Raw genomic sequence first — 56,321 nt, 5'->3', positions numbered from 1 at the left:
TCGGTGGACGGCGGTTTCCGCCTGCACTCGCCGACCGTCGCCCCGCTGGCTCCGCTGAGCTGCGGTCCGGCCCACAGCCGCGCTTTCCACGCGGCCGCGCACGTGGTCGCCGATCCGCTCTCCGCCTCGGCCGACTCGGAGCCGGTGATCGACTGGGAGACCACGCTGGCCTTCCGGCACCGGCTGTGGGCGCAGGGCCTCGGGGTCGCCGAAGCCATGGACACGGCGCAGCGGGGGATGGGTCTGGACTGGCCGGGCGCGGCGGAGCTGATCCGCCGGTCGGCCGCCGAGGCCCGGTCGGTGGGCGGCCGGATCGTCTGCGGTGCGGGCACCGACCAGCTGGCCGCGGACACGGTGCACCCCCTGGCCGCCGTCACCGCGGCGTACGAGGAGCAGCTGGCGCATGTCGAGGCGTGCGGGGCGGGGGCCGTGCTGATGGCCTCGCGGGCCCTGGCCGCCGCGGCGCGCGGCCCCGAGGACTATCTGGAGGTGTACGGGGGGCTGTTGCGCCAGAGCGCGCGGCCGGTCGTCCTGCACTGGCTGGGGCCGATGTTCGACCCTGCGCTGGAGGGGTACTGGGGGCACGAGGACCTGGACGAGGCCACGGACGTCTTCCTGAAGATCGTTTCGGGGTTTCCGGAGAAGGTCGAGGGGATCAAGGTCTCGTTGCTCAACGCCGGGCGCGAGGTGGACATCCGGCGGCGGCTGCCGGCGGGGGTGCGCTGCTACACGGGCGACGACTACCACTATCCGGAGCTGATCGCCGGGGACGGGGAGCTGTCGAGCGACGCCCTGCTGGGGATCTTCGATCCGATCGCCCCGATCGCGGCCCGCGCGGCACTCTCCCTCGACCAGGGTGATCCGACGGGGTTCCGGGAGCTGCTGGATCCGACGGTGGCGCTGTCGCGGCACCTGTTCGCGCCGCCCACCCGCTACTACAAGACGGGGGTCGTCCTGCTGGCCTGGCTGGCGGGGTACCAGGAGCACTTCGCGATGGTGGGCGGCCTGCACTCGGCCCGCTCGCTCCCCCACCTGTCGAGCGCGTACGAGATGGCCGACGATCTGGGCCTGTTCCCTGATCCGGAGCTCGCGGAGGCCCGGATGCGGCAGCTGCTCTCGCTGTACGGGGTGGAGTCGTGAACCGGGCACCGGCGCCGGCCCGCTTCAGCCTGAACCAGGAGACGATCCGCCAGTGGTCGCTGCCCGAACTGGTCGCCGGGTGCACGGCGGCGGGGGTGGGCGCGGTCGGGCTGTGGCGGGATCCGGTGCGGCGGTTCGGGGTGCGGGAGACGGCGAAGCTGGTCGCCGGGGCGGGGCTGCGGGTCAGCTCGCTGTGCCGGGGCGGCTTCTTCACCGTCGCCGACCCGGCGGGTCGCGCCGCCGCCCTCGAGGACAACCGCCGGGCCGTGGAGGAGGCCGCCGGGCTGGGGGCCGATGTGCTGGTCCTGGTCTCGGGCGGACTGCCGGACGGCGACCGGGATCTGGCGGGCGCCCGGCGGCGGATCGCCGACATCCTGGGCGAGCTGGCCCCGTATGCCGCCGGGTTCGGGGTACGGCTGGGGATCGAGCCGCTGCATCCGATGTACGCGGCGGACCGGTGCGTGGTCTCCACGCTCGGCCAGGCCCTGGACATCGCCGAGCAGTTCCCCGCGGAGCGGGTGGGGGTGGTGGTCGATTCCTACCACCTGTGGTGGGACGAGCGGCTCCCCGCCGAAGTGCGGCGGGCCGGCGAGGGCGGGCGCATCATGTCCGTCCAGGTCGCCGACTGGGTGACCCCGCTCCCCGAGGGCGTACTGCTCGGCCGGGGGCAGCTGGGTGACGGCTCGATCGACCTTCGGGCCTTCCGGGAGCTGACCGACGCCGCCGGGTACCGGGGTCCGGTAGAGGTGGAGATCTTCAATCCGGGGCTCTGGGACCGGGACGGTGGGGAGGTGCTGGGGGAGGTGATCGAGCGCTACCGCGAGCACGTCGTGTGAGGCGCGGGGCGCGGTGAGGAGAGTGGCGGGGACAGGGGATCAGCGGGGGACCACGGGGACCGGAAGCGTTTCAGTCAAAGGAGACTGCGATGACAGAAGTGTGGAACCGTCGTGCCTTTCTCGCGGCAGTGGGGGGAGGCGTGGTGCTGCTCGGCACACCCGCTTACCCGGCGGTCGCGGGGACGGTGGCCTCAGTCCACGACGCCATGCGCACGGTGTGGCAGGGCCTGATCCTGGGTGCCCGGTTCTCCCCGGACGCGGAGCCGTTCCGAAGCCGGCTGGCGGCGCTGGGCGCACAGGCCGGCCAGTGGCGGTCCTCGATGGCCCCGGCCGCCGGTTCGCTCTGGCCCGACCAGGTCTTCACCACCGACCCCGAGTGGATGGCCCAGAGCTACTACCGGCTGCGGAGCATGGCGGAGGCGTATGTCCGGCCCGGGACCGGACTCACCGAGGACGCCGGTCTGCTGACGGCCCTGCTGACCGGGCTGGACCACATGCACGAGCAGGTCTACAACGCCTCCCAGGCGCGGTACGGAAACTGGTGGTGCTGGCAGATCGGCGCCCCCCAGGCGCTGCTCGACATCTGCGTCCTCCTGTACGGCCGGCTGCCGGCCGCCCGGATCGGCGCCTACTGCGCCGCCGTGGACCACTTCGTGCCGGATTCGGCCGTCGGCTCGTACACGGGGACCAGCACCGGGGCGAACCGGGTGGACCTGTGCCGGGTGCTCGCACTGCGCGGGGTCGTCGGCGGGGACGACGCGAAGATCGCCCTGGCCCGGGACGCGCTCTCGCCGGTCTTCCCGTACGTCACCACCGGCGACGGGCTCTACCGCGACGGTTCCTTCATCCAGCACTCCTACGTGGCGTACACCGGCTCGTACGGGTCGGTCATGCTCGGCGGACTGGGCATGCTGTTCGGGCTGTTGAAGGGAACGGCGTGGGAGGTCGTGGATCCCGGGGCGCGGACCGTCTTCGACGCGGTCGAGCACGCGTGGGCGCCGTTCCTGTTCAACGGGCTGGTCATGGACGCGGTGTCGGGGCGGGCACCCAGCCGGGGTGTCCAGGTGGCCGACCCGCTCCGGGTGCAGATGGACGACCACACCCGCGGGCACGCCATACTCGCCGCGATCCTGCTGCTCGGCGAGGGCGCCGGCAGTGCGGAGCGGGCCCGTTGGCGGGGGCTGGTCAAGGGCTGGGCGGCACGTGACTACTACAGCGCCCCGCTCGCGGACACCGCCCAGACGCTGTCCGCTCTGGCGCGGCTCGCCGAGGTGTCGGCGGACGCGTCGGTCACCGCCCTGGCCGAGCCGGTGGGACACCGGCTGTTCCCCTCCATGGACCGGGCCACGCACCGGCGGCCGGCCTGGGCGGCCTCGCTGTCGATGGCCTCGAAGCGGATCACCCACTACGAGACGGGCAACGGCGAGAACCTGCGCGGCTGGCACACCGGCAGCGGCATGCTCTCCTGGTGGGGCTCCACGTACGGAAACGGCCAGTATTCGGATGCCTTCTGGCCCACGGTGAATCCCTACCGGCTGCCGGGGACCACCGTCTCGCGCAAAACGCTGGCCGACGGCGCGGGCGGCGACTGGGGGGCATCGCGGCCGGACGTCACGTGGGTGGGCGGCACGACCGACGGGGAGTTCGCGTCGGTGGGCCAGCATCTGAAGGGCCTGGGGAGCACGCTCACGGCGCGCAAGTCCTGGTTCTTCCTCGCCGACACGGTCGTCTGCCTGGGCGCGGGCATCACCGCCACCGACGGCACGGCGGTCGACTCGGTCATCGACAACCGGAACCTGGGTGCGGCCGGCACCCACGCGCTGACCGTCGGCGGCACGGTCCAGCCGGCCACGCTGGGCTGGACCGGGTCCTTCACCGGGCCCGGCTGGGCGCACCTGGCGGGCTTCGGCGGGTATGTGATGTCGGGCTCGGGCACCTTCAGGGCGCTGCGGGAGGCCCGCACCGGCAAGTGGAGCGACATCAACCGGAGTGCTTCGGGCACGGCGCTGACCCGGCGCTATCTGACCCTCTGGTACGACCACGGCACGGATCCGGTCGGCGGCGGTTACGTCTACCAGATGATGCCGGGCGCGACGGCAGCCCAGACCTCGGCGCGAGCCGCCGCGACGGGATGGCTCACGGTGCTCTCCAACAGTGTCACCGCCCAGGGGGTGGCGGTCGGCTCGCTCGGCTTCACCGGGATCAACTTCTGGCAGGCGGCGACGGTCGGCGCGGTGCAGGCGAGCGCGCCGTGTTCGGTGACGGTGCGAGAGCGGGGCGACGGCACGGCGGTGGTGCGCGTCTCGGATCCGACGCGCACGCTGACGGCGCTGACCCTGGTGTGGAACCGGCCCGTCGCCCAAGTGCTCTCGCAGGCGGGCAGCGTGGTCTCGGCGGCCACGGGGACGCGGCTGCAGCTCGGCTTCGGCAGCCTCGCCGCGCTGGAGGGGGCCGGCCAGGAGGTGGTGGTGCGACTGGGGTGACGTCCGGCGGCGAACTCCGGCAGTGCTCCGGTGGCGCCCCCGAGGGTGATCCGGGGCCACCCCGCGGGGCGGGAAAAGCGATGGCCATGGTGTGACATAACGTGCCCTCCATGGATCAGGAGCACATAGCCGGGGACGGCGACGGCGCAGGCAGGCGGCGGTTCCTCGCGCTGGCGACGGGGGCGGCGGCCACCGCCGCCGGACTGGGGGCCGTGGCCGGCTGCGCGGGCAAGCCCGACGGTGCGGACGGGGCGGACGGGGCGGGGCCCGGCGAGAGCCCGAAGCCGTCCGGCTCGCCGGACAAGGACGGGCCGCACGGCTTCGACGTCAAGGCCGAGAACGCCCGGCCGGGGAACGCCGACTGGCAGGTCACCAAGGCCGGGCCCGCGCGGGCCATCGAGGGCTTCGCCGACAAGGTCAGCGTCCTGCCCGGCGAGTCCTTCGGCCTGTACGTCTCCACCACCGCGCCCCGGTTCACCGTCTCCGCCTACCGGATGGGCTGGTACGGCGGCGCCCGGGCCCGCCTGGTCTGGCGCTCCGAAGCCCTGCCCGGGGCACGGCAGCCCGACCACACGGTGGACTCCGCGACCCGGATGGTTCGCACCCGGTGGACCCGTAGCGCCACCGTCGAGACCAAGGACTGGCCCGAGGGCTGCTACCTGCTTCGGCTCGACGCACAGGGCGGCGAGGGCCAGCGGTTCGTGCCCGTCACCGTGCGGTCCGCGGCCACGGCGGGACGTACCGTCGTCGTCAACGCGGTGGCGACCTGGCAGGCGTACAACCGGTGGGGCGGCTACGGCAGCTACGACGGCCCCAGCGGCGGATACGCCACGCGCTCGCTCGCCGTCACCTTCGACCGCCCCTACGAGTACGACGACGGAGCGGGGCTGTTCCTCGTGTACGAGGCACCGCTGCTCGCGCTCGCCGAACGGCTCGGCATACCCCTGGCGTACACCACGACCACCGACGTGGCCCGCGAGAAGCGGCTGTTGGAGGGCGCATCGGCGGTGCTCTCGCTGGGGCACGACGAGTACTGGTCGCCCGAGCAGCGCGCGCACTTCACGGCCGCCCGGGACTCCGGCACCAACATCGCGATCCTCGGCGCGAACTGCTGCTACCGCCGGATCCGGCTGGAGGCCTCCGACCTGGGACCGGAGCGCACGGTGGTCTGCTACAAGTCCTCCTACGACCAGGACCCCGGTTTCAAACGCGGCCACCCCGCCACCGTCGACTTCCGTTCCCCGCCGGCCGCCGACCCGGAGAGCTCGCTGCTCGGCGTGATCTACGACGGCTACCCGGTGGACGCCCCGTACGTCGTGACCAACCCGGGCCACTGGCTCTTCGAGGGGACCGGCGCGAAGGCGGGTGACAGCTTCGCGCACCTGGTCGGCGTGGAGTACGACAAGGTCAACACCGGTTTCACGACCCCGCGCCCGATCGAGATCCTGGCCCACTCCCCCGTGGTGTGCGACGGCCGTCCCAGCCACCAGGACACGGCGTACTACACGGTTCCGAGCGGCGCCGCCGTCTTCGCGACGGGCACGATGCGCTGGGTGGAGGCCCTCGACGCGACGGGGGACGGCCGCAGTGGCGCCAACCACGGCCTGGACGCGCGCTCCGGCGCCCTGACGACGCGGGTGACGGAGAACCTGCTCCGCGCCTTCGCCGCCGGCCCGGCGGGACGGGCGCGTCCGGCGCAGGACAACGTGAAGGCGGTGTACGGGGGTTCGGGCTCGTGAGGCCCGCCGGTCCACCCGAATGCACTGGACTCCACCCGTAGGGGGTGTTTAGGATCATGTCGCGGCATCGCGTGTCGGTCACCGGCTGGGTGAGGCATGGAGGTGCCGAGACGTGCCTTTCGGAGGCATTCACTCATGGCGATCCAGCTCAACCACACGATCATCCACTCCCGTGACAACCGGGAGTCAGCCGAATTCCTGGCGTACTTCCTCGGCTTGGAGGTCGGAGCCCCGTGGGGCCCCTTCATCCCGATCGAGATCTCCAACGGCGTCACCCTGGACTTCGCGACCATTCCGGCCGAGTCCATCACCGCACAGCACTACGCGTTCCTCGTCTCCGAGGCCGAGTTCGACGAGGCCTTCGAGAAGATCAAGCGGGCGAAGATCACCTACTTCGCCGACCCCCACGGGCTGCGCCCCGGCGAGATCAACCACAACGACGGCGGCCGCGGCGTGTACTTCGCGGATCCCTCGGGGCACGGGATGGAACTGATCACCCGCCCGTACGGCGGCTTCAAGGAGTAGCACCGGCGCGAGCGGCCCGGGCGGCCGCCGGCAGCCTCGGGTGCCTCCGGGGTCGGCTCCGCCCCCGGCGCGCCCGTCGTCGGGGAAGGCGGCGCCCCGCGAGGTGAGCCTCGGCGGTCGCGCGAGTACGGGCCGCCCGGGCTACCGCGCGGAGCTCGGGCCATCGGGGTTGTGGGGTGTCGTCGGATCGTCCGGCGGCCTGGGCAGGAAGGTGAGGGGTTCCATGCCCTCCGTACGGGACCACGTCCGGTAGCGCGCCGCGGTCTCGACTCCGTGGAGGTACTCCTCCGGCTCCGCGGGGTCGAAGTCCTGGTACGCCACTCCGGCCACCTCCAGGATGTCCAGCAGGAGCCGGCCGCTCAGCTGGGCGTTGAGCTGCTCGGCGACGTCCTCGGCGCCCCACCGGATGATGGTCTCCGCGGCCCGGGCGACCCCCTCCGCCGTGGCCGTGGGGAGGGCCAGCGCGAGCGAGGCCCGTACGATCTCGACGGCGTCCTCGGAGCGCACGGCTCACCGCCTCCTTTCACAAACGAGGCAGAGGCCCGCGCGAGCGGTGAACCCGAGTGCCAGCTTGCCCGTGTTCTGTGCCTGTCGCAGGCACTCGTGACGGTCGAGATGAGCGTATTGCTGGGTCGACATCGTGTCCCTGACGAAGACCTCCCAGTGGTCCTGGGCCTTCACCCAGTCGTTGCGATGTGCCACCCGGACCCAGGTGTCGACGAAGTCCTGCCGCGCGTGGGTTCCGTGGAAGTACGCACCGAGGTCGTCGATGAGACCGGGAAGGCGCAACCGCTGACGCAGCGTCCGCCGCTGGAAGAGGGTGTTGGTGGAGATCGACTTCACGCGGCTGATGCGCTCGGCGATCACATGGCCGGCGAACCCACCGATGATGGCCGGGACCAGGAGCCAGCCGACCAGCGAGGCCAGCCACATGAGCACGTGCTCCGGGGCGAGGATCAGCGTGAACACCTGGTACACGCTGCTGGGGCTCTCCGCTCGCGCCGCGAAGACGTACAGCAGCACGAGGCAGACAGCCATGGGCAGCCCCCAGTCCACGATCCACTGGGTCACCCCCTTCAACGCCTTGCGCGAGCGCCAGACGCGCAGCCAGCGCCGCCGAAGGCGTCGGCGATCGGGCGGCAGGTCGAGATGACCTGGGACAGGGATGGGTCCGCCGAGCAATTGATCCCCCCGGATCTTCGTCGCATTCTCCGCGCGAGCGACTCGCCTCGATTACCGGGCAATTCTGCCGCAGACAAGACCAGCCGCACATGCCCTGGCGCCTGCTTCACTCACCCGGGACTCGACGGCCCTCCGTGACCTCGGGGACCCCGTGAACGCCTGTGGCCCGCCTCCGACGATGCGGTGAGGCCCACGTCCTCGTCGGCTGGGTAGACGGCCCCTGGACCCTCACCACCGCGCGGGGCTTTCGTGCGTCACAGGTCAGTCACAGGCCCCGCACACCACGCGCACAGCCGCCAGCATGGCCCGATGCACAGACACCGCGCCCTCACCCTGCTCGCCGCCGCCGGAATCCTCGCCCTCACCGCCTGCGAGGTCACCGAACCGCCCAGCCTTAGCCCGACGGCCACGCCGAGCACTCCCACGTCGGAGCCCGCGGCCCCGCCTGCGGTCCCGCCCGCACCGACCACGAAGGCCCCGGCCCCGGCGCCCGCCGCGGCCACGGCCGCTGTGCCCAACGCCATCGGTCATGTCCTCCAGACCGCCCAAGACAACGCCCAAGCCGCCGGGTTCTACTACCTCGGCTCCACCGACGCCCTCGGCCAGAGCCGCATGCAGGTCCTCGACCGGAACTGGACCGTCTGCTCCCAGACCCCGGCCGCCGGCACGCAGGCCAGCACGGACACCAAAATCGTGTTCAACACGGTGAAGCTCGGCGAGACCTGCCCCTGACCCAGCCTGGAGGTGACCGGGATGGCCACGCAGAAGCGGGGCATCCTCGCCGGCGCCCTCACCGACGACGCCCTCCGCCTTTGCTGGGCTGTCCGCCGGCGCCCTGCGCTACTCGAACATGCTCACCGGGCAGACGTCGTTGCCGCTGTCGCTGACCCTGTCCGGGCAACTCACCTCGATCATCAACACCGGGTGGGGCAGCCAGTGGTACGGCGGGCCTGACCCCCAGCAGCACAGTGCCCCCTCTCGCCTACGGGCGAGAGGGACGCTTTCGTGCGTCCAGGCTCAGTCCAGCGGGAGGGCCTGGTGTGCGGCGACGATCGCGTCGATGCGGTGTGCAAGGTCGACGTCGGCCCGGGTAAGGACGTACCCGGCGTCGTGCGTCGTGATCCGCGCGGTGAGGCTGTCGATACGGAGGTCGAGGTCCGCGTGATGCTGCACCCGACGGGAGCGGTCGGCGATGGTGACGATCGCGGCGACGGCCGCGTGGTGGCGGATCTCGTACGTCCGGGCGATCTCGTCGCCCTGCCGCTCCCAGCCGGGCAGGCTAGCCAGCGCGGCTGTGATCTCCTCGTCGGTCAGCGGCTTCGGAACTCCCACGACGTCATACCCCTCGGTGACGGGCGCCAGGATCTCGGCCAGGTCCCGGCCTACCGGGGCATCCTGCCACGGCCTCATGGCCCGCCCCAGGACGGCCAGCTCGCGGGCCATGCGCACAGATCGGGTCTCCACCGCGATCTCGGCGGCGACCCGGGCGATCTCCAGAGCCTGATCCGGTTCCCGGGCGCCGGCCGCCGCGGTGGCGTGTCGGGCGAGGTACACGCCCCGGTCCCGGCGGGCGGTGCCGGGTACTGCGTCGAGGACCTGCGACCACAGCGACGCGGCTTCCCGGCCGAGGCCGAGCCGGCCGTAGCACGTGGCTCGCTGCACCTCCAGGTAGCCCGGGGTGCGCCGGCATGCGTTGCCCCAGGGGAGGTCATCGTCAACCCGGTGCAGCAGCCCGCCCGCGGCATCGATGAGGTGGTCGACGGCGGTGCGGTCGCCGGTGAGGCTGGCGCCGTGGGCCTGCTGTTGCATGGCCATGACGCGAACCTTGGGGAAGAGCCGGTCGCCCTCGTCGAGTGCGGCTTGGCACAGGTCGATGACTCCGTACCCGTCGCCGAGGTCGGTGCGGACCTGCGCTTGGTTGACGAGGGAGTACCCGATCAGGTGGGGGTCGCGGGACCGTACCGCTATCTCCTGCGTCACCCCCCTCCAGAAGCTGGCGGCGGAGAGCCTGCTCCAGGCCGGAGTGCCGCTCATCAGCTGGGTCTCGGCCACCGCCGAGGAGGACCGGTCCATGCGCGCCGAGGGCGCCCTGATCGACTGGGCGTACCTCGACAAGAAGGGGCCGGAGGAAGCCAGCGATCACGCGGCTTGGGACCACGCGCGCGGTCTGGCCCGGGTGATCCTGACGCTTGTGCGTGTCGTCCGCACCCAGCAGTCGGCGAGCATCCTGTGAGCGACAGGGCGTCCGGTACTGCTCCACATGCGACCGGGCCATCCGGGGTGCGGCCGACGAGACCGTGCACCACGCCGCATCTGGGGTCCGGCCGAACAGCTACGTGCACCCTGCGGGAAGCCGCAGATGTCGGCCCATCACCGACCGCGACCCGCGGTGACCGGCCTCCCGGGTCAGGTCCTGTACGTCGTCATCGTGCTCGGCGTCCTCGCCGTCATCGTCATCGTCATCGTCATCGGCACCCACCAACCCCGCCCGGCCGCACCATCCCTGGCAGGACCAGCCGGGCGGGTCGCACCTCCCCAACGGTTTAGCGTGTACAGCGAGAGAACCCCCCGGCGTAACGCGCTGGGGGTCTCTGCTTGAGAGCCGGGTCTTCCCCACCTGAACTTCCAGATTCCGAGCGGCGTACATCTGGCGCATGGGGAGTAGCGCCGGCCCCACTCGTGGCTGCACTCCAACCCGATGATCTGCCAGTTGTGACCCCCCGAATGGGTGATGACAGAGGCCGCTTCGTGGGGCGTGTGGACCCTTAGTGGACTCGATCACGAGAAGACCCCCCGACCGATCACGGTCGAGGGGTCAAAAACAGGGTCTCACCTGCTATTTCACTCTGCAGGGGTGGCAGGAGTCGAACCTGCGACATCTGGTTTTGGAGACCAGCGCTCTGACCAGCTGAGCTACACCCCTTCGGTGAGACCAACCATGCCATGGCGCTCGCCGAAGATCCACTGAATTCGGTGGTCAACGGCGGGGAATTTCGTCGCCGGTTCGGGCGCCGCTGGACCGGAGCCAGTCGATGAGAGGGGCATCTTCGCTGGTCAGTGCGATATCGAGGGGGGTCAGGTCGCCGTAGCCGATCCAGTTGATGTCCGCGCCTTGAGACAACAAGTATTGGGCTGTGGACAGCCGGGCTCCGTGGCACGCGCCCCAGAAGGCGCTGGTGACCTCCTCGGGATCCGCCCCAGCGGCCACGAACTCCCGGACCGGGCCGAGCAGTCCGAGGGTGGCCGCGTCCCGCAGGGAGGGGCGCGCGCCGAGGTCGATGAGGCGGCGCGCCGTACGCCACTGGCCGAAGCCGGTCGCGTCGGCCAGCGGGCTGCCGCCGCCGAGCACCGCGCCCGGGGCCTCGATGTCGGCGCCCGCCTCGACGAGGGCGTCGAGCGCGGCGACGTCGTCGTTGCTCGCGGCCCAGTGCAGCGGGGTCTCCGGGTGCGAGCCGACGAACCGGGCCCCCGGGTCGGCCCCGGCGGCGGCGAGGGTACGGATCACCTCCGCCGTCCGCGGGTAGTGCCCGGGCCAGTCCACGGCGATGTGCAGCAGGTTCCGCTCGCCCGCCGCCTCGCCCCGCTGGACGATCCGGCCCCCGGCGAGCCCGGGGTGCGCGGCCAACAGCCGCCGGAGCCGGTCGAGGTCGCCGTCCCGGATCGCGGCCGTGACGGCGACGGCGAGCGGGTCCTGCGCGGTGAGGGAGAGCATGCCGCCAGGCTACGAGGACCGGCGCGGCGAGCGCGGGTGGCGGGACCGGGCGGCCCGGAGGATCGTGGGCTGCGTGAGCCGTGGAGCAGCGGGTTCCGCCCTGCCCCGCCCGGACGAACACCGCACGGGCGAGCCCCACTCGGACGAACACCGCCCGGGCGCACGCCGCGCACGCCGCGCACACCCCGCACGCCCCGCACGCCGCCGGGCCGCCCTCGCCGCGGCCCTGCTCCTGGGTCCGGCCCTCCTGGGCGCGGGCCCGGCCGCCCGTTCCGGAGAGACCATCTCCCTCACCGGCGACGCACCGGGCGAGCGGCTGGACGTGACCCTCACCCAGGTGGTCGACCCGGCGGCCCCCGCGCCCGACGACGCCGACCGGCTGGTCTCCGTACGATTCCGCCTGGAGAACACCGGGACCGCCGTGTACAAGGACTCCCCGGCGCCATCCGCGCATCTGCTGGACTCCCTGGGCCGCCGGTTCACCGGCCTCAACACGCCGACCGAGGCCGGCGCCGCCTTCCCCGAGACCGTCACGCTCAGCCCCGGCGGTACGGCGAGCGGCTCCGTCACCTTCCGGCTGCCGAAGGACGCGGGTCTCGCCGCGGTCCAGTTCGCCCTGAACGGCGGCCTCGCCGACGACGTCGGGCAGTGGAGCCTGTCCTGACCCCTCGCCGAGCGTCGGCGCCCGGCGGATCTCCCCCGCCCCCTTGACCCACTCTGGTCCAGACCAATAGTTTCCGCATGCACAGCGCACGCGCCCCGGCACCACTCACCGCATCCGCAAAGGAAGCCCATGCGCCGCAGCATGCTCGGCAGGCTGGCCGTCGCCGCCTGCTCCCTCTCCCTGCTGACCGCCTTCGCCCCCGCCCACGACGGCTCCGGCCACGGGGGCTCCGGGCACGACCGCTCGTACAAGAGGGTCGGCTACTTCACCCAATGGGGCGTCTACGGGCGGGACTTCCAGGTCCAGGACCTGGAGAAGAACGGCAGCGCGAGCAAGCTCACGCACATCAACTACGCCTTCGGCAACATCAGCGCGGACGGAAAGTGCTTCACCGGCAGCGTTCCCGGCGAGGCCGACGCCTGGGCCGACTACGTCCGCCCGCTGGACGCGGAGAACTCCGTGGACGGCGTCGCCGACGACCGGGAACAGCCGGTCGCCGGCAACTTCAACCAGCTGCGCGAGCTCAAGGCCATGCACCCAGGCCTCAAAGTCCTGCTCTCGCTGGGTGGTTGGAGCTGGTCCACGCACTTCTCGGACGCCGCGCTCACCCCGGCCTCCCGCAAGGCCCTCGTGGCCTCCTGCATCGACCTGTACATCAAGGGCAACCTTCCGCAGGACGGCACCCGAGGCGGCGCGGGCTCGGCCGCCGGCATCTTCGACGGCATCGACCTCGACTGGGAGTGGCCCGGCTCGGCCGGCGACTCCGACACCACCTACCGCCCCGAGGACAAGAAGAACTTCGCCGCGCTGGTGGGCGAGTTCCGCTCGCAGCTCGACGCCTACGCGCGAAGCCAGAAGCGGAAGGCGAAGTACGAGCTGACGGCCTTCGTCCCGACCGCCCCCGCCAAGATCGACGCGGGCTTCGACGTCCGACGGATCATGCGAGACCTCGACTTCGTGACCCTCCAGGGTTACGACTTCCACGTCTCCGGCGAGACGACCACCGCCCAGCAGTCCGCGCTGTACGCCCGTGACGACTTCAGCGTCGACGGCACGGTGGACGCGTGGAAGCGGCGCGGCGCACCCGCGGGCAAACTGGTGATGGGCATGCCCTTCTACGGGCAGGGCTGGACCGGCGTCAGCGGCGGCGGGGACGGCATGGGGCAGCCCGCGACGGGCCCGGCTCCGGCCACCTGGTCGGCCGGGTACGAGGACTACAAGGCACTCAAGAAGCTTGCTGACTCGGGTGGTTACAAGGTGTTCCGGGACCGGCGCGCCGGCAGTGCCTGGCTGTTCGACGGCACCACCCTGTGGACGTACGACGACCCGCAGGTGCTGCGCGCCAAGACCCGGTACATCCGCGAAGAGGGCCTCGGCGGCGCGATGTTCTGGTCCCTGGACGCGGACACCGCCGACGGTGAGCTGATGACAGCGGTCGACCAGGGCCTGCGCGGCCACTGACCGGCCGCTGACCCGGCTGCTGACAGCCACCCCGAACAGCGCCGCCGGGCCGCGGAAATCGACCCGTCCCGGCGGCGCACCAACCCGTAGTCTCCCGCCCATGAGGATCTCGACGGTACGGGCGGTCAACGCCCTCACCACACGCTGGGCCGGGCACGCGGCGAAGGACGGCGCGGGCACCGTGTTCACGGCCGCCGGAGTCTGGCCGTTGCTGGCCCTGCTCGCCGACGGCGCCGGCGGCCCGGCCCGCACCGAGCTGGCCGAGGCGCTCGGCATACCCGCCGAGGCGGCCGCCGAAGCCGCCCGGGAGCTGCTGAGCGCACTGGGCGGCGTACGGGGCCTGCGCGCGGCCACCGGCCTGTGGGCGCGGCGGGAACTCCCGCTGGAGGAGCGCTGGACGGACCGGCTCCCGGCCGGGACCCGGGGCACCCTGACCGGTGACGGCGACACCGACCGCGAGGCCCTGGACGCCTGGGCCTCCGACCGCACCGGCGGGCTCGTCGAGAAGATGCCGGTCCACCTCGACGAGGACACCCGCCTCGTGCTCGCCTCCGCGCTGGCACTGCGCTTGCGGTGGATCCAGCCCTTCGAGCCCTGCTTCGCCATGCCCGAGGAAGGCCCCTGGGTCCATCGCCCGTTGCTCGGTCTGCGCCGCAGCACGGCCCTGCTGGACCGGGTCCGCGTCGCACAGGCGCCGACCGGGCCGGTGACCGTGCTGGAGGTGGTGGGCGACGGCGGCGTGGACGTCCACCTGGTCCTGGGCGAGCCGCAGGCCCCGCCGGGTCAGACCCTCCGATCCGGCATCGCGACCGTCACCCGGGCCGTTCCCTCGACGGGCGCGAGCCTGCTCCCCGAGGGGAACCCGGGGCCGGGCCTGCGCATCGGCACGGTCGGCTCGACGGAACCCCGACACCGGCTGGACATCGCGACGGTGGCCTTCGACGTGCGCGCCGAGCACGATCTCCTCACCCCCGCCTCGCTGTTCGGCCTGGAGAGCGCCTCGGACGACCGGTCCGGTCATTTCCCCGGCATCAGCAGCGCGTACCTGGCCGTCGCCTCGGCCCGGCAGTCGGCCCTGGCGCGCTTCCACGCGGAGGGCTTCGAAGCCGCCGCCGTGACGGCCGTGGTCCTTGGCGCGGCCGGCTGTGCCATGCCCCGGCTGAGGTACCGCGTTCGCCGCGCCCAAGTGACCTTCGACCGCCCTTTCGGCTTCGTCGCCGTCCACCGGACCTCCCGCCTGGTGCTCGCCGCGGGCTGGGTGACGGACCCCGCCGCCCACGTCGAGGAGGAGTACACCGAGGAGGAGAAGAGGAGGCAGGAGGAGGAGTGGTACGCCGAGGACGAGTTCCCGGACCCGGATATCATCACCGGATGACTTCTTCCGACCGGATCAACGCCGCCGACTCCGGCACCTGGCGGCTCGGCGACCTCACCGTCCGCCGCGTCGGCTTCGGCTCGATGCGGCTCACCCACCTCGCCGACGGCTCCCCCAGCGACCGGGACCGGGTGACGGGCCTCCTCAGGCGGGCGGTCGAGCTGGGGGTCAACCACATCGACACCGCCGCGTTCTACTTCTCCCCGACCCGCTCCGCCAACGAGCTCATCAACCGGGCCCTCGCCCCCTACGCCGACGACCTGGTCATCACGACCAAGGTCGGGCCGGGCCGCGATCCGTCCGGCGAGTGGTGGTGGGCCACGCCCGAGCAGCTGCGCGGGCAGGTCGAGGAGAACCTGCGCCAGCTGGGCCGCGACCACCTGGACGTGGTCAACCTCCGCGTCCCGCGCCAGGCGGAGACCGGTTCGATCGCCGAGCACTTCGGGGCGCTCGCCGAACTGCGCACGGCCGGGCTGATCCGGCACTTGGGCGTGTCCAACGTACGTCCCGACCACCTCGCCGAGGCGCGCGCCATCGCACCCGTGGTGTGCGTGCAGAACGCCTACGGGATCGGGTCCCCGGACGGGGAGCACGCCTTCCTCGACGCGTGCGGGGAGCAGGGGATCGCCTTCGTCCCCTTCTTCGCGATCGCGGGCGCCGGCAAGGAGGCCGGGGCGGTCTCCGAGGACGGCGCGGCGGTACGCGCACTCGCGCGGGTCCACGGTGTGTCACCGGCCCAGCTGCGCCTCGCGTGGACGATGAGCCGGGGCGCGCACGTCCTGGCCATCCCGGGCACCGGGAACCCGGACCACCTGGCGGAGAACATCGCCGCCGGGACGCTGCGGCTGTCGCCCGAGGAGATCGCGCTGCTCGAAGCGGCGTAGAGCCGCAGGCCCGTACGCCCACGGGTCGTCAGGCCCGTGGGCGCACGGACGGGCGGCGGCTGCCCCGGCCTACCGCGCGCCCCGGATCAGAGTGCCGGTCGCGGGGACGGACCGGGCGCCGTGGCGGTCGGCCGGCTTGCCGGCCGACGGTGTGCGGCGGCCAGGGCCGCCGTCTCGGTGAAGGCGGGAACGCGTCCGGTGCCCCCTCGGCCGGACACCGAGAGGGAGGCGGCCGCCATGCCGTAAGCGACGGCGTCCGCGAGGGTGTCGCCCAGGGCGAGCCGGGCCGTGGCGGTACCGGTGAAGCAGTCCCCGGCGCCGGTCGCGTCGACGGGGTCGGGGTTGACGGGGACGGGCAGGTACGTCGCCCCCGTGCGGCCGTCCACGCCACCGGCCGTCCCGTCGGCTGCCCCGTCGGCCGTCCCGTCGGCCGTCCCGTCGGCTGCCCCGTCGGCCGTCCCGTCGGCTGCCCCGTCGGCCGTCCCGTCGGACAGGAGCAGCCGGTCGGCGCCCGCGGTGACCACGACGCTGCGGGCGCCCAGCGCCCGGTAGCGGGCGGCGGCCTCGGCCGGGTCGTCGGTGTCGACCATGGCCAGCGCGTCGGCCGGGCAGGAGGTCTTCAGCAGCCCGGTCAGCGGGGCGACGCGGGCCAGCAGCTCGCGGGCCTCGCCCCGACTGGTGAGGCGGGAGCGGAAGTTGGGGTCGTAGGAGAGGTGGCCGCCGGACTCGTGGACGGTCTGCGCGGCGGCCAGTACGGCGTCCCGGCTGCTCGGTGACAGCGCGCCGGTGATTCCGCTGGTGATGAGGGCCTTGCAGCCGGTCAGCAACTCCCGCCAGGACTCCACGTGTTCCACGCTGAGGGTCGAACCGGCGCTGCCGGTGCGCCAGTACACGAACGCGCGGTCGCCTTCGGTGTCGGCGCAGAGCAGGTAGGCGCCGTTGGGGCGCGGGGAGCGGCGGACGTGGGAGACGTCCACGCCGAGCTCGGCGGCGCGGGCCAGCAGCGGGGCGCTCAGCTCGTCCTCGCCGACGACGGCGAGCAGGGCGGTGCGGGCTCCGGCGGCGACGGCGGCGGCCGCGGCGTTGAGGGCGTCGCCCGAGTACGAGATGCGTGCGGGGGTGCCGTCGGCAGCGTCCCGCAGGGCGCTGCCGGCGTGGATCTCGACGAGGACCTCACCGAGGACGAGCACGTCGTACCCCTCGGACGCGGCCGCGGCCGCGGGCACGGGTCCGGGCCCGGGCCCGGTCACGGTCGCGGCTCCGTACCGGCGCAGTCGCCGCAGCAGGGCCGGGCCAGGTCCGCGAAGAGGGCTGCCAGTTCGGCCGGATCGGCCGGCAGGCCGTTGCCTATGCCGACCGCGGCGGCCCCGGCGGCGAGCCACTCGCGGACCTCGCCCGGTGCTATGCCGCCGGTCGGGATGATCAGGGCGTCGGGGAGGACGGCCTTGACGGAGCGGATGAACCGGGTGCCGCCCACGTGCGCGGGGAAGACCTTCGCGGCGCCGGCGGACCGGACGGCGTGGGCGATCTCGCCTGGGGTGAAGCCGCCTTCGATGAAGACGGCCCCGCGCGCCACGGCGACCTCGCGGACCTCGGGAGCCGGATAGGGGGAGACGAGGAAGGCGGCGCCCGCACCGAGGGCGGTTTCCGCGGCCTCGGCGGTGGTGACGGTGCCGACGCCGATGAGCGCGGGGCGGCCGTGGGCGTCGGTGAGCCGTGCGGTGCGGGCGACGGCCCCGGCCCAGCCGGGCGTGGAGGTGGTGAGCTCGACCGCGCGGCAGCCGGCGGCGAGCAGGGCGGTGGTGTGGCGGACTGCCTCGTCGGCGTCGGCGTCGCGCAGGACCGGCAGCAGGCACTGCGCGGTGATGGCCGCGTACGGGTGGCAGGACAAAGAATCCTCCATTTGTTCCACGTAGTGGAACTTGGTATCGTGTACCGGAACTGCTGGTGCAGACCTTACCCATCGACGGAGATCGCGTGCCCACGGACGAGAAGCCCGGCAACCCGGAGGCCGAAGGCGCCGCGCGCGGTGGACGGACCTCGGAGGCGGGCACGGCGCTGGAAAAGTCGATGCGGATCCTGGAGGCGGTCGCCGCACCCGGCGGCCCACACCGGCTCACCGACGTGATGGCGGCGGCCGCGGTGCCCAAGTCGAGCACCTTCCGCATCCTGGCCTCGCTGATCGAGCAGGGCTTCGTACGCCCCGAGGGCGAGAGCCGCTACGGCGTGGGCCCGCGGCTGCGCGGACTGTCCGCGCTGGTCAGCGGCGGGGAGCCGGCCAGCATCGAGCAGATCCTGCGCGAGCTCCAGCAGTCCACCGGGCAGGCGGTCCACCTGGCCCTGCACAGCGGGGAGACCATCACCTACATCCGGAAGCTGGAGAGCGACCAGCCGTTCCGGACCGCCTCGCGCGTCGGCATGCGGATGCCGCTGCACACGACCGCGATCGGCAAGAGCATCCTGGCCCACCTGCCCGGGGCCGAGGTCCGCGAACTGGTCTCCGCCGCCGGGCTGCCGCGCCGGACGCCGAACACCCTCACCACCATGCGGGCGCTGGAGGCCGAGCTCGCGGCGGTGCGGGCGCGGGGGTTCGCCTTGGACGACGAGGAGAACGAGTCCACCATCCGCTGTATCGGCGCCGTGATCCTCGGGCCGGCGGGCCGCCCGATCGGCGGCGTCAGCGTCACCACCGTCACCTTCCTGGTCTCCCGCGAGGAGATCGAGGCCTACGCCCCCGCCCTGCGAGCGGCCACAGCGGCGCTGACCCCGCTGCTGTGAGCGGCCCGGCCCGCCGTACGGGCCCTCGCGCGGGATGTACGAATCCTCGCACCGGCTTACGCGCCTCCTTGCCCGGCTTACGAGTCCTCGCGCCCGGCCGGGTCGGCGAGGCGGGCCAGCAGCTCGCGGGCGGTCCGCAGGTGCCGGTGCCCCGGTTCCAGGACGGACCGCGCCCGCTCCAGCGCGCCGGTCAGGAGCGCACGGGCCTCGGCGGTGCGGCCCTGGGCGGTCAGCGCCCGGGCCCACTCCAGCCGGGAGTAGAACACGTGCGGGTGGTCCGACCCGAGCACCCGGGTCCGGTCGGCGGTGAGCGCCGCCCAGGCCTCGGCCGCCTCGGCGGTGCGCCCGGCGCGGGCGGCCAGCGCCGCCCGGCTCCCACGGATGGCGAGGGTGTGCGGATCGTCGGGCCCGATCCCCTCGACGGCTTCGGCCTCGGCGAGCAGCTGCGCCAACTCCCGCTCCGTGTCGGCCGGATCGCCCGGCCGGAACCAGATCAGGCCGCGCCGGGTCGCCAGAACTTGCGGGTGGCCCGGACCGTGTACGCGCAGCCGGTCCGCCAGCAGAGCCTCCAACTGGCGGACCGCCGCACGGGGATCGCCGGCCTCCCCGGTGAAGTAGGCCAGCTGGTGGCGGGCCGCCAGGGTGTCCGGGTGGTCGGGTCCCAGGACTTCCCCGGCGTCGGTGAGCAGCTCGGCGAACCGGGCCGCCGCCGCCCTGAGGTTGCCGGACTCTCCGACGAAGAAGGCGAGTTGGTGCCGGGCTGCCAGGGTGTCGGGATGCCGTGGACCGAGCCGGTCGGTGCGCCGGCGGGCGATCCCGGCGAGGTCGGCGGCGGCCCGGCTCGGCTTCCCGGAGTCCCCGATGGCGATGGCCAGGGGCAGTTCGGCGCCGGGGACGCCGCCGCGCGCGGCGAGGTCGAGGGCTTCGACGGCTCGCGCGAGGCGGCCGTCCTGGTGGGCGACGAGGCCCATGTCGTAGGCGTCGGCGGGCTCCACCCGGGCCAGCAGGCCGCGCCACAGGTGATCGGGGACCGGGCCGTGGCCCGGCGCGTTCAACAGGTAGTCGAACGCGGTGAATCCGGCGCCGTAGTTGCCGATCAGCAGCCCGCTCGTGGCGTAGGCGGCCACGCAGGCCCAGTCCATGGCCTCCGCGAAGGGCTCGGGCTGGAGGTCGCCGCCGCCCCTGGCCGCCAGGTACGGGGCGTGCAGCTCGCGCAGCCACTCCCGGCTCACCGGGCGGCGCAGTCCGGCCCGGCGGCAGTCCACCGCCGCCGCGACCACGGCGGCGCCGCGCGGATTGGCGCCCGGAGCCCAGCCGTTCTCCCAGGACGCCAGCAGCTCGGGACCGGCGGCCAGGACTTCGGCGACCCCGAACCGCTCCCCCGCGCGCAGCGCGGCCCCGATCCGGGGATCGCCCTGGTGCGCGGCGGCCCGGCGGCGCTCCCGCTCGGACCAGTGCCGGGGCAGGCGGATGACGTGGGCCTGCTGGAGCAGATCGCGCTGGGCCCGCCAGGCGTCCCGGTCGGAGCCGGTGAGCCGGCTCTCCTCGCGGGCGTCGTAGCGCCGGTACTCCTGGACCCTGATCGTCGCGATCGTCACCGCCGGGTCCAGGGCGGCCAGTTGGGCGGCGGTGAGGCCGCCCGCGCCGAGGTAGTCCTCCAGGTCGTCCAGCCACAGCACGGCGCGCCGCCGCCGCGCGGCGATGCGTACGGCCTCGGGCAGCGCGGTGCGGGAGAGCGGGCGGACGAAGGTGTGCCGGGGGTAGCGGGTGCGGGCGACCTCGTAGGCGAGCCGGGTCTTGCCCGCCGTGGACTCCCCCACCACGAGGACGAAGCGGGAGTGCTCCAGGGCGGAGCGCAGCCTCGGTTCGGCGTCGCGCTCGATGTACGCGGGCGGTGTGCCCGGGGCCTCGGCCGGGTGGACTCCGGCCAGTTCGGGCCGGTCCACGTCGCGCAGCAGCGGGATCCGGCCGCCCGCCGTGCGCAGGACCTCCCCGGCGCCCAGGGCTCCGGCGCCTTCCTCGGGCCGCATCCGCTCGGCCGCCAGCCCGGACAGCGCGGTGACCGCCGCGCCGATGCCGGCGGCCCAGGGCCCCGAGGTCCAGACCGTCGCCAGCGCCACCGCACCCGCGCCGAGCCCGACCGCGCCGAGGTATCCGACCCAGCCCCGCGCCCGGCCGGACCCCCGTAAGAGCAACGCCGACATGCCGCCCCCAACACGTCCCGTGGGAGTTCCATTGTCACCCCGGACGCGGATCCGGCTACCCCAACGGACCGACTCGCGCGGGATGTTCGTCAGGTGGCGTCAGAGGTGCTGTCAGTACGTGACGAAGACGCGGCGGGCCGGGCCGTCCACCCGGACGCGGCCTCCGACGGGGATGACGACCTGCGGGTCGGTGTGGCCGAGGTCCACGTCGAACACGGCCATGGTGCCGGGGGCGTACTCGCCCAGCGCCCTCAGGACGGCCTCGCGCTGCTCGCGGCGGTGGCGCCGCCGCTCCTCGGGGCCGAGCCGGTTCTCGAAGGACCAGCTCTTCGCACGGCCCATGAGCAGGGCCGGGAACTGCCGCAGCAGTCCGCGCTCGCCCATGCCGCGCAGGATCCGGTAGACCTCCTCGGCCCGCGGCATCTCTTCCGAGGTCTCCAGGAAGAGCACGTCGCCGGCGTGGGCCTCGACGGGTCGCGCCACGCGGTCGGCCATGAGCAGCCAGGACAGGATCTCCAGGTTGCCGCCCCAGGCGGCCCCCTCGACCACCCGGTCGCCCTGGTGCCAGGTCCAGCCGTCGGCGGGCTCCAGCTCCGGCTCGGCGTCGAAGGTGCGCGGGTCGTCCCAGGGGCCGTTGACGTGCCCGGCGGCTTCGGCGGGGGCGAGCTCGTACTCACCGGAGGTGAACAGCGCCGCCCGCAGGGAGTCCGCGGTCTGCGGGTGCATCGCGCCGGGCCGTCCGAGCTCGACCATCACCGAGCCGCCGTGGTAGGCGACCATCCCCAAGTCCCTGAGGAAGAGCAGCAGGTTGGTGTTGTCGCTGTAGCCGAAGAAGGGCTTCGGGTTGGCGCGCAGCAGGCCCGCGTCGAGGTGCGGGACCACGGTGATCTGGTCCTCGCCGCCGATGCTGGCCATGACCGCCTTGATCTCGGGGTCCGCGAAGGCCGCGTGGATGTCGGCGGCCCGCTCTTCGGGCGTGGCGCCACTCTTCCGGGTCGTCGGGTACTCCACCGGCTTCAGGCCGAAGTCCTCGCGGAGCCTGCGCAGTCCGAGCTCGTAGGGCTGCGGGAAGAGCGCCGGCAGGCCGGCCGAGGGGGAGAGCACCGCGATCCGGTCGCCGGGGCGGGGCTTGGAGGGGTGGAGGGGAGCCGTCATCGCGCCAGCGTAGGAGTCCGGCGGCCCGTCGTCGAAGTGATTTCCCCGGGGCGCGTTGGCGCCTCGCACCCCTCAGAATCCCCCATCACCCCAACACTCCTCATCATTCCCTATTGGACCCTATCCTTCCTCCAATGGGGTAAGATTCAGCACTATGGAGAATGAGGGTCAGGAGCTGTACTCGGTCGGCGAGGTCGCCGAGCGGCTGGGGCTGCATGTGCGGACCGTCCGGAACTACGTCCGCGACGGCCGGCTGAAAGCCGTCCGCATCGGCAAGCAGTACCGGATCAGCCGCGAGGACTTCGAAGCCCTGACCAGCCTCCCGGCGGACACGGGGGCCGGTACGGACGCGGCCGTGGGTGCCGGGCGCCGGCACGTGGAGGTGTCGAGCATCGTGCAGATCGATGCGATCGGTCCCGACGCGGCGAGCCGGCTCGCCACCCTCGTCACGGCGACCGCGCAGTCCCCTCGGGACACCCCCGATCCCCTGCGCGTCCAGACGGTCTACGACAAGGAGCGGGCCCGAATGAAGATCGTAATCCTCGGCGATGCCGCCACCACCGCCGATCTGCTGCACCTGGTCGACGGCGTGCTCGGACCGGGCAACGGCATGGGGGCGGCTCACCGTGACTGACCTCATCGTGGAACACCACGGCGTACCGGTGCTCGTCTGCTCCGCCGACGGCCCACGGGTCGCCGGCGCGCAGGACGCGCTCGACCAGCTGATCGGCGGGGCTTTCTACCGGGCCGACGTGGTCGCCGTCCCGGCGGAGCGGCTCGACGCCCGCTTCTTCGACCTCAGCACCGGCCTCGCCGGGGAGATCATGCAGAAGTTCGTGAACTACCGGCTGCGGATGGTGGTCCTCGGGGACATCTCACACCATTTGCGGGCGAGCTCAGCCCTGCCCGACCTCGTACGGGAATCGAACCGGGGCGGCCACATCTGGTTCCTGCCCGACCTCGACGCCCTCGCCGCCCGCCTCGCCCCGGCCGCGGCTCCGGATGCGGCCGGTCCTGGTCCGGTCGTTTCGGATGCCTTTATTCCGGATGCGGCCGCTCCCGATCGGGCCTCTCCTGATTCATACTCCGGATAAGTGTTATCGGAGCCCCTCTCGACGGTCTCCCAGGTATTGGGCATCATCGGCCGCCGGTACGGACAGGGACTTCACATGAGCACTCAGCACACGGCAGCGCTGGTCGCGGCGGCGCGCGCGGGCGATCCCCGGGCGCAAGACGACCTGGTCAGCGCATATCTGCCGCTCGTCTACAACATCGTCGGGCGGGCCCTGAACGGGTCCGTCGACGTGGACGACGTGGTGCAGGACACGATGCTGCGGGCACTCGACGGGCTCGGCGGCCTGCGCGACGACACCAGCTTCCGTTCCTGGCTGGTGGCGATCGCCATGAACCGCGTCCGCGCCCACTGGCAGGCGCGCCGCAGCGCCCCCGGCGAGAGCGGCCTGGAGGCCGCCTGGGAGCTGGCCGATCCCGGCGCCGACTTCGTGGACCTGACCGTCGTACGGCTCAACCTGGAGGGCCAGCGGCGCGAGACGGCCCGCGCCACGCGCTGGCTGGAGCCCGACGACCGGGCGCTGCTGTCGCTGTGGTGGCTGGAGTGCGCCGGGGAGCTGACGCGCGCGGAGATGGCGGCGGCGCTGGAGCTGTCCCCGCAGCACGCGGCGGTACGGGTCCAGCGGATGAAGGCGCAGCTGGAGTCGGCCCGGGTGGTGGAGCGGGCGCTCGGCACGCAGCCGCCCTGCGAGGGCCTGCGGTCCGTGGCGGCCGCCTGGGACGGCGTCCCGTCGGTGCTGTGGCGCAAGCGAATGGCCAGGCACGCCCGCGAGTGCCTGCGGTGCTCCGGTCTGTGGAACGGCCTGGTCCCGGCCGAGGGGCTGCTCGCAGGGCTGGCGCTGGTACCGGTCTCGGTGGCCCTGCTCGCGGCCGTACGGTCGGCCGCGACCGGCGGCTTCGCCCCCGTGGGCCAGGCCACCGACGCGTGGGCGTACGCCCCGGACCAGGCGGGCGGTCCCGGACAGCCGGCCGGTCCGGGAGAGCCCGGCGACGGCACTGGCTTCGGCTCCGACGCCCACGAAGCGGCCACGCACCTCGGCCCGGCGGACGGCCCCGGCACGGGCCGTGCCTCGCTGCGCAAGGTCCGCCGGGCCCGCGGCCGCCGCCGGGTGGTCGGCGGCGCGGTGCTCGCCGCCTGTGTCGCGGGCGGCGGGCTGGCCTACCTGGTCACCCGGCCGGGTACCGCCGCGCCCGAGACCCCGCCGGCCGCGCTCGTGGCCCCCGAGTCGGGAGTCGCGCTGCCGTCGGAGTCGGCCTCGCCGAGCGCCGGGGCCAGTGCGAGCCCGTCGCCGTCCGCCCCGGCGAGTGCGAGCCCGAGTCCCAGCCCGACCCCGACCCCGACGCCCCCGCCCGCTCCGAAGCCGAGCCCGAAGTCCACCCCGCCGAAGGCCCCCGCCCCCGCCCCGCCGGGCGGCTCCGCCGCCGCCCAGGTGATCTCGCTGGTCAACTCCGAGCGCGCGGCGGCCGGCTGCGGGCCGCTCAAGGAGGACGCGCAGCTGCGTACGGCCGCCCAGGGGCACTCCGACGACATGGACCGGCGGGACTTCTTCTCGCACACCAACCCGGATGGCGCCGACCCGGGGAAGCGGACGACCGCCGCCGGATACCGCTGGTCCACCTACGGGGAGAACATCGCGATGGGGCAGCAGACCCCGGCGCAGGTCATGGACTCCTGGATGAAGAGCCAGGGGCACCGCGAGAACATCCTCAACTGCTCCTTCAAGGACATCGGCGTGGGCATCCACCAGGGCGCCGGCGGCCCGTGGTGGACGCAGAACTTCGGGGCCCGGATGTAGCCGGGCCCCGGCGCCCCTCCCGGCCGCCCGCACACCACGCAGCCGATCTCCCCACCGTGATTCAAAATCGGGGGCAAGATAGGCGCTGGAAGCGAACGGGCAGATCACGGGGGAGGTGATGGGCATGGCCAGGCAGAAACTCCGTCCGCACCAGCGTGAGGCCGTCGACGCCGTGGTGCGGGTGCTCGGTCTGCCCGCCGGGCGCCGGGTCCCGCAGGCGGGGCTGCGCACCCAGGTCATCATGGCGACGGGTTCCGGCAAGTCGCTCGTGGCCGTGCACGCGGCCGACGAGCTGCGGGCCGGCCGGGTCCTCGTGCTGGTGCCCTCCCTCGACCTGCTCGTGCAGACGGCGGTGGCCTGGCGCGAGGGCGGCCGGACCGGGCGCGCCTTCGCCGTGTGCTCGCTGCGCGGCGAGGACGCGGGGGTGCCCACCACCACCGATCCGGCCGAGCTGGCCGACTGGGCGGGCCCGCCCGCCGACCGGGTGACGGTGTTCGCCACGTACGCCTCGCTCGGCCTCGGCACCATCGAGCGCGCGCACCGGGAGGGGCTGCCCGGCTGGGACCTGGTCGTGGTCGACGAGGCGCACCGGACCTCCGGGCGGATCGGCAAGCCGTGGGCGGTGGTGCACGACAACACCCGGATCCCGGCCGTCCGCCGGCTGTACATGACGGCCACGCCGCGGGTCTGGCAGGACGGCGAGGAGGCGGACTACCCGGAGGAGGCCGCGGCCGGCGCGGACACCCCCGCGGCCACGGGCACCACCGAGAAGGCGCGCGGCCGGGGCGATCTCGTGGCCTCCATGGAGGACGACGCGGAGGGCCCCTTCGGCGCGCGCTGCTACACCCTCACCCTCTCGGAGGCCATCGACCGGGGGATCTGCGCGCCGTACCGGGTGGTCTGCGTGGACGTCAGCGATCCGGATTTCCAGGCGGCGGTACTGCTCGGCCCGGACGGACGCTCCGACGCGGTGCGCGGGGTGCGGCTCGCCGCGCTGCAGACGGCGCTGGTCAAGGCGGCGGTGGAGCAGGGCTTCCGGCGCACCCTGGTCTTCCACCATCTGACCAAGGAGGCCGAGGCGTTCGCGGCCGGGCTCCCGGCGGTGGCCGCGCGGCTGCGCGCCACGAGCTGGAAGCCCCGGCCGGTGTACCCGCGTACCGTCTGGGCGGACTGGCTGTGCGGGCAGCACACGGCGGCGCACCGGCGGCGGGTGCTGGGCGCCTTCGCGGACGACCGGGTCGCCGACAAGGCGTTCCTCGGCAGCGTCCGGGTGTTGGGCGAGGGCGTGGACACCAAGGAGTGCGACTCGGTCTACTGGGCCGACGTACGGGGTTCCATGCCGGACCTGGTCCAGGCGGTCGGCCGGGCACTGCGCATCCGGCCCGGGGAGGGCAAGGTCGCCTCCCTGGTGGTGCCGGTGCTGCTGGGGCCGGGCGAGTCTCCCGAGACGATGCTGACCTCACGGGCGTACGGGGACCTCGCGCGGCTGCTGGAGGCGCTGCGGGCGCACGACACCCGGCTCGTCGAATCCCTGGCCCAGCCGCAGGCCCCGAGCCGGGCCGGGGCGCGGAGCACGGCGGGGCAGGCGGTCGGCTCCGGGCTGCGCAGCGGCGCGGAGTCCCTGCTGAGCTTCTCCACCCCGCGCGACCCGGCGCTGCTGGCGGCCTTCATCCGGCTGCGCGTCCTGCACCCGGAGCACGAGCACTGGCGCCGGGGGGTCGAGGCGGCCCGGATCTACGCCGCGACGGCCGGGGACCTGAAGGTGCCGTTCGTGTTCAAGGTGCCCGCCGGCGGGGAAGCCGGGGAGTCCGGCGAGCCGTGGCCGCCCGGGCTGGCCCGGTTCCCGCTCGGCCAGTGGATCGCGGACGTGCGGCGCACGTACCGCCGTGGCGCGCTGGGCAGGGAGCGGACGGCGCAGCTCGACGCGCTGGGCATGGTGTGGAGCCACTTCGACGTGGCCTTCGAGGAGGGGCTCGCGGCGGCGAGCGGCTGGGCGGCCGAACACGGGCACCTGCTGCCCCCGGTGGACGCCGTCTGGCACGGTGCCCCGGTCGGGGTGTGGGTCAAGAACCAGCGGGCGGCGGCCCGTCGCGAGGGCCCCGGCGCCCTGCCCGAGGAGCGCCGGGAAGCCCTGGAGGCCATCGACGGGTCCTGGTGTCCCGACTGGCCGATCTCCTGGCAGCGGGCCTTCCACCTGACGCGGGTCCACCTGGACGCGGGCGGCCGGCTCCCGGCGGGGCCCGGGGAGGCCGTCGTACAGGGCGAGGACCTCGGCGTGTGGCTGCGCGGCCAGCGGCAGTCCTGGGAGCGGCTGTCCTGGGCTCAGCGGTGGCTGCTGGAGCACACGCTCGGGGTGACCCCGGCCGAGGGGGCGGACCGGCCCAGGAAGCGTGTCGGGCACGCCGCCGCGTGGGCGGCCCACCTGGAGGCGGCCCGGCAGTTCCACGCGCGCGAGCGGCATCTGCGGGTGCCCCGTACGCATGTGGAACGGGTCGGCGACCGGGAGATGCGCCTCGGCTCCTGGATCTCCAACCAGCGCTCCCGCGCCGCGTCCCTCGGCGAGGAGCGGACGGCGGCCCTCACGGAGCTGGGGATGCGCTGGGCAATGTCCGGCTGACGCGGCGGCCGGCCCCGGCCGGTGCCGGACGCCGGCCCCCGTCACTGGTGGAAGTCCGACCGTCAGTGGTGGAAGCCCGCCGGTCAGTGGTGGAAGCCCGACCGGGGTTCGGCGGCCGGCACGGGCGGCGGCGTCGCGGTCAGGTGCTCCACGGCCCGGCGCAGGTCCGAGACGAGCAGCGCGATCTGGTCCCGTGTCACCCCGTGCCGGATCAGGACCCGTTGGATGACCGTGTCCCCGCGGTCGGCCGGCAGCGGGTACGAGGGCACCTGCCAGCCGCGCATGCGGAGCCGGTCGGAGAGGTCGTACAGGCTGAATCCGGCGCCCGCCGGGTCGGTGAGCCGGTAGGAGACGGCGGGCAGCGCGCCCTGGCCGTCGTAGAGCAGGGTGAAGGGGCCGGCCTTCTCGATCTCACGGGCCAGGTACTGGGCGGTGTCCGCGCAGGCCTGCTGGACCCGGCGGTAGCCGCCCCGGCCCAGGCGCAGGAAGAGGTAGTACTGGGCGATGATCTCGCCGCCCGGGCGGGAGAAGTTGAGGGCGAAGGTGGGCATGTCCCCGCCGAGGTAGTCCACGGAGAAGACGAGGTCGGCGGGGAGCAGCTCGGCGGTGCGCCAGACGATCCAGCCGACGCCGAGCGGGGCGAGACCGTACTTGTGCCCGGAGGTGTTGACGGAGGCCACGCGCGGCAGCCGGAAGTCCCAGACCACGTCCGGGTGGAGGAAGGGGGCGACGAAGCCGCCGCTGGCGGCGTCGACGTGGATCGGCACGTCCCAGCCGTGCTCGGCCTGGATCCGGTCCAGTTCGGCGGCGATCTCGGCGACGGGCTCGTAGACGCAGGTGTAGGTGACGCCGAGGATGGCGACGACGCCGATGGTGTTCTCGTCCACGTGGGCGGCGAGCTGTTCGGGGCGCAGTCCCGTGGCTCCCGGCTCCAGGGGGACCTGGCGCAGTTCGACGTCGAAGTAGCGGGCGAACTTCTCCCAGCAGATCTGGACGGGCCCGCACACCAGGTTGGGGCGGTCGGCGGGGAGTCCGGCGGCCCGGCGGCGCTCGCGCCAGCGCCACTTCAGGGCGAGGCCGCCGAGCATGGCGGCCTCGCTGGAGCCGGTGGTGGAGCAGCCGGTTCCGGTGGTGCCGGCCGGGGCGTTCCACAGGTCGGCCAGGATGTTGACGCAGCGGGCCTCGATCTCCGCGGTCTGCGGGTACTCGTCCTTGTCGATCATGTTCTTGTCGAGGCACTCGTTCATCAGCCGGTGGACCCCGTCGTCCGACCAGGTGGTGCAGAAGGTGGCGAGGTTCTGGGCGGCGTTGCCGTCGAGGAGCAGCTCGTTGTGGAGGAGCTGGTAGACCACCTCGGAGGGTGAGTGGTCGTCAGGCATCCGGTTCTTGGGGAGGATCTCGCCGCTGAGGGCGGAAGCGAACACGTCCGTCTCGGCGTCGCGGGAGCGTGCGTCCTTCGTCTCATGGAGGGCCATATCTGGACTCTAATGGACAAATGGCCCATCAGGACGGCGTCAGGGTCGGCCTCGAGGACCGGTTACCGCTGCGGCTTCCGGCCGACTCGACGGTGTGACCCCTTCCATACCCTCCCGGTTCGGCCGCAGGATTTACTGTCGAGTAGGGTTTTACACATAGGTCTTCCCGTTCGGGCCGCTGGAGCCGGTCCGGACGGGAAGATCATCCAATTAGTTCGATCGGAACTTATCCGCGCATGTCCGGATAGCGGCCCTCGGTTCTCCGCGCCCTGATACCTCTCGGGCCATGAACAAGATCACCCGCCGTCAGGCCTTAGGCACAACTGCCGGCGCGCTCACCGCCCTCGGCCTCGCCGGCGCCACCGCGCACGCGGCCGCCACCGGCCCCCGTACCGCCGTACCCGCCAACCCCGCGGGAACGGCCGACGAGGTCTACCAGGGCCGACGCATCCGCATAACCCCCGCCTCGGGCGGAGGCGGCCACCACGGCGGCCACCACTCCACCGGACTGCCGACCGTCCTCATAGACGGCCGCGAACTGCACGTGATGCGGAACGCCGACGGCACCTGGATCAGCGTGGTCAACCACTACGAGACGTACTCCGACACCCTCTCGCTCGCCCGCGCCGCCGTGCGCGAACTCCAGGGCGCCACCCTCGTCCCGATGGGCGGCATGTGATGACCATCCGCAAGAACCAGGCCTCGCTCACCCCCGAGGAGAAGCGGGCCTTCACCAACGCGCTCCTCGAACTCAAGCGCACCGGCCGCTACGACCGCTTCGTCACCACCCACAACGGCTTCATCATGGGCGACACCGACTCGGGCGACCGGGTCGGCCACCGCTCCCCCTCCTTCCTGCCCTGGCACCGCCGGTTTCTGCTGGAGTTCGAGGCGGCTCTGCAGGCGGTGGATCCGGCTGTGGCCCTGCCCTACTGGGACTGGACGGCGGACCGGACCGCCCGCTCCTCGCTCTGGGCCGCCGACTTCCTCGGCGGCACCGGGCGGGCCCGCGACGGTCAGGTGCTCGACGGGCCGTTCGCCTACGCCGCGGGCAAGTGGGAGGTAGCCGTACGCGTGGACGGCCGCTCCTACCTGCGGCGCGCGCTCGGCACCGGCGTCGCCCAGCTGCCCACCAGGGCCGAGGTGGACTCCGTCCTCGCGATGCCGGTGTACGACGCGGCGCCCTGGAACAGCTCCTCCGCCGGGTTCCGCAACCACCTGGAGGGCTGGCGCGGGGCCAACCTGCACAACCGCGTGCACGTGTGGGTGGGCGGCCAGATGGCCACCGGGGTCTCCCCCAACGACCCGGTGTTCTGGATGCACCACGCCTTCATCGACAAGCTGTGGGCCGAGTGGCAGGCACTGCACCCGCGGTCGGCATACCTGCCCGCCGCCGGCACCCCGAACGTCGTGGACCTGAACGACACCATGCGGCCGTGGAACGACGTGACGCCGGCCGACATGCTGGACCACCGCAAGTTCTACACCTTCGACACCGAGCCGGCCCCTGTCCCGGCCGGAGCCGCCGCCAGCCAGCGGTAGTGCAGTTCGGGGCGGCCGACCTGGCCGTACCGGGGGGAGCGGGCCGCGCGGCCGGTGTCCACCAGGTGCTCCAGGTAGCGGCGGGCGGTGATCCGGGAGATCCCGGCCGCCTCGGCCGCCCCGGCCGCGGTCAGCCCCTCGGGGGCCGCCCGCAGCAGCGCGGCGACCCGATCCAGGGTCGGCGCGCCGATCCCCTTGGGGAGTTCGGCCGGGCCGGGGGCGCGCAGGGCGGCCATGGCCCGGTCCACGTCGTCCTGGCCGGCCGCCTCGCCCGCCGCCGTCGCACGGAACTCGGCGTAGCGCAACAGCCGTTCGCGCAGGGTCGGGAAGGCGAAGGGCTTCAGTACGTACTGCACCACCCCGAGCGAGACGCTCTCGCGGACGACCCCCAGGTCCCGCGCCGAGGTCACCACGATCACGTCGGCGGGGTGGCCCGCCGCGCGCAGACCGCGCGCGAAGCGCAGCCCGTGGCCGTCGGGCAGGGTGAGGTCGAGCAGCAGGAGGTCGATCCGGGTCCGCTCCAGGACCCGGGTGGCCTCGGCCAGCGAGTGGACGGCCGCGACGGCGGTGAAGCCGGGCACCCGCCCGACGTACAGGGCGTGCGCGTCGGCGGCGACGGGATCGTCCTCGACCACGAGGACCCGCACCTCGGGCGCGCTCACTCCCCCGCCTCCCCGCGCGCGGGCAGCCGTACGGTGAACCGCGCGCCCCCGTCCGGCAGTCGGTCGGCGTCCGCACTGCCGCCGTGGCGGTGCGCCACCTGCCGGACCAGCGCGAGGCCGAGGCCCCGCCCCTCCCCCTTGCCGGACCAGCCGCGGCGGAACACGTCCGCCCCCTCGGGGAGTCCGGGGCCGTTGTCGGCGACGCGCAGGAGCAGGCCCCGCCCGCCGGGCCCGTCCGGACCGTCCGGCCGGACGGTGACGGCGATGCGGGCACCGGGGACTCCGGTGAGGGCGTCCACGGCGTTGTCGACGAGGTTGCCGAGGACGGTGACGAGGTCCCGGGCGGGCGGACCGCCGTGCCCGGCGGCGATGGCGGCGCTGTCCGGGGTGACGACCAGCTCGACGCCCCGCTCATGGGCCTGCGCGGCCTTTCCGAGCAGCAGGGCCACGAGCACCGGCTCGCCGACCGAGGTGACCACTTCGTCGGTGAGGGCCTGGGCGAGGCGCAGTTCGGCGGTGGCGAAGTCCACCGCCTCCTCGGTGCGGCCGAGTTCGATGAGGGAGACCACGGTGTGCAGCCGGTTGGCCGCCTCGTGGGCCTGCGCGCGCAGCGCCTGGGTGAATCCGCGCTCGTGATCCAACTCCCCTGCCAAGCCCTGGAGTTCGGTGTGGTCGCGCAGGGTGACCACGGTGCCGCGGCGGCCGCCGCCGGCGACGGGCGCACTGTTGAGCACGAGCACCCGGTCGGTGGTCAGGTGAACCTCGTCCACCCTGGGCCGGTCGGCGAGCAGTGCCCCGGTGAGCGGGGCGGGCAGGCCGAGCTCGGCGACGCCGGTTCCCTTGATCTCCCCGCGCAGGCCGAGGAGTTCGCGGCCGGCGTCGTTCACGAGGGTGATCCTGCGCTGCCCGTCGAGCATCAGGAGCCCTTCGCGGACCCCGTGCAGGGCGGCCTGGTGGTAGTCGTACATGCGGCTCAGCTCGCCGGCGTTCATCCCGTGGGTGTGGCGGCGCAGCCGGGCGTTGACGACGTACGTGCCCACGCCGCCGAGGGCCAGCGCCCCGCCGGCCACCCAGGCGAGGGCGGAGAGCTGCGCGGCGAGCCGGGCGCTGACCGCGCGGACGGTGATGCCGGAGGCGACCATGCCGATGACCCGGCCGTCGTCCACGATCGGGGTGACCACGCGGATGGAGGGGCCGAGGGTGCCGGTGTAGGTCTCGCCGAAGGTCTCGCCGCGCAGCGCGGGGGCGGTGTTGCCCATGAAGGGCTCACCGATGCGCTTCGGGTCGGGGTGGGTCCAGCGCCGCCCGTCCGGCGCCATGATCGTCACGAAGTCCACGCCGGCGTCGACGCGGACCCGCTCGGCGTAGGGCTGCAGGGCTTCGGAGGGCCCACCGGGCACCTGGCTCCCGCGCCCCGCCCCCAGTACCGCCTCGCGCACGGAGGGCGAGTCGGCGACCGCGCGGGCCACCGCCCCGGCCTGGCGCCGGGCGGCCTCCTCGGCCTGGCCGCGGGCGGTCGCGTACGCGAAGACGGCGCATCCGGCGACGACCGCGGCGACCAGCACCACCTGCATGGCGAAGAGCTGGCCGGCGAGGCTGCGCGGCGGCCGGGGGAAGCGGAACATGGCGCTCAGTGTGCACCCGGACGTGAACTCAATGAACGCAAGGGTGACCGGGGTCACAGCGGCGGGCGATGGTCTCCCCGGGACGCCTTCACCACCTGGAGGCAACGTGCACCACCAGGAGGCAGCGTGTCCGCCAGACGCGACAAGACGCATTATCTGTACATCGCCGTGATCGGCGCGGTGCTGCTCGGCATCGCCGTCGGCTTCGCCGCGCCCGGCACGGCCGTGGAGCTCAAGCCGCTGGGCACCGGCTTCGTCAGCCTCATCAAGATGATGATCTCGCCGGTGATCTTCTGCACGATCGTGCTGGGCATCGGGTCGGTGCGCAAGGCCGCCAAGGTCGGCGCGGTGGGCGGGCTGGCGCTCGGCTACTTCATGGTGATGTCCACGGTGGCGCTGGCCATCGGACTGCTGGTCGGCAACCTGCTGGATCCGGGCAGCGGGCTGCACCTGACCGAGGCGGCCCGGCACGCGGGCGAGGCGCAGGCCAAGGCGGGCGGCGCGAAGAGCACCCCGGAGTTCCTGCTGGGGATCATCCCGACCACGCTGGTGTCGGCCTTCACCGGGGGCGAGGTGCTGCAGACCCTGCTGGTGGCGCTGCTGTGCGGGTTCGCACTGCAGGCCATGGGCACGGCGGGCGAACCGGTGCTGCGCGGGATCGGGCACGTGCAGAAGCTGGTGTTCCGGGTGCTCGCGATGATCACGTGGGCGGCTCCGGTGGGCGCGTTCGGCGCGATCGCGGCGGTCGTCGGGGCCACCGGCATGGACGCGCTGAAGTCGCTGGCCGTCATCATGATCGGCTTCTACACGACGTGCCTGCTCTTCGTGTTCGTGGTGCTCGGCACCCTGCTCAGGGTGTGTACGGGAATCAGCGTCTTCGCCCTGCTGCGCTACCTGGGCCGGGAGTTCCTGCTGATCCTGTCCACCTCCTCCTCCGAGTCGGCGCTGCCCCGGCTCATCGCGAAGATGGAGCACGTCGGGGTGTCGCGGCCGGTGGTCGGCATCACCGTCCCGACGGGCTACTCCTTCAACCTGGACGGGACCGCGATCTATCTGACGATGTCCTCGCTCTTCGTCGCGGAGGCGATGGGCAAGCCCCTCGCGCTGGGCGAGCAGATCTCCCTGCTGCTGTTCATGATCGTGGCCTCGAAGGGCGCGGCCGGGGTGACGGGCGCGGGACTGGCCACCCTCGCGGGCGGACTGCAGTCGCACCGGCCGGAACTGGTCGACGGGGTCGGCCTGATCGTGGGCATCGACCGGTTCATGAGCGAGGCGCGGGCGCTCACGAACTTCGCGGGCAACGCGATCGCAACCGTCCTGATCGGGACCTGGACGAAGGAGTTCGACCGGGCCCGGGCCACCGAAGTCCTCGCGGGCCGAATGCCGTTCGACGAGACCACGCTCACCGACGACGGCCACGGGCCGGCCGCCGCGGTCCCGGCCCAGCCGGGCGGCGCCAAGGACGGCGTACCCGTCTAGCGGGTGCGCCGGAGGGACCGGCCGGACAGGGCTCGCCCCCACGGTGCCCAGGCCGGCCGGTCCCGACACCTCGCCGCACCGTCGATTTTCAGCCAAGCAACGATCAAGCGTCGTGCGGTAAAAGGTACTTCCATATCGGGGCAGCCGTCTGACATCTTGCGTCCACCACTCGTTTCGTACGGCCCGGTACGTGCCACCCGCACCGCCGGGCCGTCTTCGGAGGACGCATTGATACCCCACATATCCAGCCGACCTCGACGTAGCCTCGTGCTGGCCGCCGCCCTCGGCGCGCTGGCCTTCGGTGCCCCGGCCGCGCTCGCCGGCACCGCGCCCGTCTCCCCGGCCGGAACCCCGGCCGGAACCCCGGCCTCCGCCGCACCCGCCAAGGCCCCGGCCGCGGTGTCGACTTCCCAGAGTGCGACCTGGGCTGCCGGCACCCGCGCCTACCTGGTGATCACCGCCGCCGGTGACAGCTCGGCGGTCCGCTCCGCCGTCGCCGCCAACGGCGGCACGGTCTTCTCGTACTTCGACTCCATCGGCGTGATCGTCGCCCACTCGTCCTCCTCGACCTTCGCCACCACCATGCGCGGTGTCAGCGGTGTCCAGAAGGTCGGCGCGACGCGCACCTCGGACGTCCCGGCCGACGCGTACAACCCGGCGCTGCCCGCCAACCCGGCGCAGTCCTCGACCGCCGCGGGCGAGCCCGTACGCGCCGACATGAGCCAGATCAAGGCCGACCAGGCCTGGGCCGTGAACGCCGGCTCGGCCACCGTCAAGGTCGGCATCCTGGACACCGGTGTGGACGACCAGCACCAGGACCTGGCGCCGAACTTCAACGCCGCCGACTCCGCCTCCTGCGCCTACGGCAAGCCGGACACCCGGGCCGGCGCGTGGCGTGACGTGGACACCCACGGCACGCACGTGGCGGGCACCGTCGCCGCCGCCAAGAACGGCATGGGCGTCGTCGGCGTCGCCCCGGGCGTGAAGATCGCCTCGGTCCGCGTGGCCGAGCCGGGCAACTCGTTCTTCTTCGCCGAGAACACCATCTGCGCCTTCGTGTGGTCCGGCGACCACGGGTTCAAGGTCACCAACAACAGCTATTACACGGACCCGTGGCAGTTCAACTGCCCGGACAACATCGACCAGGCCGCCATCATCGAGGGCGTCAAGCGCGCCCAGGAGTACGCGGAGAGCAAGGGCTCGCTCCAGGTCGCCGCGGCGGGCAACGAGAACTACGACCTCGCCCACAAGACCACGGACTCGGCGAGCCCCAACGACTCGACCCCGACCACCCGCACCATCACCAACGCCTGCCTCGACATCCCGACCGAGCTCCCGGGCGTGGTCACGGTCGCGGCCAACGGCACCGGTGTCACCAAGGCCTCCTTCTCCAACTTCGGCCAGGGCGTCATCGACGTCGCGGCGCCGGGCAGCAACGTCTACTCCACCGCGCCCGGCGGCGGTTACAGCACCAAGAGCGGCACCTCGATGGCCGCCCCGCACGTCGCGGGCGTCGCGGCGCTCATCGCCAGTGCCAACCCGGGCATCACGCCGGCCCAGATCCGCGACAAGCTGGCCACCCAGGCCAACGACGTCGCCTGCCCGTCGGACAGCCGCTGCACCGGCACGACGGCCAACAACGGGTTCTTCGGCGAGGGCCAGGTCGACGCGCTGAAGGCGGTCGGCGCCACCCCGCCGCCCGGGAAGTACTTCGAGAACCTCGGTGACTTCGCGATCAACGACAACGCCACCGTGGAGAGCCCCATCACCGTCAGCGGGGTGACCGGCAACGCGCCGGCCACCCTCAAGGTGGGCGTGGACATCAAGCACACCTACATCGGTGACATCAAGGTCGACCTCGTGGCCCCGGACGGCACGGTGTACACCCTGAGCAACCGGGCGGGCGGAAGCACGGACAACATCATCCAGACCTTCACCGTCAACGCCTCCTCGGAGGTCGCGAACGGCACCTGGAAGCTCCGTGTGAACGACAACGCCAGCCAGGACACCGGCAAGATCGACGCCTGGAACCTGACCTTCTAGTCCGTCGGTTCCACCAGCGGTGCGCGACGCCGTCCTCGGCCGGCCGGCCGAGGACGGCGTCGCGGTACGGCCGCGGGGCCATCGGGGAGCAGCGCAACCGCTCCCCGGTGGCCCCGGTCCGTTTCGGCAGGGCCCCGCGCGGCTATCTCGTGCGCAGCACGCAGTCCCCGCAGAGGCCGCCGCCCGGCACCTTGTAGTACAGGCAGCAGCTGCGGCGCACGAAGGCCACCCCGAGGCCGGGTTCGTGGATGAAGGTGCCGGCCGCGCCGAGCGGCCCGCCGTCGGCGAGCAGCACGGCCGCGAGGGAGGCCGCCTCCTCCCCCGGTACCCGGTCGGTGAGCACCCGTACGGCGCCGACCAGACCGGAGGCGGTGTTCCCGCGCAGCACCCGCGGCGATACGCCGAACCGCTCGCGCAGCGCCGCGTCCAGTACCGCGGTGTTCCCGAGCACGCTGTCGGCCAGGGCCAGGGCCGGAGCCTCCCCCGGCAGTTCGGCGGGCTCGGGCAGCCACAGCTCCAGCGATCCCGCGCCCTGCAGCCGCCACCACACACGGCCGGGCCCGAGGTCCGGCACCCGGCCGGACAGGACGGCGCAGCCGAGCGCGATCGACCAGAGCCTGGAGACGATCCCGAACTGCGCGGTCGAAGCGGCCACCCGCCCCGGCCCGCTGCCGATCCGCCGCCCCACCTCGCCCACGTAGGGCCCGAGCCGGTCCCCGTACAGCTCGTCGAGCGGCCGGAAGCCGGGCCCGGGCGGCTCCTTCCCGCAGGCCACGGTGAAGAACGGTCCGACGGAGCGCAGTCGCCGCAGTACGTCGTCCACCTCAGGCTCCGGGTCCGGCGCCGGGAGCGGCCTCGGGGGCCGTCGTGAAGCAGTCCATTGCCCGATGATCTCAGGCGGGGCGAGTGACCCTAAAGGCTGTCGTCGGAGTGGCGCCTGGCCCGGGCGGTCTGCGTGAAGGCCGCGACCCAGTTGCGGGTCGCCGAGGCTGCCGCGGTCATCCGCACCACCTCGCGCAGCAGCAGCGCACCCTCCTCGGCGGAGGCCCGGGAGGCCCCGGCCGCCACGCCGTCGGAGGCGATGCAGCGGGCGCCGCGCTCGCGCAGGCCGGCCACTACCTCGGTGGCCTGCCGGTGGACCGCGGTGGTCTGCTCGGCGATGTCGCTCCACGGGTCGCCCTCGCGGCCGGCGACGGCGCCGGCGATCAGGTCGAGGGCGACGACGGTGCCGGTGTAGCCCACGGTCGAGGCGTAGGAGTCGGGTTCGTTGCCGAGGTCCACGGTGAGGTCGGCGAGGTCGCCGAGCGGCGTGCCTTGGCCGACGTCCACGACCGTACGACGGCCCGCGCGGGTCCCGCCGCCGGTTCGGGGAACCCGGGCCGGGGCACGGCGCGGGCCGTCCGGCACGAGCCGCCCCCGCCGGAGGAGCTCCCGGCCGGGGCGGCCTGAACGGCCGGAGGCCGCCAGAGGCGGTCAGGGCCGATCAGAAGCGGTCAGAGGGCCCCGAGGAAGTCCAGCAGGGCCCGGTTGAAGGCCTCCGGCTGCTCCACGCCCGGCAGGTGCCCGGCGCGCTCCACCACGGTGAGCACCGAGTGGGCGACCAGCGCGTGCAGGGATTCGGCCTCGGCGACCGGGGTGTACACGTCGTCCCGGCCGACCACGATCAGGCAGGGCACCTCGGTCGGCAGCGCCGCGAGCACCGGGGCGTAGTCGGGCCGCTCGGCCCGCCCGCGCAGCGCGGCGGCCGCGCCCCGCGGGTCGGTCGCGCACATCATCGCGGTCACCCCGGCCGCGGCCTCGGGCATCCCGGTCACGTTGTACGGCGCGAGCATCTTGTCGATGACCTCGTCGGTGTAGGGCTTCATGCCCTCGCGGAGGAGCCGCTCGGCGAGCTCGCGGCGGAAGGTCTTGCCGTCCGGCGTCTCCGGTGGCGCGGACGTGTCGGACAAGACGAGGGCCCGTACCACACCCGGGTGGCGCAGTCGCATCTCCATGGCGATCTGGCCGCCCATGGACACTCCGCCGACGACCGCCTGTTCGATGCCCAGACGGTCGAGCAGCGCGGCCAGGTCGTCGGCGAAGTCGGCGAGCAGGGTCTTGCCTGGTACGACCGGGCTCTGGCCGTATCCGCGCAGGTCAGGGGTGATCACACGGTAACCGGCGGCGGTCAGGGCGGCCGTCTGGGGGGCCCACATCGTGCGGTTGAACGGATGTCCGTGGATCAGGATTACAGGGGCTCCGTCGCGGGGACCCAAGTCCTCGAAAAAGAGTGTCACGCCATTGCCAATCAGGGGCTTCATGAGAGGACTTTAAGGGGTTACATTGAGCCACTCGCGTTCACCTGACAGCCCGTTGCCTTTCACCCGTGTTTTGCACTGGGGGCGACGTCAGGGACGCAGACTGTGCAACCACCCCACCGCCCAGAAGGACCGAAGGCTCCGTGCCCGTACCCGTACTCCTCGCCGGCCGCACCGTGCGGCTCGAGCCCCTCGCCCCCCACCACACCGAGGCCTTGGCCATGGCCGGGGCCGAGGATCGTACGACTTACGCCTTCACCCCCGTACCCCACGGCGTGCAGGCGTCCCACGAGTACATCGACCGCGCCCTCGCCGATCAGGCGGCGGGTCGATCGCTCCCGTTCGCGGTGGTCAGAACCACCGACGGCCGGGTGGTCGGTTCGACCCGGTTCCTGGAACTGGACTACTGGCAGGGGCCGCTGGTGTGGCCCGCCGTGCCGGGGGTCCCGTTCGGTGATCCGGCGACGGCGATCCCCGATGCCGCCGAGATCGGCAATACCTGGCTGTCCCCGGCGGCCCAGGGCACCGGCATCAATACCGAGGCGAAGCTGCTCATGCTCCGCCACGCCTTCGAGACCTGGGGCGTCCGGCGCATCTCGCTGCGCGCGGACGCCCGCAACGGCCGCTCCCGCGCCGCCATGGAACGGCTCGGGTTCACCAGCGAGGGGGTCCGCCGGGCCCACTCGCGGGGGCTCGACGGCGCGGTCCGCAGTACGGCCTTCTACTCGATCCTCGACGAGGAGTGGCCGACCGTGCGGTCGGTCATCGAGCTCAGGCTGTCGGCGGCCGCGCAGCGCAAGCGGCGCCGCAAGACGCTCATCCCGGCGTAACGGTCCTTCTGCTCGGACGGCGGGCGGCTCCCGCCCCCTCTTCCCGGTGTCAGCCGAGGAAGGCGGGGGCGAGGGCCGACGTCATGAGCCGGGCCGGGGCGCCGCTTCCGTCGGCGGGCAGGGAGTAAAGGTCGGCGCCGAAGTCCCCGGGCAGCGAGTAGACGACGGTCTTGTCGTCCGTCCACACCACCTGGTCGTCGACGCTGCGCTCCTCGGCGAGCGGGGCCTCCGTCATCGAGGCGAGGTCCAGGACGTACAGCCGCCACGGTGCGTCCGCCGACAGGCCGGGCACCCGCTTCTTGAAAACCAGCCGGGTTCCGTCGGGCGACAGGGACGGGCACTCCAGGTTCTCGCGCAGCGTGGTCACCGCGCGTGCCGCGAGGTCGCCGCGGACCAGGTAGGTCTGGCCGCCGGTCGCGAGCGTGGCGTAGAAGCCCTGCTCGTCGGCGGTGAAGGTGACCCCCCAGAAATTGACGTCGGCGTTGCGGTACGTCTTGCCGTCCTTGGTGATCGTGAAGTCCTCCAGCGAGGCGTCGTACTTCCCGGTGCGCAGGTCGAGCAGCGAGGTCCGGGTCGAGAAGTTCGTACCCGCGTACGAGTCCCCGCCCGCGAAGACCGTCCAGGCGGCCAGGTGGCCGCCGGGCGAGACCCTCGCCCGGGTCGGGATGCCGGCCAGCGGGCGGCTGGCGACTTCCTTCAGCCCGGCGTCGAGGACGACGGCCTTGTACCCGTCCTGCACCCCGCCCTTGTCGGCCTGGAGGCAGATCCCGGTGCCGGCGGCGGAGTGGAAGCGCAGGCAGCTGACCCCGGAGGCGGTACGGGGGCCTTCGGGCGCGTCGGCCGCCGCGCTGGCCAGCTCGTCGCGCTGCGGCCCCCACGCCATGTTCCGGAAGACGATCCGCCTGCCTCCGTCGCCCGGGGCGAGGGATATCTCGCCCTTGGTGACCGCCGGCCCGCCGGGCCGGGCCTCGTTCTTCTCCTCGGCGCGCGAGGAGGCCCGTACGACGGCGAGCGCTCCGATCGCGGCGAGCAGGACGACGGCGGAGACGAGGATCAGGATCCGGCGCTGGAGGGGCATGTGTGGGGGCCTTTCGGGATCCGCGGGTGGGTTCAGGCGGCTCGGGTGTCCGGCGCGGCGTCGCCCGGCCGCCACCATGCCCGGGGCGACGGCCTGCGGCTCGGGGGTCACGGCGGGCGCGGGAGTACCGCGGCTGTCCGCGACGTACATGGTCAGGAGGCCCAGATCCCCGTGATGTCCTTGGCGGTGGCCGCGTTGCCCGCGTGGGTGGTCAGACCGGAGAGGCCTTCGAGGGTGCGCAGCATGTCGTAGTGGTTGTAGGTGGTGCTCGACGTGCTGCCGGCGGTGACGGGCTGGCCGTAGAGCACGGTCGGGATCTTGTTGCCGGCGAGCCGGTTGTCCTCGTCGAAGGTGACCACGAGCAGGCTGTTGTGGGTCTTGGCCCAGTCCGCGTAGGCCTTGAGGTTGTTCTTCAGCCAGGTGTCGCCGGTGCCCACCGAGCAGTCGTGCATGTCGTTGCACAGGTTCGGGACGACGAACGACATCTCGGGGAGGGTGGTGAAGTCCGTCGGGAACTGGGTCATGGTCTTCGCGGTGCTGGTGGGCACGTTGGAGAACGCGAACCAGGGGTTGTGCTTGCGGGCGTACTTGCCGCTGGAGCAGGTGGTGGAACCCTGGCTGGGCAGGGTCTCGTTGTAGCTGGCCCAGGTCTTGCCGGCGGCGATCAGCTCGGAGGCCAGGTTGGGCGCGGAGCTGAAGCCCGGCGTGTAGCAGCTGTCGCCGGTCACGCCCTGGTGGGAGCCCGAGAAGAGCTGCAGGTAGTTGGGCTGGCTGGGGTGCGTGATGCCGTAGGACTTGGTGAGGTTGGCTCCCCCGGTCTTGAGGGAGTTGATGTACGGGGCGCTGGAGCTGCCGATGACCTGGCTGTAGGCGTGGTTCTCGAAGACCGCGACGACTATGTGGTCGGGTGCGGGCAGGCCGGCCGCGTGCGCGGGCTGAGCGGTGCCGATGCCCGCCCACAGCCCGGCGCCGACGGCGGTGACGCCGAAGGCGGTGGCGAGGGCGGTCTTGCGACGGAACCGTGGAACTGGCATGCCGAACACGGCAATTACCTCCAGGCAGGGCGGGGGGGCTGGGGGCGGCGCGGACGTACCGTACCGATCGGCATGTGCATGGGCCAGAGATACTCGGCGAACAGAACGGGAACTCCACAGACCGTTTGCGCGTCGGGCAATGTCCTTCCCTGCGGAACCCCAAGAGACGGAAAAATCCGGAACCCGCGAGCACGTAGGCTCCTCTTTCGATCGAAAGCAGTCCCACCCCGCCCCAACGGGGTCAGCACCAAACCGGAGAGCAACCGCACATGTCGCACTCACCCGACGGACAGCAGCAGCCGTACCCTCCGTACCCGCCGCAGGGGCAGCAGCCCCACTACGGCGAGCCGCAGTCCTTCGGCGCACCGCAGTCCTACGGTGAGCCGCAGTCCTACGGTGACCCCGAGTGGCACGAGGACCAGCGGCGGCGGCCCTCGCGGGTCCGGCGGTGGGTGATCGCGGGTGCCTCCGTGCTCGCGCTGGCGGGTGTCGCGGCGCTCGTGCTGAACCACTACGAAGTACCGCCCTTCACCGACAAGGGCGAGGCCGTCTCCTTCGGGAAGCCGCCCGCGGGCTCCACCGGGGGCGGGAGCGGCGGCACCGTCAAACCGCCGGCGAACTCGAAGATGTCGATGCCCACGGACCCGACGGCCGTCTTCAAGAACACGATGACACTGCCCGACGGCACGCACGTCGCCGTCACCACGCTGGACGGCAAGAAGTCGGGCTTCAAGGGCAAGGTCTGGGTCTGGGCTCCCAAGGAGTACAACGACCCGAAGTTCGCCAAGAGCGGTTTTCCGGTCATGATCGCGCTCCCGGGCGGCGCCGGCTACCCGAGCAACTACTGGATGGGCACCGACCTGGGCCTGCAGACCAGCATCAGCAAGTGGTACGGCGAGGGCAAGAGCAAGCCCTTCATCCTCGCCATGCCGGTGCTGAACCCGGGTCCCGACGACAAGGGCGTCTACTGGGACGGCTCCGACATCCCGGACCAGCCCAAGATGGGCACCTGGCTGACCGACGACGTCCCGGACCTGATGCGGGCGAACTTCCGCACCGTCAAGTCCCGTGACGGCTGGGCCTACATGGGCTCCTCCACCGGCGGCTTCGCCAGCCTGAAGTCCGTTCTGAAGTACCCGGAGAAGTTCAAGGCCGCGATCTGCTCCGGTCCGGACATAGTGCCCGACTCCTCGCTGTGGAAGGGCCACGACAAGGAGAAGGCGGAGAACAACCCCGAGCTGCTGGCCAAGCAGCTGATCGACAAGAAGGGCCCGGACGTCTACCTGGCCTTCCAGGTCGGCACCAACGAGTCCAACAAGAACACCCTGCCGAACGTGGAGAAGTTCATCGCCACCTACGGCAAGGGCCCGGTCCACACCGAGCTGAAGATCATCCAGGGCGGCCAGCACAACGCCAAGACCTACGTGCCCAACATGGGCGAGGGGCCGATCCAGTTCATCAGCAAGGTCATGGAAGGACCCGTGGAGTAACCAGCCCCGGTTCCACCGACCCCGGCCCGCCGAACACCTTCGGCGGGCCGCCGCCGTTCCAGGGCTCCCAGCCCGGGTCCCCGTCCACGGCGAAGCGCACCCAGGCCGCGTGCATCTCCTCGGCCAGCCCCTGCGGAGCGTCCGGCCCGGCCAGCCAGGACGCCTCGGGCACGGCCAGGGTGTCGAAGACGAAACCCAGCTCCAGCGCGTGGCAGGACCCGAGGCCCGGGACCCCGGACGGCCACGCGAACTCGTACACGAAGCTGGGCGCGTCGCGCCCCGGCGCCCCGGCCAGGGCGCGCAGCGGGTCGCGCAGCAGCCGGTCGGTGAGCAGGTGCCCGGCGAGGTCGGCCGGGCCGGCGCCGGGCCGCTCGGCGCGCAGCGCCCGTACGGAGCCGCGGTCCTTGCCGCTGCGGATCCGGCCCAGGGTCACGGCGAGCGGGCCCAGCCGGTCCAGCAGCCGCATCCCGCCGGTCGGGGCCAGCCAGAGCCGGTGCTCCTCGGCGGTCCAGCCGAGGAGCAGCGGTACGGCGGTGCCGGCGGCGGCTTCGAGCGGGTCCACCGGCAGTGTGTCCGGGTCGGCGACCAGCCCGAAGGCGGGGCCGCCGACCAGCGGCGAGGACCGGCGCAGTACGGCGGCCTGGGCGGCGAGCAGGTCGGGCAGCGCGGTGGCGGCGAAGGCCTCGGCGGTGGCGGGGACCTTGAGCAGCGAGGCCATCCGCCGGGCCATGGCGCGGACCCGTTCGCGCGCCAGCACCTCGGGAGGGCCGCTCTGCAGGACGGCCCGGTGGAAGAGTCCGGCGGCCCGGGGTGCGGCGAGGAGGGCGCCGATGCTGATGGCTCCGGCCGACTCGCCGAAGACGGTCACGCGCCCGGGGTCGCCGCCGAAGGCCTCGATGTTCTCCCGCACCCAGGTCAGGGCGGCGATCTGGTCGAGCAGGCCGCGGTTGGCGGGGGCGTCGGGGAAGAGCCCGTAGCCGAGGACGCCCAGGCGGTAGTTGACGGAGACGAGCACGACGCCGTCGCGGGCGAAGGCGGAGCCGTCGTAGACGGGGACGGCGGAGGAGCCGCGGGTGAGCGCCCCGCCGTGGATCCAGACCATGACCGGCAGCCGGGCTCCCGAGGACTCCCCGCCCTCGGGTGCCGGGGTCCACACGTTGAGGTTCAGGCAGTCGTCCCCGGGGATCTCCGGATCGGACAGCAGCGCCGCGAACGGGTCGGGGTAGGGCACCTTGGGCGCGGTGGGACCGTACGCACCAGCGTCGCGTACGCCGTCCCACGGTTCGGGGGGTACGGGCGCGGCGAAGCGGCGGGCGCCTACGGGCGGGGCGGCGTAGGGGATGCCCCGGAAGACGGCGATGCCGCCGGGGCCGTTCCGGCCCTCGACCACGCCGTGCGCCGTGCGGGCCCTGGGGCGGGCACGGTCCTGGGCTGCGCTCGCCGCTGCGGGCATCGTGTCCTCCTGGGTCCTGGGGTCGCGGGTCCGGGTCCGGGTCCTGGTGTACGGGTCCGGGCGTCCGGGGGTGGTCGGCGCCTGCGGTCCGCGCTCCCGGTGCTCTGGGGGCCGCTGAATCCGGTGTTCCGCGCTCCGTCCGGTCGCACGGTCGCACAGGCGCACGACGGGTGACAAGGCGTGACCCCCTCCGGGGCGGACCTGGTTGGACCGGGCATGCGATCCCTCTCTCTCCACCTCACCGTTCGGAGCCTCCTGCGGGCCGGATCGGTCCCGGTCCTGCTGCTGGCGGCCACGGCCGCCGCGGCGTCCGGCAGCGGTGCGCACGCCGCGGACGGCCCGACCGCCGCCCTCGGGACGCCGCCGGCCGTCGGGCCCGAGTTCCAGTACCTGGGTACGGACGACCAGCCGCACAGCGTCACCTCCCCCAAGGGCTGCCTGGCCGCGAAGGGCGGCGGCGGGCGCGCGGTGACGAACAGGACGCGCGGCTCGGTCGCGCTCTACCGGGAGCCGGGCTGCGCGGGCTCGCCGGTGGAGGTGCTGCCGCCGGGAGCCGTCATGCCGGTGCGGCCCTACTTCGCCTCCGCCCGGTTCGGGATCACCCGGTAGGCGCAGGGGCCGTGACCCTTGGGCTGCCGCCGCGTTGTATGCCATGTCAAACGCCGCAACTTCTGTTTCTGCGGCAACCCCATTTCTCACGAGGAGATCTTGATGTCGCGTATCGCGAAGGCATTCGTCATCACCGCTGCCGCCGGTAGCGCCCTGGCCGCCGGCGCGGGTCTGGCGGCTGCCGATGCCGGAGCGCACGGTGCGGCTGTCGGCTCCCCCGGTGTCCTGTCGGGCAACCTGCTCCAGGTTCCGGTTCACGTCCCGGTCAACGTCTGCGGCAACACCGTCAACGTGATCGCCCTGCTCAACCCGGCGTTCGGCAACACCTGCGTCAACGCGTCGGGTGGCGACCACCACACCGAGGGCAACTACGGCGGCTGATCGCCCTGTGCCACGAAGGGCCCCCGATCCTTAAGTTCTAGTGGTCGTTGCAACACCCCAGCTCAGGGGATGCGATGGACTTCAAGATCCGGGAGGACCGGAGGCCGCAGGGACCCAGGAAACTGATCCAGGAGCGGGAGGAATACTTCCGGCTTGTGGATCAAGGAATGGGTTACTCCGAGGCTGCCCAGGCCGCCGACATCAACATCCGGACCGGCAAGCGATGGCGCAACGGACGTGGCGCCTCGGGCAACAAGAAGGCGGCACCACCGATCAACGCGGTGGTGCCGCTGCCCGTTGAGGCGCCGCCCGCGCCCTCGCGTTACCTGGGCGAGGCGGACCGCATCCACATCGCCGACCGGCTGCGGGAGAAGGCCACGGTCCGGGCCATCGCGGCTGAGCTGGGCCGCAGCCCGTCCACCGTCAGCCGGGAGATACGCCGCAACCGGCACCCCTTGAACGGCCAGTACCGGCCTCACGCCGCTCAGGCACGCGCCGTCGCCCGCCGGCCCCGTCCCAAGGTCGGGAAGATCGGCCAGAGCCGTGAACTGCGGGACTTCATTCAGGACCACCTGGCCCTGAGATGGAGCCCCGAGCAGATCTGCCAGGTTCTGCGCGGACGCTTCCCCGACCGGCCGGAGATGCACGTGACCCACGAGACCGTCTACCAGGCTCTCTACGTTCAGGGCAGCGGCGAACTCCGCCGCGAGCCGCTCTGGCTGACACGGTCCAGACCCTCCCGCCGCACCTGAAGCGGTCCCTCACCTGGGACCAGGGCTGCGAGATGGCCTCCCATCACGCCTTCACCCTGGCCACCGACGTCCCGGTCTACTTCTGCGACCCCGCCAGCCCCTGGCAGCGCGGCTCCAACGAGAACACGAACGGCCTGCTGCGGCAGTACTTCCAAGGGAACCCACCTGTCCGTCCACACCCGCGCGGACCTGGACGCCGTCGCCGCTGAACTCAACAGCCGCCCACGCAAGACGCTCGGCTGGGAAACCCCAGCCGAGCGCCTGTCTGAACTGCTCGCGGCTTGATCAACTCACCACGTGTTGCGACGACCCCTCGAATCTGCCATCCGGCGGGGGCCCTTCCCCGTGTCCCGGTGCGCCGGAACACCGGTGTGTGCGCCGCCCGGCTCCCCGGCCTCCACCGGGGGGCCGCGGTCACTCGTAGCGGTAGGAGTCCTGGTGGCCGAGCATCTCGCGCGGGGTGACGTCCCACGGCGGCATCGGCTCGTCGAGGGCGATCACCCGGCCCCGCTGGAGGTCGCCGCGGGCGAGCGGGGCGGCGGGCAGATAGCCGGAGTCCGGGTGCCTGCGCTGCCAGCGGTCCCAGAGCAGGTCCACGAAGGCGTGGTGCAGCCAGAACGCCGGGTCGTTGGGCGCGGTGCCGCCCGTCATGTGGCCGCCGATCCACTGGTGGACCTTGTTGTGATTGCGCCACTTCTCGCTCTTCGGCGCGGCCCAGCCCTCCAGCTTGTTGCGGAAGCCTCCGCCGGCGGCCGTCGAGTCCCAGGGCGAGGAGTCGTACACCGGGTCCTCGATCGCCCACTGGAGCTCGGCCCGGTTCGGCAGGCTGATCGGGTCTTGCGGCCGGCCCAGGTTGCGGGTGAGGAAGCGGGATTCCGTGATGCCCACGGTCACCGTCCAGTTGCCCGTGCCGTAGGCGAACGGGCCGGTCATCACCTGCCGGTCGCTCGCGCGGCCGGTCCCCCCGAGGAAGTCGTCGGCCCACAGGGAGGAGGCCGGGCTGTTGTCGGCGGTCCAGTCCCAGTACGGGATGCTGACGCCGGGGTCGATCTTCTGCAGCTGCCGCTCGAACTCCAGCAGGTAGCGCCGGTGCCAGGGAAAGAAGGACGGTGACATGTGCCCGACGCGCAGCTTGCGGTCGCGGTCGGGGACGAAGTATTTGTCGTGGGTGCGCACGAAGGCGTCGTAGGTGCCGTTGCGCTTGAGCCCCAGCACGGCCGCCGTGAACCGCTTCTTCTGCGCGCTGGTCAGGCTCTTCTGGTTCTGCCGGGTGTACAAGGCCCGCTACTCCTGTCCGCCGTGGTGGGCCGCCGCGAAGGCCAGCTGGTTGGTGCCCAGTTCGTCGACGGCGGCGCGGGCGAGCTCCAGCGGGGTGCCGTAGGACTGGAAGTGGTTGATCCCGCTGAGGTAGCTGCCGTCGGCGCGGCGCATGACGTGCAGGGGGCGGCCGTCGATGCGGACCCCTGCGAGGTCCACCGCGATGTGCCGGCCGCGGTATGTCTCCTCGGTGAGCGGCGCCGGCGTGAGGGTCTGCCGGGGCCTGCGGGCCCGCAGTACGGGGGCCAGGGCCGCGGCCGTGCCCGCGAACACGGCCGCGGTGAAGGCCGTGCGAAGAACCGCGCGGCGGGTGAGTGGTGCGGCGGCGGGTGCTGCGTACATACGGTCTCCCTCGCTCGGTGGCCGGTGGCTACGGGTCTAACGCGGCGCGGCGGGCGAGGTCACCGGAGAGCCCCTAATGCGTGGTGTGTTTGTAGTAGAGGGTGGTCGCCACGAGGCGGCCGGCCGGGTCGGTGGCGTAGTCGGGGATGGAGCCGGCCGCGGTCCAGCCGGCGGCCCGGTACACCCGCTCGGCCCCGCTGCCGCTCTCGGTGTCCAAGAACAGGAGCACCACCCCGGCGCGGGCGGCGGCGGCCTCCGCTTCGGCGAGGAGCGCACGGCCGGTTCCGCGGCCGCGGGACCCGGGGTGGACCATGAGCTTGCGCACCTCGGCGCGGTGGCGGCCGTTGGGCTTGGATTCCCGGCTCCAGCTGATGGTGCCGTCGACCCGGCCGTCCGGCCCTCTGGACACCCACAGCGCGAGGGAGCCGTCCTCGACGGCGGGGAGCAGGGAGTCCCACCAGGCGGCGGCCGCCGCGTGGTCGAGGTCGGCGAGGAAGCCGAGGGAGGCGCCGGCGCGTACGACGGCGAGGAGGAGGTCGGCGAGTTCCTCGCGGTGGGCGGTCAGACCGGCGGGGTCGATCCGGGTGGGGGAGGCGTCCATGCGCCGAGGATAGGGATCAGCCCGCGACGCGCTGGAGGCGGGGCAGGTGCGGGTCGCGCAAGACGGCGGTCATGCGCAGGCCGAAGACCAGGGCGGCGGACACGACGGTGCCGACGGCCATGCCGAGGAGGTAGAGGGCGTGCAGCGTGGTGCGCCTCCTTCACGGGGCGGGCGGTGCGGGCGGGGGCAACCTGTAGAGGTTGCCGTACCGGCCCGCACCGCCGCATCGGCCGTTCGGCCGGGCCGGGCGCCAGGCCAGGCCCTACGGGGCCGGCGCCGGGAGTTCCGCGAAGTCCGCCACCAGGCCGCGGTGGTGGCCGGCCGTGCCGAGGGCCAGGGAGTCGGCCTTGGCCCGCTTGAGGTAGAGGTGGGCGGGGTGTTCCCAGGTCATGCCGATGCCGCCGTGCAGCTGGACGCACTCCTCGGCAGCCCGGACCGCGACGCCCGAGCAGTAGGCCTGGGCCACGGCGACCGTGAGCGGTGTGTCGGGGGCGCCGGTCGCGAGGGCGTCCGCGGCGGCTCTGGCCGCCGCCCGGGCGGAGGCGACGTCGAGCCAGAGCCGGGCGAGGCGGTGCTTGAGGGCCTGGAAGGAGCCGAGGGGCCGGTTGAACTGGTGGCGGGCGCGCAGGTGCGCCACCGTCTGCGTCAGGCACCACTCGGCGAGCCCGAGCTGTTCCGAGGCGAGCAGTCCGGCCGAGGAGAGCAGTGCTCCGGCGATGGCCGCGCGGGCGGTGGCCGGGTCGGCGAGCCGGGTACCGGCGGCCGCGTCGAAGGTGACGGTGGCCAGCGGCCGGGTCAGGTCCAGGGCCACGAGCGGGGTGAGCGAGACACCCGCCGCGCCGGCCGGGACGGCGTACAGCCCGGTGTCGGCGAGGACCAGCAGCACGTCGGCGGAGACCGCGTCGGCGACGGAGGTGACGGTACCGCTCAGTGTCCCCGCGCCCGTCCCGGTGCCGGGGCCGGCCCCCGCGCCCGTGTCCCGGACCGGCGCCGGCAGGGGGGCGCCGGGGGCCAGGGTCAGGGGCAGCGCGGGCGCGCAGATCTGCCGGCCCGCCGCCAGCTCCCGTAGGAGGTCCGCGGATTCGGCGCCGTCACAGCCGAGCAGGATCTCCGTCGCCAGGACCGCGCTGGTGAGGTAGGGGACGGGCGCCGCGGCCCGGCCGAGCTCCTCCAGCACCACGGCCGCCTCCCGGTGGCTCGCGCCCTGGCCGCCGAGCTTCTCCGGTACGAGCAGTCCCGCCGTGCCGATGTCGGCGGCGAGCACCCGCCACAGCGCGGGGTCGTGCGGGCGGCCGCTCTCGATCCGGGCGAGGATGCCCGCGGCGTCGCAGCGGGAGCCGAGCAGGGAGCGTACCGCCGTGCGGAGTTCCTCCTCCGCCTCGGAGTACAGCAGGTCCAGGGGGGCGGCGCTCGGGGAGTTCCGTGCGGTCATCGGGCCAGGTCCTTCCACGCGATGTCCTTGTCGTCGCGCGGTTCGGCGGGCAGGCCGAGGACGCGTTCGGCGACGATGTTGAGGAGGATTTCGCTGGTGCCGCCCTCGATGCTGTTGCCCTTGGCGCGCAGGTAGCGGTAGCCGGCGTCGCGGCCGGTGAAATCGACGATCTCGGGGCGGCGCAGGGTCCAGTCCTCGTACGACAGGCCTTCCTCGCCGAGGAGTTCCACCTCCAGTCCGCTGATCTCCTGGTTGAGGCGGGCGAAGGTGAGCTTCATCCCCGAGCCCTCCGGGCCGGGCTGTCCGGCGACGAGCTGCTGGCGCAGCCGCTCCCCGGTGAGGCGGGCCACCTCCGCCTCGACCCACAGCTCCAGCAGCCGCTGGTGCAGGGCGTGCGTACGCAGCTCCGGTCGCTCGCGCCAGGCGGCGGCGACCGGGGCGATCATGCCGCCCTCGCGCGGGATCCGCATGCCGCCGATGGAGACGCGCTCGTTCATCAGCGTGGTGCGGGCGACGGCCCAGCCCTGCCCGACCTCGCCGAGGCGGTGGGCGTCGGGGATCCGGACACCGGTGAGGAAGACCTCGTTGAACTCGGCCTCGCCGGTGATCTGGCGCAGCGGGCGCACCTCTACGCCGGGCGCGGTCATATCGCACAGGAAGTAGGTGATGCCCTGGTGCTTGGGCAGCGCGGGGTCGGTGCGGGCGATCAGGATCGCCCAGCGGGCGGTGTGGGCGCTGGAGGTCCACACCTTCTGGCCGTCCACCACCCAGTCGTCGCCGTCGCGCACCGCGCGCGTGCCGAGTGCGGCCAGGTCGGAGCCGGCGCCGGGCTCGCTGAAGAGCTGGCACCAGACTTCCTCACCGATCCACAGGGGGCGCAGGAAGCGCCGCTTCTGCTCCTCGGTGCCGTACGCGAGGATCGTGGGCGCGGCCATGCCGAGGCCGATGCCGATCCTGCGCGGATCGTTGTCGGGGGCTCCGGCGGCCTCCAACTCGGCGTCCACGACGGCCTGGAGGGTGCGGGGCGCGCCGAGTCCGCCGAGGCCTTCGGGGTAGTGCACCCAGGCGAGTCCGGCGTCGAAGCGGGCCCGCAGGAAGTCCTCGCGGCCGGTGGTGGCGGGCGGGTGCGCGGCGAGCAGTTCCCTTACGCGGACGAGCAGTTGCTCGGGGGTGAGCGCGGCGGCCGTCATCGGGAGCCCCCGCTCGGGGTCGGTACGACGACCAGCCGGCCGGTGGTGGTCCCGTCGGCGAGGCGCTGCACGGCGTCGGCGGCCCCGGCGAGCGGGACGCGCTCGCTGACCAGCGGTTTCACCGTGCCTTCGGCGGCGAGGCGGGTGAGCTCCGCGTGGCAGGCGGCGATGGCCGCCGGGTCCTTGGCGGCGTAGAGGCCCCAGTGCAGGCCGAGGATCGCGTAGTTCTTGACGAGGGCGTGATTCAGCGCCGGGGCGGGGATGGTTCCGCTCGCGAAGCCGACGACGACGATGCGGCCCTCGAAGGCCACGCACTTGGCCGAGGCGGTGTAGGCGTCGCCGCCGACCGGGTCGTAGACGACGTCGGCGCCGCGCCCGCCGGTGAACTCCTTGACGCCGGAGACGATGTCCTGCGTCGTGCGGTCGATGACCAGGTCGCAGCCGAGCTCCTCGGCGGTGCGCGCCTTGGCCTTGCCGCCGACGACGCCGATGACGGTGGCGCCGGCGGCCTTGCCCAGCTGGACGGCGGCGCTGCCGACCCCGCCGGCGGCGGCGTGCACGAGGAGGGTCTCGCCGGCCCGCAGGCCGGCCCGGCGGTGCAGGCCGAACCAGCCCGTCTGGTAGCCGATGTGCAGAGCGGCCGCTTCGGCGTCGTCGAGGGTGTCCGGAGCGGGGAGCAGGGCCCGCGCGGGGGCGGTGACGTACTCGGCGAAACCGCCGTGCGGCAGGCTCGGGTTGGCGATGACGCGGCGGCCGTCCTCGGTCTCGCCGCAGATCTCGACCCCGGGCGTGAAGGGCAGCGGGGGGCGGATCTGGTACTGGCCGCGCACGAGCAGCGCGTCGGGGAAGTTGACGTTGGCGGCGAGCACCTTGAGCCTCACCTCGCCCTCGCCGGGCACTGGTTCGGGAACCTCTTCGAGGCGCATGGCCTCGCGGGGCTCGCCGGGGGTGTGTACTCGCCATGCCTGCATCCGGGGCCTCCAGCCGCCGACGGGGAACCACGCCTCGCGGCATACTAAGCGGTCGCTTGCGTCCCTGGGAACCAGTTGGAGACCACGGGAACCGGTCCGTCCGGAACCACCTGCGGCAATCCGGCCACCTCCGTCCCCCTTTCGGGCAGCATGCGACACGAGCACGTCAGTGCCGCATATGGCTTCACGGGCCACCGCACGTCCTGGGGGGAAGCACCACATGAGAAGAAGCATGTCAGCGGCCGGAGCCGCCATCGTCCTGGCGGGCCTCGTCACGGCCGCCGGTCCGGCCGCGGCGGCGCCGGCCGCGGCGGCGCCGGCCGCGGCGGCGCCGGCCGCGTCCACCTGCGTGCCGGGCGTCGTCAGCCTGCCGGCCCTGCCCGGGGGACCCGCGGGCACGGGGGCCGTGAACGGCCTCGGGGCGGGCGGCCTCGCGGTCGGCACCAGCCTCGGCCTGCCCGCCTACTGGACGGCCGACCGCACGGTCCACGCCGTCCCGCTGCCGGACGGCTTCCAGTCCGGCACGGTCACGGCCGTCAACACCAAGGGGCTGATGGTGGGCACCGTGGAGCGCTCCGCGGACCACGCCCGGGCCGCCTTCACCTACCGCCGGGGCGACGCGGCGGTCCGGCTGCTCACCGCCGCCGCCACCGCCACCACCTTCGGGGCCGACGTCAACGACGCGGGCCACGTGGTCGGCATGGACGCCGGCGGGCCGAAGGAGTGGGTGAACGGTGTCGCGGTCCGCGAGCTGCCGGTGCCTGCCGACGCGCACCCCAGCACGAAGATCGTCTCGGTCGACGGGATCAACAAGCGCGGAGACGTGCTCGGCACCGCCCATACGGAGTACACGGACTGGGAGAACGACCAGCTCGTCAGTACGACGTTCCCGGTCGTCTGGCCGGCCGGCGGCGGCTACCCGCCGTACAGCCTCCCCGTCTGGACCGAGACGTACTGGACGACCGGCACGCAGGCGAGCGGCATCGACGACCGGGGCCGCGTCATCGGATTCGAGGAGGAGAACTACCGCGAGCTGCGGCGCCGTACCCCGGCCGTCTGGAAGAAGCCGTACGACGCCCCGCCCGCCCGCCCCGGCCTGGTCTCCGGCTACGAACACCTCACCTTCGACGCCGTCAGCCCGACCACGAACGTGACGGTCGGCTCGGCCGTCACCTTCGTCGAGGGGTACGCGCGCTACGTCCGGGCCGCCTACTGGCCGGGCACCGGGGCCCCGCTGGCCCTCCCGAACCCGGCGGGCGCGAGCACCGACGTCAACACCGAGGCCCTGGCCGTCTCGGACGACGACCGGGTGGGCGGCGCCTTCCGCGATCTGGCCACCGGGGCGAACGCCGCCGTGATCTGGACGTGCGCGAGCAAGCAGGCGTACGCACCGCCGAAGTAGCGGGCCGCAGGTCCGCGGACGACCGGCCGGGGCGCGGCCGCCGACCGCCCCCGGCCGGTTTCCCGCGGCACGGGCATGGTGATCTGAGCGCCCGCACGCTATCGATGGGCCGCATGGAGAACCCCTTGCGCGGGCTGCCCGCGCCGCCGCCGCTCGGCTCCGCCGCCCTGCCGCCCGGTACGTTCACCGGCCAGGTCGCGCTCGTGACCGGCGGCGGGACCGGGCTGGGCAAGGCCATCGCCACCGAATTCGCGCGGCTCGGCGCCGACTTGGTGATCGCGGGCCGCCGGATCGAGCAGTTGAAGGCGGCCCAGGAGGAGTTGGGGGCCGTACCCGGCGCGGGACGGGTGACGGCCGCCGTCTGCGACATCCGGGACCCGGAGCGGGTCTCGGAGGTCTTCGACGCGGCCGAGGCCGCCTTCGGCCGGCCGCCGGACGTGCTGGTCAACAACGCCGCCGCCAACTTTCCCTGCCCGGCCGAGGACTTGTCCCCCAACGCGTGGCGGGCGGTGGTCGACATCACCCTGACCGGCACCTGGTTCGTGACCCGCGAGTTCGGCCGCCGCCACCTCGCCGCGGGCAGCGCCGGGTCCATCGTGAACATCGGCGCCTCGTACGCCTGGACGGGCGGGCCGGGATTCGCCCACAGCGCCGCCGCCAAGGCCGGGGTCAAGAACCTCGTGGAGACGCTCGCCGTCGAGTGGGGCCCGTACGGCATCCAGATCAACGGCCTGGTCCCCGGCTTGTTCCCGCACGCGGACATGACCACGGACATCCGGGGCGGCCTGGAGCGGGCCGCCCCGGACGCCAAGGACGCCAGACAGCCCGCACTACGGGTGGGCGCACCGCGCGAACTGGGCTGGGCCGCCACCTTCCTGGCCTCGCCCTACGCCCGCTTCATCACCGGCCACACCCTGGTGGTGGACGGCGCGAACTGGCAGCGCAGAGCGCTGGTCAACCCCGAAGTGGTACCGGTGCGGGAGCAGTTGGGCCGCGGCCCCTTCACCCCGTGAAACGGCCGGATTCACGGGAGGCCGCGGCCGGTCGGTGAGCAGCGCGCAGCGCGTGCCGGAGGCGGCTCCGGTAGCGAGGCGGGCATATGTCATGTCTGGCGAGCCACGCCGCCGTGGCACGTCATGCCAAGATGCGGCGGTGTGGCACATTGGTTGCTCGATCCGTCCTCAACGACCCCGGAGGTGCTGCGGTGAGCACGGCGAGTACGGCCAGTACGGGACGTCCGTCGCTGACGGAACGGCGCAGGGAGGCCACGCGGTACGAGATCGCGGAGGCCGCCTCCGCACTGTTCTCCGAGCGGGGTTACGAGGCCACGACGGTCGATGACATCGCGCGGGCGGCCGGCATCTCGCTGCGCACCTTCTACCGGTACTGCCCGGCCAAGGAGGACGCGCTGACCCCGGTGCTGACCGCCGGGGTGGCCACCCTGGTCGAGGAGCTCGCCCTGCGCCCCGCCTCGGAACCGGTCACCGAAGCGGTCCAGGCCGCCTTCACCACCGCGACGGCGGGCGCGCGCTACGAGGAGCCGGGCCAGACGGTCCGCCTCATCCGGGTGATGAGCGCCGTCCCGGAGATCCGCCTGCGCTGGCTCGCGGCCGCCCGCGCGATGCAGGACCGGCTGGTCCCGGTCCTCTCGGTCCGCACGGGCCGCCCCGAATCCGCCCTGGAGACCCGCGTCCTGGCCGCCGTCCTCATCGACGCGGTCACGGTCGCCCTCGAACACTGGGCCGCGGAGGGCGGCCGCGAGCCCCTCCCCGCCGTCTCGGCCCGCGCCCTCGCCCTCCTGCGCCTGGAGGAGTAGGCGGAGCAACCCGAGGAGCGGGCCCGGCCTCGAAGCCTCAGCCTCCCGTGAAGTGCGGGGGCCGGCGCGCCGCCTTGGCGGTGTAGCCCTCGCGGGAGTCCTCCGAGGTGAGGGTGAGGGCCGCCGTCATCGCGACGCGGTCGAGCGCCGCCGGGAGCGCGGCGTCCGCGTAGGAGTCGATCGCCCGCTTGATGCCCTGGACCGCGAGGGGGGCGTTGGCCGCGATCTCCGCCGCGAGAGCGCGGGCGGTGTCCGCCAAGTCACCGAGCGGGACGACCTGTTGGACGAGGTTGAGGCGGTGGGCCGTTTCCGCGTCGATGCGCCGGCCCGTCAGGGCGAGGAACTTCGCCCAGCCGGCGCCCGCCTCACGGGCGATGCGCAGATCGCCGCCCGCGTCCACGGCGACGCCCAACCGGGCCTCGGGCAGAGCGAAGACGGCGTCCTGCGCCGCCACCCGGATGTCGGCCATCAGCGCCAGCTCGAAGCCGAATCCCAGGCAGTAGCCCTGCACGGCCGCCACCACCGGCTGCGGCAGGCGGGCGAGGACGGCGAAGCGTTCGTGGACCCAGCGGATGCCCTCGTAGTAGTTGCGGTTCCGGCCGGCCGCCGACTCCCCCGTGATCGCCCCGCCGGGGGCCGTCACGTCGATCCCCGCGCAGAAGGCCCGGCCCTCGGCCCGCAGCAGGACCGCGCGCACCGCCGGGTCGAAGCGGATCCGGTCCGCCAGCAGGCCCAGCTGGCGCGTGGACTCCCAGCTCCAGCCGTTGAGTTTGTCCGGCCGGCAGAGGGTGAGTTCCGCGATCCCGTCCGCGACTTCGAGACGGATCCGTTCCTCACCCTCCGCGATCTCCGTGCTGATGGTGTCGATCACCCGGACA

At 73.1% G+C, this 56,321-nt stretch carries 51 protein-coding genes, 1 tRNA gene and 1 pseudogene (1 of these 53 running past the window's edge); 28 read left to right on the top strand and 25 right to left on the bottom strand.

The genetic code is table 11. From position 1 onward, the window contains the following. From J7F03_RS17160 to J7F03_RS17140, 5 genes are all read left to right on the top strand, one after another. Positions 1–1,140, top strand: partial view of a dihydrodipicolinate synthase family protein gene (locus J7F03_RS17160; RefSeq protein WP_214950309.1) — the 3' portion only. The gene continues 18 nt to the left of window position 1, outside the view; only the last 1,140 of its 1,158 coding nucleotides appear in the window; its start codon lies off the left edge, out of view; its stop codon occupies positions 1,138–1,140. Beyond that, the gene (locus J7F03_RS17155; RefSeq protein ID WP_214950306.1) at positions 1,137–1,976 is read left to right on the top strand and encodes a sugar phosphate isomerase/epimerase; all 840 of its coding nucleotides are present in this window, start codon (positions 1,137–1,139) and stop codon (positions 1,974–1,976) included. The genes J7F03_RS17160 and J7F03_RS17155 overlap by 4 nt, the downstream gene beginning before the upstream one ends. 89 nt (positions 1,977–2,065) lie before the next feature. Next, on the top strand, positions 2,066–4,459 hold the full coding sequence (locus J7F03_RS17150) for a polysaccharide lyase 8 family protein (protein WP_214950304.1): 2,394 nt from the start codon (positions 2,066–2,068) through the stop codon (positions 4,457–4,459). 110 nt (positions 4,460–4,569) lie between these two features. Then, complete coding sequence (locus J7F03_RS17145; protein ID WP_214950303.1) at positions 4,570–6,198, top strand: N,N-dimethylformamidase beta subunit family domain-containing protein; 1,629 nt, start codon at positions 4,570–4,572, stop codon at positions 6,196–6,198. A 135-nt stretch (positions 6,199–6,333) separates the two neighbouring features. Then, on the top strand, positions 6,334–6,723 hold the full coding sequence (locus J7F03_RS17140; protein WP_214950302.1) for a VOC family protein: 390 nt from the start codon (positions 6,334–6,336) through the stop codon (positions 6,721–6,723). Positions 6,724–6,864: 141 nt separating this feature from the next. Here the strand turns inward: J7F03_RS17140 and J7F03_RS17135 are convergent, their stop codons facing one another. Then, positions 6,865–7,230, bottom strand: coding sequence for a hypothetical protein (locus J7F03_RS17135; protein WP_214950301.1), 366 nt, complete (start codon positions 7,228–7,230; stop codon positions 6,865–6,867). Positions 7,231–7,233: 3 nt separating this feature from the next. Further along, the gene (locus tag J7F03_RS17130; protein WP_308379640.1) at positions 7,234–7,794 is read right to left on the bottom strand and encodes a DUF6313 family protein; all 561 of its coding nucleotides are present in this window, start codon (positions 7,792–7,794) and stop codon (positions 7,234–7,236) included. A 420-nt stretch (positions 7,795–8,214) separates the two neighbouring features. Between J7F03_RS17130 and J7F03_RS17125 the strand changes: the two genes are divergently transcribed. Further along, positions 8,215–8,637 (top strand): hypothetical protein, encoded by a 423-nt coding sequence (locus J7F03_RS17125; RefSeq protein ID WP_214950300.1) that lies wholly within the window; start codon positions 8,215–8,217, stop codon positions 8,635–8,637. A gap of 285 nt (positions 8,638–8,922) precedes the next feature. Here J7F03_RS17125 and J7F03_RS42655 read toward each other — a convergent pair whose 3' ends face one another. Beyond that, positions 8,923–9,978: a 4a-hydroxytetrahydrobiopterin dehydratase gene (locus J7F03_RS42655; protein ID WP_374104354.1), complete on the bottom strand. Its 1,056-nt coding sequence runs from the start codon at positions 9,976–9,978 to the stop codon at positions 8,923–8,925. On the opposite strand from J7F03_RS42655, the gene J7F03_RS17115 reads away from it, so the two are divergent. Next, positions 9,977–10,138 (top strand): hypothetical protein, encoded by a 162-nt coding sequence (locus J7F03_RS17115; RefSeq protein ID WP_214950299.1) that lies wholly within the window; start codon positions 9,977–9,979, stop codon positions 10,136–10,138. The genes J7F03_RS42655 and J7F03_RS17115 overlap by 2 nt on opposite strands. A 616-nt stretch (positions 10,139–10,754) precedes the next feature. On the opposite strand, the gene J7F03_RS17110 is transcribed toward J7F03_RS17115, so the two are convergent. Together J7F03_RS17110 and J7F03_RS17105 are read right to left on the bottom strand one after the other, a co-directional pair. After that, positions 10,755–10,828: transfer RNA gene (locus tag J7F03_RS17110), tRNA-Trp, on the bottom strand. A gap of 54 nt (positions 10,829–10,882) precedes the next feature. Next, a complete protein-coding gene (locus J7F03_RS17105; RefSeq protein ID WP_214950298.1) occupies positions 10,883–11,617 on the bottom strand; it encodes an ankyrin repeat domain-containing protein in 735 nt (244 codons plus the stop codon). A gap of 73 nt (positions 11,618–11,690) precedes the next feature. On the opposite strand from J7F03_RS17105, the gene J7F03_RS42010 reads away from it, so the two are divergent. From J7F03_RS42010 to J7F03_RS17085, 4 genes are all read left to right on the top strand, one after another. Beyond that, on the top strand, positions 11,691–12,281 hold the full coding sequence (locus J7F03_RS42010; protein ID WP_285440457.1) for a hypothetical protein: 591 nt from the start codon (positions 11,691–11,693) through the stop codon (positions 12,279–12,281). Positions 12,282–12,410: 129 nt separating this feature from the next. Beyond that, positions 12,411–13,742, top strand: a complete 1,332-nt coding sequence (locus J7F03_RS17095) for a glycoside hydrolase family 18 protein (RefSeq protein WP_214950297.1) — start codon at positions 12,411–12,413, stop codon at positions 13,740–13,742. 100 nt (positions 13,743–13,842) lie between these two features. After that, on the top strand, positions 13,843–15,117 hold the full coding sequence (locus J7F03_RS17090) for a serpin family protein (RefSeq protein WP_214950294.1): 1,275 nt from the start codon (positions 13,843–13,845) through the stop codon (positions 15,115–15,117). After that, a complete protein-coding gene (locus J7F03_RS17085; protein WP_214950293.1) occupies positions 15,114–16,001 on the top strand; it encodes an aldo/keto reductase in 888 nt (295 codons plus the stop codon). Before J7F03_RS17090 ends, J7F03_RS17085 begins: the two co-directional genes overlap by 4 nt. Before the next feature lie 86 nt (positions 16,002–16,087). On the opposite strand, the gene J7F03_RS17080 is transcribed toward J7F03_RS17085, so the two are convergent. Then, entirely contained in the window at positions 16,088–17,251 is a 1,164-nt protein-coding gene (locus J7F03_RS17080) for a PfkB family carbohydrate kinase (RefSeq protein WP_214950292.1), read from the bottom strand. Next, positions 17,248–17,904, bottom strand: coding sequence for a bifunctional 4-hydroxy-2-oxoglutarate aldolase/2-dehydro-3-deoxy-phosphogluconate aldolase (locus J7F03_RS17075; protein ID WP_251072029.1), 657 nt, complete (start codon positions 17,902–17,904; stop codon positions 17,248–17,250). The genes J7F03_RS17080 and J7F03_RS17075 overlap by 4 nt, the downstream gene beginning before the upstream one ends. Positions 17,905–17,978: 74 nt before the next feature. On the opposite strand from J7F03_RS17075, the gene J7F03_RS17070 reads away from it, so the two are divergent. After that, positions 17,979–18,779: an IclR family transcriptional regulator gene (locus J7F03_RS17070; protein WP_214950291.1), complete on the top strand. Its 801-nt coding sequence runs from the start codon at positions 17,979–17,981 to the stop codon at positions 18,777–18,779. 77 nt (positions 18,780–18,856) lie between these two features. Here the strand turns inward: J7F03_RS17070 and J7F03_RS17065 are convergent, their stop codons facing one another. Further along, on the bottom strand, positions 18,857–20,983 hold the full coding sequence (locus J7F03_RS17065; protein ID WP_214950290.1) for a tetratricopeptide repeat protein: 2,127 nt from the start codon (positions 20,981–20,983) through the stop codon (positions 18,857–18,859). Positions 20,984–21,094: 111 nt separating this feature from the next. Beyond that, entirely contained in the window at positions 21,095–22,138 is a 1,044-nt protein-coding gene (locus J7F03_RS17060; protein ID WP_214950289.1) for a S66 peptidase family protein, read from the bottom strand. A 154-nt stretch (positions 22,139–22,292) separates the two neighbouring features. Between J7F03_RS17060 and J7F03_RS17055 the strand changes: the two genes are divergently transcribed. From J7F03_RS17055 to J7F03_RS17040, 4 genes are all read left to right on the top strand, one after another. Beyond that, complete coding sequence (locus J7F03_RS17055) at positions 22,293–22,772, top strand: helix-turn-helix domain-containing protein (protein ID WP_214950287.1); 480 nt, start codon at positions 22,293–22,295, stop codon at positions 22,770–22,772. Continuing rightward, the gene (locus J7F03_RS17050) at positions 22,765–23,232 is read left to right on the top strand and encodes a DUF4180 domain-containing protein (protein ID WP_214950285.1); all 468 of its coding nucleotides are present in this window, start codon (positions 22,765–22,767) and stop codon (positions 23,230–23,232) included. Before J7F03_RS17055 ends, J7F03_RS17050 begins: the two co-directional genes overlap by 8 nt. Positions 23,233–23,307: 75 nt before the next feature. Beyond that, positions 23,308–25,005, top strand: a complete 1,698-nt coding sequence (locus tag J7F03_RS17045; RefSeq protein ID WP_214950284.1) for a sigma-70 family RNA polymerase sigma factor — start codon at positions 23,308–23,310, stop codon at positions 25,003–25,005. A 124-nt stretch (positions 25,006–25,129) separates the two neighbouring features. Then, positions 25,130–27,622 carry a DEAD/DEAH box helicase gene (locus J7F03_RS17040; RefSeq protein ID WP_214950283.1) on the top strand — a complete coding sequence of 831 codons (2,493 nt, stop codon included), beginning with the start codon at positions 25,130–25,132 and terminating at the stop codon, positions 27,620–27,622. An 83-nt stretch (positions 27,623–27,705) separates the two neighbouring features. Here the strand turns inward: J7F03_RS17040 and J7F03_RS17035 are convergent, their stop codons facing one another. After that, complete coding sequence (locus tag J7F03_RS17035; RefSeq protein ID WP_214950282.1) at positions 27,706–29,097, bottom strand: glutamate decarboxylase; 1,392 nt, start codon at positions 29,095–29,097, stop codon at positions 27,706–27,708. Between the two features lie 286 nt (positions 29,098–29,383). On the opposite strand from J7F03_RS17035, the gene J7F03_RS17030 reads away from it, so the two are divergent. Continuing rightward, complete coding sequence (locus tag J7F03_RS17030) at positions 29,384–29,776, top strand: tyrosinase cofactor (RefSeq protein WP_214950281.1); 393 nt, start codon at positions 29,384–29,386, stop codon at positions 29,774–29,776. Continuing rightward, positions 29,776–30,639, top strand: coding sequence for a tyrosinase family protein (locus J7F03_RS17025; RefSeq protein ID WP_214950280.1), 864 nt, complete (start codon positions 29,776–29,778; stop codon positions 30,637–30,639). Before J7F03_RS17030 ends, J7F03_RS17025 begins: the two co-directional genes overlap by 1 nt. Here J7F03_RS17025 and J7F03_RS17020 read toward each other — a convergent pair. After that, positions 30,579–31,301, bottom strand: coding sequence for a response regulator (locus J7F03_RS17020; RefSeq protein ID WP_214950279.1), 723 nt, complete (start codon positions 31,299–31,301; stop codon positions 30,579–30,581). The two genes, J7F03_RS17025 and J7F03_RS17020, sit on opposite strands and share 61 nt — an antisense overlap. After that, positions 31,298–32,926 carry a sensor histidine kinase gene (locus J7F03_RS17015; RefSeq protein ID WP_251072028.1) on the bottom strand — a complete coding sequence of 543 codons (1,629 nt, stop codon included), beginning with the start codon at positions 32,924–32,926 and terminating at the stop codon, positions 31,298–31,300. Before J7F03_RS17015 ends, J7F03_RS17020 begins: the two co-directional genes overlap by 4 nt. 126 nt (positions 32,927–33,052) lie before the next feature. On the opposite strand from J7F03_RS17015, the gene J7F03_RS17010 reads away from it, so the two are divergent. Both J7F03_RS17010 and J7F03_RS17005 read left to right on the top strand, forming a co-directional pair. Next, the gene (locus J7F03_RS17010; RefSeq protein WP_214950275.1) at positions 33,053–34,405 is read left to right on the top strand and encodes a cation:dicarboxylate symporter family transporter; all 1,353 of its coding nucleotides are present in this window, start codon (positions 33,053–33,055) and stop codon (positions 34,403–34,405) included. A 267-nt stretch (positions 34,406–34,672) separates the two neighbouring features. Further along, a complete protein-coding gene (locus tag J7F03_RS17005) occupies positions 34,673–36,448 on the top strand; it encodes a S8 family serine peptidase (RefSeq protein WP_214950273.1) in 1,776 nt (591 codons plus the stop codon). A gap of 142 nt (positions 36,449–36,590) precedes the next feature. On the opposite strand, the gene J7F03_RS17000 is transcribed toward J7F03_RS17005, so the two are convergent. From J7F03_RS17000 to J7F03_RS16990, 3 genes are all read right to left on the bottom strand, one after another. Beyond that, positions 36,591–37,271 carry a (2Fe-2S)-binding protein gene (locus J7F03_RS17000; protein ID WP_214950271.1) on the bottom strand — a complete coding sequence of 227 codons (681 nt, stop codon included), beginning with the start codon at positions 37,269–37,271 and terminating at the stop codon, positions 36,591–36,593. Positions 37,272–37,360: 89 nt separating this feature from the next. Next, the gene (locus J7F03_RS16995; protein ID WP_214950270.1) at positions 37,361–37,777 is read right to left on the bottom strand and encodes a hypothetical protein; all 417 of its coding nucleotides are present in this window, start codon (positions 37,775–37,777) and stop codon (positions 37,361–37,363) included. Between the two features lie 164 nt (positions 37,778–37,941). After that, on the bottom strand, positions 37,942–38,748 hold the full coding sequence (locus J7F03_RS16990) for an alpha/beta fold hydrolase (RefSeq protein WP_214950267.1): 807 nt from the start codon (positions 38,746–38,748) through the stop codon (positions 37,942–37,944). A gap of 140 nt (positions 38,749–38,888) precedes the next feature. Here J7F03_RS16990 and J7F03_RS16985 point away from each other — a divergent pair, with 140 nt between their 5' ends. Continuing rightward, positions 38,889–39,575, top strand: a complete 687-nt coding sequence (locus J7F03_RS16985; RefSeq protein WP_214950265.1) for a GNAT family N-acetyltransferase — start codon at positions 38,889–38,891, stop codon at positions 39,573–39,575. 49 nt (positions 39,576–39,624) lie between these two features. Here the strand turns inward: J7F03_RS16985 and J7F03_RS16980 are convergent, their stop codons facing one another. After that, entirely contained in the window at positions 39,625–40,653 is a 1,029-nt protein-coding gene (locus J7F03_RS16980) for a hypothetical protein (RefSeq protein WP_214950263.1), read from the bottom strand. 152 nt (positions 40,654–40,805) lie between these two features. Beyond that, a complete protein-coding gene (locus tag J7F03_RS16975) occupies positions 40,806–41,687 on the bottom strand; it encodes an alkaline phosphatase family protein (protein ID WP_214950261.1) in 882 nt (293 codons plus the stop codon). A 269-nt stretch (positions 41,688–41,956) separates the two neighbouring features. On the opposite strand from J7F03_RS16975, the gene J7F03_RS16970 reads away from it, so the two are divergent. Next, positions 41,957–43,177: an esterase family protein gene (locus J7F03_RS16970; RefSeq protein ID WP_214950258.1), complete on the top strand. Its 1,221-nt coding sequence runs from the start codon at positions 41,957–41,959 to the stop codon at positions 43,175–43,177. Here the strand turns inward: J7F03_RS16970 and J7F03_RS16965 are convergent. Further along, positions 43,155–44,630 carry a carboxylesterase/lipase family protein gene (locus J7F03_RS16965; protein ID WP_214950256.1) on the bottom strand — a complete coding sequence of 492 codons (1,476 nt, stop codon included), beginning with the start codon at positions 44,628–44,630 and terminating at the stop codon, positions 43,155–43,157. The two genes, J7F03_RS16970 and J7F03_RS16965, sit on opposite strands and share 23 nt — an antisense overlap. Before the next feature lie 216 nt (positions 44,631–44,846). Between J7F03_RS16965 and J7F03_RS16960 the strand changes: the two genes are divergently transcribed. From J7F03_RS16960 to J7F03_RS16950, 3 genes and pseudogenes are all read left to right on the top strand, one after another. Next, positions 44,847–45,239 carry a hypothetical protein gene (locus J7F03_RS16960; protein WP_214950254.1) on the top strand — a complete coding sequence of 131 codons (393 nt, stop codon included), beginning with the start codon at positions 44,847–44,849 and terminating at the stop codon, positions 45,237–45,239. A gap of 102 nt (positions 45,240–45,341) precedes the next feature. Next, complete coding sequence (locus tag J7F03_RS16955; protein WP_214950252.1) at positions 45,342–45,620, top strand: chaplin; 279 nt, start codon at positions 45,342–45,344, stop codon at positions 45,618–45,620. Between the two features lie 74 nt (positions 45,621–45,694). Beyond that, positions 45,695–46,657 (top strand): annotated as a pseudogene (locus tag J7F03_RS16950) (IS30 family transposase). Positions 46,658–46,786: 129 nt separating this feature from the next. Here J7F03_RS16950 and J7F03_RS16945 read toward each other — a convergent pair. The 6 genes from J7F03_RS16945 to J7F03_RS16920 all read right to left on the bottom strand — a co-directional run bounded on the left by J7F03_RS16945 (position 46,787) and on the right by J7F03_RS16920 (position 52,225). Next, positions 46,787–47,650, bottom strand: coding sequence for a tyrosinase family protein (locus tag J7F03_RS16945; RefSeq protein WP_214950250.1), 864 nt, complete (start codon positions 47,648–47,650; stop codon positions 46,787–46,789). Positions 47,651–47,656: 6 nt separating this feature from the next. Beyond that, on the bottom strand, positions 47,657–48,031 hold the full coding sequence (locus J7F03_RS16940) for a tyrosinase cofactor (protein WP_214950249.1): 375 nt from the start codon (positions 48,029–48,031) through the stop codon (positions 47,657–47,659). Between the two features lie 73 nt (positions 48,032–48,104). Beyond that, positions 48,105–48,632, bottom strand: a complete 528-nt coding sequence (locus J7F03_RS16935; protein ID WP_214950248.1) for a GNAT family N-acetyltransferase — start codon at positions 48,630–48,632, stop codon at positions 48,105–48,107. Positions 48,633–48,894: 262 nt separating this feature from the next. Beyond that, on the bottom strand, positions 48,895–50,064 hold the full coding sequence (locus J7F03_RS16930) for an acyl-CoA dehydrogenase family protein (RefSeq protein ID WP_214950247.1): 1,170 nt from the start codon (positions 50,062–50,064) through the stop codon (positions 48,895–48,897). Next, positions 50,061–51,254 carry an acyl-CoA dehydrogenase family protein gene (locus J7F03_RS16925; protein ID WP_214950246.1) on the bottom strand — a complete coding sequence of 398 codons (1,194 nt, stop codon included), beginning with the start codon at positions 51,252–51,254 and terminating at the stop codon, positions 50,061–50,063. Before J7F03_RS16925 ends, J7F03_RS16930 begins: the two co-directional genes overlap by 4 nt. Beyond that, positions 51,251–52,225, bottom strand: coding sequence for an NADPH:quinone oxidoreductase family protein (locus J7F03_RS16920; RefSeq protein ID WP_214950245.1), 975 nt, complete (start codon positions 52,223–52,225; stop codon positions 51,251–51,253). Before J7F03_RS16920 ends, J7F03_RS16925 begins: the two co-directional genes overlap by 4 nt. Before the next feature lie 232 nt (positions 52,226–52,457). On the opposite strand from J7F03_RS16920, the gene J7F03_RS16915 reads away from it, so the two are divergent. The 3 genes from J7F03_RS16915 to J7F03_RS16905 all read left to right on the top strand — a co-directional run bounded on the left by J7F03_RS16915 (position 52,458) and on the right by J7F03_RS16905 (position 55,443). Next, on the top strand, positions 52,458–53,627 hold the full coding sequence (locus tag J7F03_RS16915; protein ID WP_214950244.1) for a hypothetical protein: 1,170 nt from the start codon (positions 52,458–52,460) through the stop codon (positions 53,625–53,627). Between the two features lie 113 nt (positions 53,628–53,740). Beyond that, on the top strand, positions 53,741–54,640 hold the full coding sequence (locus J7F03_RS16910; protein ID WP_214950243.1) for an SDR family oxidoreductase: 900 nt from the start codon (positions 53,741–53,743) through the stop codon (positions 54,638–54,640). Between the two features lie 191 nt (positions 54,641–54,831). Then, entirely contained in the window at positions 54,832–55,443 is a 612-nt protein-coding gene (locus tag J7F03_RS16905) for a TetR/AcrR family transcriptional regulator (RefSeq protein ID WP_214950241.1), read from the top strand. Between the two features lie 37 nt (positions 55,444–55,480). Here the strand turns inward: J7F03_RS16905 and J7F03_RS16900 are convergent, their stop codons facing one another. Continuing rightward, positions 55,481–56,314 carry an enoyl-CoA hydratase/isomerase family protein gene (locus J7F03_RS16900; protein ID WP_214950240.1) on the bottom strand — a complete coding sequence of 278 codons (834 nt, stop codon included), beginning with the start codon at positions 56,312–56,314 and terminating at the stop codon, positions 55,481–55,483. Positions 56,315–56,321 lie beyond the last annotated feature (7 nt).

This window comes from Streptomyces sp. ISL-43 (genome assembly GCF_018614195.1).
Taxonomy (GTDB): Bacteria; Actinomycetota; Actinomycetes; order Streptomycetales; family Streptomycetaceae; genus Streptomyces.
The sequence above is the reverse complement of the archived record's forward strand: the minus strand, read 5'-3'. Positions and strand labels throughout refer to the sequence as shown.

Bases quoted from the DNA above. Each gene is read 5' to 3' on its own strand.
- J7F03_RS17150 (WP_214950304.1), top strand. From the start codon at position 2,066: ATGACAGAAGTGTGGAACCGTCGTGCCTTTCTCGCGGCAGTGGGGGGA.
- J7F03_RS17145 (WP_214950303.1), top strand. From the start codon at position 4,570: ATGGATCAGGAGCACATAGCCGGGGACGGCGACGGCGCAGGCAGGCGG.
- J7F03_RS17140 (WP_214950302.1), top strand. From the start codon at position 6,334: ATGGCGATCCAGCTCAACCACACGATCATCCACTCCCGTGACAACCGG.
- J7F03_RS17125 (WP_214950300.1), top strand. From the start codon at position 8,215: ATGCACAGACACCGCGCCCTCACCCTGCTCGCCGCCGCCGGAATCCTC.
- J7F03_RS17115 (WP_214950299.1), top strand. From the start codon at position 9,977: ATGCGCGCCGAGGGCGCCCTGATCGACTGGGCGTACCTCGACAAGAAG.
- J7F03_RS42655 (WP_374104354.1), bottom strand. From the start codon at position 9,978: ATGGACCGGTCCTCCTCGGCGGTGGCCGAGACCCAGCTGATGAGCGGC.
- J7F03_RS17105 (WP_214950298.1), bottom strand. From the start codon at position 11,617: ATGCTCTCCCTCACCGCGCAGGACCCGCTCGCCGTCGCCGTCACGGCC.
- J7F03_RS17095 (WP_214950297.1), top strand. From the start codon at position 12,411: ATGCGCCGCAGCATGCTCGGCAGGCTGGCCGTCGCCGCCTGCTCCCTC.
- J7F03_RS17090 (WP_214950294.1), top strand. From the start codon at position 13,843: ATGAGGATCTCGACGGTACGGGCGGTCAACGCCCTCACCACACGCTGG.
- J7F03_RS17085 (WP_214950293.1), top strand. From the start codon at position 15,114: ATGACTTCTTCCGACCGGATCAACGCCGCCGACTCCGGCACCTGGCGG.
- J7F03_RS17075 (WP_251072029.1), bottom strand. From the start codon at position 17,904: ATGGAGGATTCTTTGTCCTGCCACCCGTACGCGGCCATCACCGCGCAG.
- J7F03_RS17065 (WP_214950290.1), bottom strand. From the start codon at position 20,983: ATGTCGGCGTTGCTCTTACGGGGGTCCGGCCGGGCGCGGGGCTGGGTC.
- J7F03_RS17060 (WP_214950289.1), bottom strand. From the start codon at position 22,138: ATGACGGCTCCCCTCCACCCCTCCAAGCCCCGCCCCGGCGACCGGATC.
- J7F03_RS17055 (WP_214950287.1), top strand. From the start codon at position 22,293: ATGGAGAATGAGGGTCAGGAGCTGTACTCGGTCGGCGAGGTCGCCGAG.
- J7F03_RS17045 (WP_214950284.1), top strand. From the start codon at position 23,308: ATGAGCACTCAGCACACGGCAGCGCTGGTCGCGGCGGCGCGCGCGGGC.
- J7F03_RS17040 (WP_214950283.1), top strand. From the start codon at position 25,130: ATGGCCAGGCAGAAACTCCGTCCGCACCAGCGTGAGGCCGTCGACGCC.
- J7F03_RS17035 (WP_214950282.1), bottom strand. From the start codon at position 29,097: ATGGCCCTCCATGAGACGAAGGACGCACGCTCCCGCGACGCCGAGACG.
- J7F03_RS17030 (WP_214950281.1), top strand. From the start codon at position 29,384: ATGAACAAGATCACCCGCCGTCAGGCCTTAGGCACAACTGCCGGCGCG.
- J7F03_RS17025 (WP_214950280.1), top strand. From the start codon at position 29,776: ATGACCATCCGCAAGAACCAGGCCTCGCTCACCCCCGAGGAGAAGCGG.
- J7F03_RS17015 (WP_251072028.1), bottom strand. From the start codon at position 32,926: ATGTTCCGCTTCCCCCGGCCGCCGCGCAGCCTCGCCGGCCAGCTCTTC.
- J7F03_RS16990 (WP_214950267.1), bottom strand. From the start codon at position 38,748: ATGAAGCCCCTGATTGGCAATGGCGTGACACTCTTTTTCGAGGACTTG.
- J7F03_RS16980 (WP_214950263.1), bottom strand. From the start codon at position 40,653: ATGCCCCTCCAGCGCCGGATCCTGATCCTCGTCTCCGCCGTCGTCCTG.
- J7F03_RS16975 (WP_214950261.1), bottom strand. From the start codon at position 41,687: ATGCCAGTTCCACGGTTCCGTCGCAAGACCGCCCTCGCCACCGCCTTC.
- J7F03_RS16970 (WP_214950258.1), top strand. From the start codon at position 41,957: ATGTCGCACTCACCCGACGGACAGCAGCAGCCGTACCCTCCGTACCCG.
- J7F03_RS16965 (WP_214950256.1), bottom strand. From the start codon at position 44,630: ATGCCCGCAGCGGCGAGCGCAGCCCAGGACCGTGCCCGCCCCAGGGCC.
- J7F03_RS16960 (WP_214950254.1), top strand. From the start codon at position 44,847: ATGCGATCCCTCTCTCTCCACCTCACCGTTCGGAGCCTCCTGCGGGCC.
- J7F03_RS16955 (WP_214950252.1), top strand. From the start codon at position 45,342: ATGTCGCGTATCGCGAAGGCATTCGTCATCACCGCTGCCGCCGGTAGC.
- J7F03_RS16940 (WP_214950249.1), bottom strand. From the start codon at position 48,031: ATGTACGCAGCACCCGCCGCCGCACCACTCACCCGCCGCGCGGTTCTT.
- J7F03_RS16935 (WP_214950248.1), bottom strand. From the start codon at position 48,632: ATGGACGCCTCCCCCACCCGGATCGACCCCGCCGGTCTGACCGCCCAC.
- J7F03_RS16930 (WP_214950247.1), bottom strand. From the start codon at position 50,064: ATGACCGCACGGAACTCCCCGAGCGCCGCCCCCCTGGACCTGCTGTAC.
- J7F03_RS16925 (WP_214950246.1), bottom strand. From the start codon at position 51,254: ATGACGGCCGCCGCGCTCACCCCCGAGCAACTGCTCGTCCGCGTAAGG.
- J7F03_RS16920 (WP_214950245.1), bottom strand. From the start codon at position 52,225: ATGCAGGCATGGCGAGTACACACCCCCGGCGAGCCCCGCGAGGCCATG.
- J7F03_RS16915 (WP_214950244.1), top strand. From the start codon at position 52,458: ATGTCAGCGGCCGGAGCCGCCATCGTCCTGGCGGGCCTCGTCACGGCC.
- J7F03_RS16910 (WP_214950243.1), top strand. From the start codon at position 53,741: ATGGAGAACCCCTTGCGCGGGCTGCCCGCGCCGCCGCCGCTCGGCTCC.